Origin of the sequence: Achromobacter sp. GbtcB20, from assembly GCF_019091095.1 — a bacterium.
Classification (GTDB): domain Bacteria; phylum Pseudomonadota; class Gammaproteobacteria; order Burkholderiales; family Burkholderiaceae_B; genus Achromobacter; species Achromobacter mucicolens.
The window spans coordinates 57,477-112,296 of record NZ_JAGXJZ010000012.1 but is presented as its reverse complement, the minus strand read 5'-3'; the positions used below and the strand labels follow the sequence as shown (position 1 = coordinate 112,296).

The 54,820-nt window shown below is 65.7% G+C and carries 55 protein-coding genes, 4 tRNA genes and 1 pseudogene (2 of these 60 only partly in view); 34 read left to right on the top strand and 26 right to left on the bottom strand.

Translation table 11 applies throughout. From position 1 onward, the window contains the following. The 5 genes from KVT32_RS16960 to KVT32_RS16940 form a co-directional block, all read right to left on the bottom strand. On the bottom strand, positions 1-902 hold the 5' portion of the coding sequence (locus KVT32_RS16960; RefSeq protein WP_056322618.1) for an NAD(P)(+) transhydrogenase (Re/Si-specific) subunit beta. The gene continues 538 nt to the left of window position 1, outside the view; 902 of the gene's 1,440 nt are visible here — the first part of the coding sequence; its start codon is at positions 900-902; the stop codon falls past the left edge of the window. Next, positions 899-1,216, bottom strand: coding sequence for an NAD(P) transhydrogenase subunit alpha (locus KVT32_RS16955; RefSeq protein ID WP_006224972.1), 318 nt, complete (start codon positions 1,214-1,216; stop codon positions 899-901). The genes KVT32_RS16960 and KVT32_RS16955 overlap by 4 nt, the downstream gene beginning before the upstream one ends. Positions 1,217-1,218: 2 nt before the next feature. Further along, on the bottom strand, positions 1,219-2,337 hold the full coding sequence (locus tag KVT32_RS16950) for a Re/Si-specific NAD(P)(+) transhydrogenase subunit alpha (protein ID WP_056322621.1): 1,119 nt from the start codon (positions 2,335-2,337) through the stop codon (positions 1,219-1,221). 191 nt (positions 2,338-2,528) lie between these two features. Continuing rightward, positions 2,529-3,404 carry an N-formylglutamate amidohydrolase gene (locus KVT32_RS16945; RefSeq protein ID WP_152383842.1) on the bottom strand — a complete coding sequence of 292 codons (876 nt, stop codon included), beginning with the start codon at positions 3,402-3,404 and terminating at the stop codon, positions 2,529-2,531. A gap of 68 nt (positions 3,405-3,472) precedes the next feature. Then, positions 3,473-4,462, bottom strand: coding sequence for a tripartite tricarboxylate transporter substrate binding protein (locus tag KVT32_RS16940; RefSeq protein ID WP_056322627.1), 990 nt, complete (start codon positions 4,460-4,462; stop codon positions 3,473-3,475). Between the two features lie 238 nt (positions 4,463-4,700). Here KVT32_RS16940 and KVT32_RS16935 point away from each other — a divergent pair, with 238 nt between their 5' ends. From KVT32_RS16935 to KVT32_RS16925, 3 genes are all read left to right on the top strand, one after another. Continuing rightward, entirely contained in the window at positions 4,701-5,627 is a 927-nt protein-coding gene (locus KVT32_RS16935; protein WP_056322630.1) for a LysR substrate-binding domain-containing protein, read from the top strand. Positions 5,628-5,634: 7 nt separating this feature from the next. Further along, positions 5,635-6,753, top strand: coding sequence for a tRNA 2-thiouridine(34) synthase MnmA (gene mnmA, locus KVT32_RS16930; protein WP_217618551.1), 1,119 nt, complete (start codon positions 5,635-5,637; stop codon positions 6,751-6,753). A gap of 84 nt (positions 6,754-6,837) precedes the next feature. After that, entirely contained in the window at positions 6,838-7,656 is an 819-nt protein-coding gene (locus KVT32_RS16925; protein WP_056322636.1) for a sulfite exporter TauE/SafE family protein, read from the top strand. A gap of 79 nt (positions 7,657-7,735) precedes the next feature. On the opposite strand, the gene KVT32_RS16920 is transcribed toward KVT32_RS16925, so the two are convergent. Then, positions 7,736-8,347 carry a glutathione S-transferase gene (locus tag KVT32_RS16920; protein ID WP_056322638.1) on the bottom strand — a complete coding sequence of 204 codons (612 nt, stop codon included), beginning with the start codon at positions 8,345-8,347 and terminating at the stop codon, positions 7,736-7,738. Between the two features lie 162 nt (positions 8,348-8,509). Between KVT32_RS16920 and purB the strand changes: the two genes are divergently transcribed. Beyond that, entirely contained in the window at positions 8,510-9,886 is a 1,377-nt protein-coding gene (gene purB, locus KVT32_RS16915) for an adenylosuccinate lyase (RefSeq protein WP_062838459.1), read from the top strand. A 58-nt stretch (positions 9,887-9,944) separates the two neighbouring features. Further along, complete coding sequence (locus KVT32_RS16910; RefSeq protein WP_056322645.1) at positions 9,945-10,403, top strand: cytochrome c; 459 nt, start codon at positions 9,945-9,947, stop codon at positions 10,401-10,403. A 78-nt stretch (positions 10,404-10,481) separates the two neighbouring features. Here the strand turns inward: KVT32_RS16910 and KVT32_RS16905 are convergent, their stop codons facing one another. The 3 genes from KVT32_RS16905 to KVT32_RS16895 all read right to left on the bottom strand — a co-directional run bounded on the left by KVT32_RS16905 (position 10,482) and on the right by KVT32_RS16895 (position 12,483). Further along, a complete protein-coding gene (locus KVT32_RS16905) occupies positions 10,482-11,174 on the bottom strand; it encodes a cytochrome b/b6 domain-containing protein (RefSeq protein WP_056320020.1) in 693 nt (230 codons plus the stop codon). A gap of 86 nt (positions 11,175-11,260) precedes the next feature. Continuing rightward, on the bottom strand, positions 11,261-11,542 hold the full coding sequence (locus tag KVT32_RS16900; protein WP_217618550.1) for a hypothetical protein: 282 nt from the start codon (positions 11,540-11,542) through the stop codon (positions 11,261-11,263). Between the two features lie 581 nt (positions 11,543-12,123). Then, on the bottom strand, positions 12,124-12,483 hold the full coding sequence (locus KVT32_RS16895) for a hypothetical protein (RefSeq protein WP_152383845.1): 360 nt from the start codon (positions 12,481-12,483) through the stop codon (positions 12,124-12,126). A gap of 235 nt (positions 12,484-12,718) precedes the next feature. Between KVT32_RS16895 and KVT32_RS16890 the strand changes: the two genes are divergently transcribed. The 4 genes from KVT32_RS16890 (at position 12,719) to KVT32_RS16875 (ending at position 16,641) form a co-directional block, all read left to right on the top strand. Further along, positions 12,719-13,429 (top strand): DUF3053 family protein, encoded by a 711-nt coding sequence (locus KVT32_RS16890; protein WP_142049890.1) that lies wholly within the window; start codon positions 12,719-12,721, stop codon positions 13,427-13,429. A 91-nt stretch (positions 13,430-13,520) separates the two neighbouring features. After that, positions 13,521-14,702, top strand: a complete 1,182-nt coding sequence (locus tag KVT32_RS16885) for an AI-2E family transporter (protein WP_254636908.1) — start codon at positions 13,521-13,523, stop codon at positions 14,700-14,702. 107 nt (positions 14,703-14,809) lie between these two features. Further along, positions 14,810-15,031 carry a hypothetical protein gene (locus KVT32_RS16880; RefSeq protein ID WP_152383847.1) on the top strand — a complete coding sequence of 74 codons (222 nt, stop codon included), beginning with the start codon at positions 14,810-14,812 and terminating at the stop codon, positions 15,029-15,031. A 35-nt stretch (positions 15,032-15,066) separates the two neighbouring features. Next, entirely contained in the window at positions 15,067-16,641 is a 1,575-nt protein-coding gene (locus KVT32_RS16875) for a sensor domain-containing diguanylate cyclase (RefSeq protein WP_217618549.1), read from the top strand. Positions 16,642-16,665: 24 nt separating this feature from the next. Here the strand turns inward: KVT32_RS16875 and KVT32_RS16870 are convergent, their stop codons facing one another. Then, on the bottom strand, positions 16,666-17,007 hold the full coding sequence (locus KVT32_RS16870; protein ID WP_254636907.1) for a hypothetical protein: 342 nt from the start codon (positions 17,005-17,007) through the stop codon (positions 16,666-16,668). On the opposite strand from KVT32_RS16870, the gene yddG reads away from it, so the two are divergent. Further along, complete coding sequence (yddG, locus tag KVT32_RS16865; protein ID WP_142049887.1) at positions 17,002-17,910, top strand: aromatic amino acid DMT transporter YddG; 909 nt, start codon at positions 17,002-17,004, stop codon at positions 17,908-17,910. The genes KVT32_RS16870 and yddG overlap by 6 nt on opposite strands. 28 nt (positions 17,911-17,938) lie before the next feature. Here the strand turns inward: yddG and KVT32_RS16860 are convergent, their stop codons facing one another. Next, positions 17,939-18,130, bottom strand: coding sequence for a hypothetical protein (locus KVT32_RS16860; RefSeq protein WP_062838453.1), 192 nt, complete (start codon positions 18,128-18,130; stop codon positions 17,939-17,941). A gap of 259 nt (positions 18,131-18,389) precedes the next feature. On the opposite strand from KVT32_RS16860, the gene KVT32_RS16855 reads away from it, so the two are divergent. From KVT32_RS16855 to KVT32_RS16845, 3 genes are all read left to right on the top strand, one after another. After that, positions 18,390-18,641, top strand: a complete 252-nt coding sequence (locus KVT32_RS16855; RefSeq protein WP_056320044.1) for a hypothetical protein — start codon at positions 18,390-18,392, stop codon at positions 18,639-18,641. A gap of 107 nt (positions 18,642-18,748) precedes the next feature. Further along, positions 18,749-18,940 (top strand): hypothetical protein, encoded by a 192-nt coding sequence (locus tag KVT32_RS16850; RefSeq protein ID WP_056320045.1) that lies wholly within the window; start codon positions 18,749-18,751, stop codon positions 18,938-18,940. A 201-nt stretch (positions 18,941-19,141) separates the two neighbouring features. Beyond that, positions 19,142-20,065, top strand: a complete 924-nt coding sequence (locus tag KVT32_RS16845) for a hypothetical protein (RefSeq protein ID WP_217618548.1) — start codon at positions 19,142-19,144, stop codon at positions 20,063-20,065. 75 nt (positions 20,066-20,140) lie between these two features. Here the strand turns inward: KVT32_RS16845 and KVT32_RS16840 are convergent. From KVT32_RS16840 to egtD, 3 genes are all read right to left on the bottom strand, one after another. Further along, positions 20,141-20,217 (bottom strand) — tRNA-Met (locus KVT32_RS16840). Between the two features lie 160 nt (positions 20,218-20,377). After that, on the bottom strand, positions 20,378-21,694 hold the full coding sequence (gene egtB / locus KVT32_RS16835) for an ergothioneine biosynthesis protein EgtB (RefSeq protein WP_152383852.1): 1,317 nt from the start codon (positions 21,692-21,694) through the stop codon (positions 20,378-20,380). Between the two features lie 32 nt (positions 21,695-21,726). Next, the gene (egtD, locus tag KVT32_RS16830) at positions 21,727-22,704 is read right to left on the bottom strand and encodes an L-histidine N(alpha)-methyltransferase (RefSeq protein ID WP_217618547.1); all 978 of its coding nucleotides are present in this window, start codon (positions 22,702-22,704) and stop codon (positions 21,727-21,729) included. A 296-nt stretch (positions 22,705-23,000) separates the two neighbouring features. Here egtD and KVT32_RS16825 point away from each other — a divergent pair, with 296 nt between their 5' ends. Together KVT32_RS16825 and KVT32_RS16820 are read left to right on the top strand one after the other, a co-directional pair. Then, a complete protein-coding gene (locus KVT32_RS16825; protein ID WP_056320053.1) occupies positions 23,001-23,336 on the top strand; it encodes a YqjD family protein in 336 nt (111 codons plus the stop codon). A gap of 9 nt (positions 23,337-23,345) precedes the next feature. Continuing rightward, positions 23,346-24,832 (top strand): annotated as a pseudogene (locus KVT32_RS16820) (phosphatidylserine/phosphatidylglycerophosphate/cardiolipin synthase family protein). A 49-nt stretch (positions 24,833-24,881) separates the two neighbouring features. On the opposite strand, the gene KVT32_RS16815 reads toward KVT32_RS16820, so the two are convergent. The 4 genes from KVT32_RS16815 to KVT32_RS16800 all read right to left on the bottom strand — a co-directional run bounded on the left by KVT32_RS16815 (position 24,882) and on the right by KVT32_RS16800 (position 29,995). Further along, a complete protein-coding gene (locus KVT32_RS16815) occupies positions 24,882-26,549 on the bottom strand; it encodes an FMN-binding glutamate synthase family protein (RefSeq protein WP_217618546.1) in 1,668 nt (555 codons plus the stop codon). Positions 26,550-26,749: 200 nt separating this feature from the next. After that, positions 26,750-27,973: a YeeE/YedE family protein gene (locus KVT32_RS16810; RefSeq protein ID WP_217618545.1), complete on the bottom strand. Its 1,224-nt coding sequence runs from the start codon at positions 27,971-27,973 to the stop codon at positions 26,750-26,752. Between the two features lie 150 nt (positions 27,974-28,123). Continuing rightward, positions 28,124-29,068 (bottom strand): AEC family transporter, encoded by a 945-nt coding sequence (locus KVT32_RS16805; RefSeq protein WP_142049863.1) that lies wholly within the window; start codon positions 29,066-29,068, stop codon positions 28,124-28,126. Positions 29,069-29,101: 33 nt separating this feature from the next. Then, positions 29,102-29,995: a DMT family transporter gene (locus KVT32_RS16800; RefSeq protein WP_152383856.1), complete on the bottom strand. Its 894-nt coding sequence runs from the start codon at positions 29,993-29,995 to the stop codon at positions 29,102-29,104. A gap of 118 nt (positions 29,996-30,113) precedes the next feature. Here KVT32_RS16800 and KVT32_RS16795 point away from each other — a divergent pair, with 118 nt between their 5' ends. Continuing rightward, complete coding sequence (locus KVT32_RS16795) at positions 30,114-30,557, top strand: GNAT family N-acetyltransferase (protein ID WP_056320068.1); 444 nt, start codon at positions 30,114-30,116, stop codon at positions 30,555-30,557. Positions 30,558-30,707: 150 nt separating this feature from the next. Here KVT32_RS16795 and KVT32_RS16790 read toward each other — a convergent pair. Next, positions 30,708-30,792 (bottom strand) — tRNA-Leu (locus KVT32_RS16790). 150 nt (positions 30,793-30,942) lie between these two features. Between KVT32_RS16790 and KVT32_RS16785 the strand changes: the two genes are divergently transcribed. Continuing rightward, positions 30,943-31,554 carry a tRNA-uridine aminocarboxypropyltransferase gene (locus KVT32_RS16785; protein ID WP_175156854.1) on the top strand — a complete coding sequence of 204 codons (612 nt, stop codon included), beginning with the start codon at positions 30,943-30,945 and terminating at the stop codon, positions 31,552-31,554. Positions 31,555-31,701: 147 nt separating this feature from the next. Here KVT32_RS16785 and KVT32_RS16780 read toward each other — a convergent pair. After that, positions 31,702-31,786: transfer RNA gene (locus tag KVT32_RS16780), tRNA-Leu, on the bottom strand. 237 nt (positions 31,787-32,023) lie between these two features. Between KVT32_RS16780 and rnr the strand changes: the two genes are divergently transcribed. The 12 genes from rnr (at position 32,024) to KVT32_RS16720 (ending at position 44,735) form a co-directional block, all read left to right on the top strand. Beyond that, positions 32,024-34,489, top strand: coding sequence for a ribonuclease R (gene rnr, locus KVT32_RS16775; protein ID WP_217618544.1), 2,466 nt, complete (start codon positions 32,024-32,026; stop codon positions 34,487-34,489). A gap of 137 nt (positions 34,490-34,626) precedes the next feature. Continuing rightward, a complete protein-coding gene (rlmB, locus tag KVT32_RS16770; RefSeq protein WP_056320073.1) occupies positions 34,627-35,364 on the top strand; it encodes a 23S rRNA (guanosine(2251)-2'-O)-methyltransferase RlmB in 738 nt (245 codons plus the stop codon). 46 nt (positions 35,365-35,410) lie between these two features. Continuing rightward, positions 35,411-36,655 carry a cystathionine gamma-synthase family protein gene (locus KVT32_RS16765; protein ID WP_217618543.1) on the top strand — a complete coding sequence of 415 codons (1,245 nt, stop codon included), beginning with the start codon at positions 35,411-35,413 and terminating at the stop codon, positions 36,653-36,655. A gap of 57 nt (positions 36,656-36,712) precedes the next feature. After that, positions 36,713-37,393 (top strand): Fe2+-dependent dioxygenase, encoded by a 681-nt coding sequence (locus KVT32_RS16760; protein ID WP_062838441.1) that lies wholly within the window; start codon positions 36,713-36,715, stop codon positions 37,391-37,393. A 355-nt stretch (positions 37,394-37,748) separates the two neighbouring features. Next, complete coding sequence (locus tag KVT32_RS16755) at positions 37,749-38,021, top strand: HU family DNA-binding protein (protein ID WP_003812968.1); 273 nt, start codon at positions 37,749-37,751, stop codon at positions 38,019-38,021. A 145-nt stretch (positions 38,022-38,166) separates the two neighbouring features. Further along, positions 38,167-38,242: transfer RNA gene (locus KVT32_RS16750), tRNA-Val, on the top strand. Positions 38,243-38,612: 370 nt separating this feature from the next. Next, the gene (locus KVT32_RS16745) at positions 38,613-39,431 is read left to right on the top strand and encodes an energy transducer TonB (protein ID WP_062838440.1); all 819 of its coding nucleotides are present in this window, start codon (positions 38,613-38,615) and stop codon (positions 39,429-39,431) included. A gap of 1 nt (position 39,432) precedes the next feature. Then, positions 39,433-40,404 (top strand): MotA/TolQ/ExbB proton channel family protein, encoded by a 972-nt coding sequence (locus KVT32_RS16740; RefSeq protein ID WP_056320084.1) that lies wholly within the window; start codon positions 39,433-39,435, stop codon positions 40,402-40,404. Further along, entirely contained in the window at positions 40,404-40,889 is a 486-nt protein-coding gene (locus KVT32_RS16735; RefSeq protein WP_152385441.1) for a biopolymer transporter ExbD, read from the top strand. Before KVT32_RS16740 ends, KVT32_RS16735 begins: the two co-directional genes overlap by 1 nt. A 64-nt stretch (positions 40,890-40,953) precedes the next feature. Continuing rightward, positions 40,954-41,625, top strand: coding sequence for a response regulator transcription factor (locus KVT32_RS16730; RefSeq protein ID WP_008164454.1), 672 nt, complete (start codon positions 40,954-40,956; stop codon positions 41,623-41,625). Between the two features lie 114 nt (positions 41,626-41,739). After that, positions 41,740-42,810, top strand: coding sequence for a HAMP domain-containing sensor histidine kinase (locus KVT32_RS16725; RefSeq protein ID WP_063952906.1), 1,071 nt, complete (start codon positions 41,740-41,742; stop codon positions 42,808-42,810). Beyond that, positions 42,807-44,735: a potassium transporter Kup gene (locus KVT32_RS16720; RefSeq protein WP_217618542.1), complete on the top strand. Its 1,929-nt coding sequence runs from the start codon at positions 42,807-42,809 to the stop codon at positions 44,733-44,735. The genes KVT32_RS16725 and KVT32_RS16720 overlap by 4 nt, the downstream gene beginning before the upstream one ends. Positions 44,736-44,810: 75 nt before the next feature. Here the strand turns inward: KVT32_RS16720 and argG are convergent, their stop codons facing one another. Together argG and KVT32_RS16710 are read right to left on the bottom strand one after the other, a co-directional pair. Next, on the bottom strand, positions 44,811-46,151 hold the full coding sequence (argG, locus tag KVT32_RS16715) for an argininosuccinate synthase (protein WP_217618541.1): 1,341 nt from the start codon (positions 46,149-46,151) through the stop codon (positions 44,811-44,813). 70 nt (positions 46,152-46,221) lie between these two features. Next, positions 46,222-47,148, bottom strand: coding sequence for a LysR substrate-binding domain-containing protein (locus KVT32_RS16710; RefSeq protein ID WP_217618540.1), 927 nt, complete (start codon positions 47,146-47,148; stop codon positions 46,222-46,224). Positions 47,149-47,245: 97 nt separating this feature from the next. Between KVT32_RS16710 and KVT32_RS16705 the strand changes: the two genes are divergently transcribed. From KVT32_RS16705 to KVT32_RS16690, 4 genes are all read left to right on the top strand, one after another. Then, positions 47,246-48,112, top strand: coding sequence for an amidohydrolase family protein (locus tag KVT32_RS16705; RefSeq protein ID WP_217618561.1), 867 nt, complete (start codon positions 47,246-47,248; stop codon positions 48,110-48,112). Between the two features lie 70 nt (positions 48,113-48,182). Next, on the top strand, positions 48,183-49,136 hold the full coding sequence (locus KVT32_RS16700) for a tripartite tricarboxylate transporter substrate binding protein (protein WP_056320100.1): 954 nt from the start codon (positions 48,183-48,185) through the stop codon (positions 49,134-49,136). 2 nt (positions 49,137-49,138) lie between these two features. After that, complete coding sequence (locus KVT32_RS16695; RefSeq protein WP_217618539.1) at positions 49,139-49,669, top strand: carboxymuconolactone decarboxylase family protein; 531 nt, start codon at positions 49,139-49,141, stop codon at positions 49,667-49,669. Positions 49,670-49,681: 12 nt separating this feature from the next. Further along, positions 49,682-50,242, top strand: coding sequence for a DUF4286 family protein (locus tag KVT32_RS16690; RefSeq protein WP_175156860.1), 561 nt, complete (start codon positions 49,682-49,684; stop codon positions 50,240-50,242). 75 nt (positions 50,243-50,317) lie between these two features. On the opposite strand, the gene argF is transcribed toward KVT32_RS16690, so the two are convergent. Together argF and KVT32_RS16680 are read right to left on the bottom strand one after the other, a co-directional pair. Beyond that, complete coding sequence (gene argF / locus KVT32_RS16685; RefSeq protein WP_056320238.1) at positions 50,318-51,259, bottom strand: ornithine carbamoyltransferase; 942 nt, start codon at positions 51,257-51,259, stop codon at positions 50,318-50,320. Positions 51,260-51,315: 56 nt separating this feature from the next. Beyond that, complete coding sequence (locus KVT32_RS16680; RefSeq protein WP_175156861.1) at positions 51,316-52,497, bottom strand: aspartate aminotransferase family protein; 1,182 nt, start codon at positions 52,495-52,497, stop codon at positions 51,316-51,318. A 180-nt stretch (positions 52,498-52,677) separates the two neighbouring features. On the opposite strand from KVT32_RS16680, the gene KVT32_RS16675 reads away from it, so the two are divergent. Next, positions 52,678-52,968: a DUF3579 domain-containing protein gene (locus KVT32_RS16675; RefSeq protein WP_013392635.1), complete on the top strand. Its 291-nt coding sequence runs from the start codon at positions 52,678-52,680 to the stop codon at positions 52,966-52,968. 121 nt (positions 52,969-53,089) lie between these two features. Here the strand turns inward: KVT32_RS16675 and KVT32_RS16670 are convergent, their stop codons facing one another. Continuing rightward, positions 53,090-54,367: a TRAP transporter large permease gene (locus KVT32_RS16670; RefSeq protein WP_056320107.1), complete on the bottom strand. Its 1,278-nt coding sequence runs from the start codon at positions 54,365-54,367 to the stop codon at positions 53,090-53,092. Positions 54,368-54,403: 36 nt separating this feature from the next. Beyond that, positions 54,404-54,820, bottom strand: the 3' portion of a protein-coding gene (locus KVT32_RS16665; RefSeq protein ID WP_217618538.1) for a TRAP transporter small permease. 84 nt of this gene lie beyond the right edge of the window; 417 of the gene's 501 nt are visible here — the last part of the coding sequence; its start codon lies beyond the right edge, outside the window; it ends in the stop codon at positions 54,404-54,406.

Genomic DNA, 54,820 nt, shown 5'->3' with positions numbered 1-54,820 from the left:
TCGCCAGCGGCCGCGGCGCCGCCCGCCTGGCCGCCGAAGCCGCCCAGGATCACGTTGAAGAACGAGCGGTTCATCGCCTTGCACATGATGTAGGACAGGATCGCGCCCGACGAGCCCACCAGCGATCCGGCGATGATCAGCATGGGGTTGTTCAGCGAGAAGCCGATGCCCGCCGCCGCCCAGCCGGAATAGCTGTTCAGCATCGACACCACCACGGGCATGTCCGCGCCGCCGATCGGGATGATGATCAGCACGCCCAGCACGAAGGCGATGAGCGTCATGATGATGAAGGGCGTCCATTCCTGCGTGAGCATGAACCAGACGCCGCAGCCCAGCATCGCCAGCGCCAGCGCCAGGTTCAGCATGTGCTGGCCGGCGAACACCACCGGCGCGCCCTGGAACAGCCGGAACTTGTACTTGCCGGACAGCTTGCCGAAGGCGATGACGGAGCCTGAGAACGTGATGGCGCCCACGAACGTGCCGATGAACAGTTCAAAGCGGTTGCCGGTGGGGATGGCCATGCCGGGCGGCGCGATGCCGAAGGCGTGCGGCTCGGCCACGACGGCCACCGCGATCGCCACCGCCGCCAGGCCGATCATGCTGTGCATGAAGGCGACCAGTTCGGGCATCTTGGTCATCTCGACGCGCTTGGCCATCAGCGTGCCGATCGAGCCGCCGACCAGCAGCCCCAGCACGACCCAGCCCAGCCCGATCGTGGCCGTGCCGCTGCGCGCCAGGCCCACGATGAGCGCCGCGGTGGTCACCACGGCGATCGCCATGCCGGCCATGCCGAAGGCGTTGCCCAGGCGGGAGGTGGTGGGATGGGACAGGCCCTTGAGCGCCTGGATGAAGCAGACCGAGGCAATCAGGTAAAGCAGCGTGACGAGGTTCAGCGAGATCATTTCGCTTCCTCCTTGCCCGGCTTGCGGTCCTTTTTCTTGAACATCTCGAGCATGCGCCGCGTCACGAGAAATCCGCCAAAGACGTTCACGGCGGCCAGCGCCACGGCAAAGACGCCCATGCCGCGCGCCAGTCCGCCTTCGGTCAGCGCGGCGGCCAGCATCGCGCCGACGATGATGATGGCGGAAATGGCGTTGGTGACTGCCATGAGCGGCGTGTGCAGGGCGGGGGTGACGTTCCAGACGACGTGGTAGCCGACGTAGATGGCCAGCACGAAGATGATGAGGTTCATCAGGGTGGGATTGATCGCTTCCATGGTTACGTCCTCCGCGTCACATTGCCGCCTTCGCACACCAGGCAGGCCGCCACGATTTCATCGTCGCGCTGGATCGCCAGCGCGCCGTCCGCATTGATGATGAGCTTCAGGAAATCCAGGATGTTGCGTGCATAGAGCGCCGAGGCGTCGGTGGCGACCAGGCCGGGCAGGTTGGTCAGCCCGATGATCGTGACATCGTGCTTTTCGACGATGCGGCCTTTCTCCGAAAGCGGGCAGTTGCCGCCGCGTTCGACGGCAAGGTCCACCAGCACCGAGCCGGGCTTCATGGCCGCGACCGTTTCCGCCGAAACCAGCATGGGGGCGGGCCGGCCGGGAATCAGCGCCGTGGTGATCACGATGTCGGCCTGCTTGCAGCGTTCGGACACCAGCGCCGCCTGGCGGGCCATCCAGGCCGGGGGCATGGGGCGCGCGTAGCCGCCCTTGCCCTGTGCGATCTCGCGTTCTTCGTCGGTTTCGAAGGGCACGTCGATGAACTTGGCGCCCAGCGATTCGACCTGTTCGCGGGCCGCGGGGCGCACGTCCGACGCCTCGACCACGGCGCCCAGCCGCTTGGCCGTGGCAATGGCCTGAAGGCCTGCGACGCCAGTGCCCAGGATGACCGCGCGCGCGGCCTTCAGCGTGCCGGCGGCCGTCATCATCATGGGAATCAGCCGTCCGTAGTGATGGGCGGCGAGCAGCACGGCCTTGTAGCCGGCCAGGTTGGCCTGCGAGGACAGCACGTCCAGGCTTTGGGCGCGGGTGATGCGCGGCGCGGCTTCCAGCGCAAAGCCGGTCAGGCCGGCAGCGGCCAGCTGCGCCAGGCCTTCGGCGTCGAAGGGATCGAGCATGCCGATGACCACCGTACCCGGTTTCATGTGCGGCAATTCTTCGGGGGAGGGCGCGCGAACCTTCATGACCAGATCGGCGCCCAGGGCATCCTGAGCGGAACCTAGCGTGGCGCCCGCGGCAACGTAGGCATCGTCGGGATAGCGGGCCGCGGCGCCCGCACCACGCTCCACGACGACGGTGTGCTTGCCGCCCACGTACTTCTTGACGGTCTCCGGTGTTGCTGCGACACGGGTTTCCCCGTCTCGGGTTTCTTTTGGTATCCCGATGTGCATCGACGCCTCTCCTCAGAAGGTTCGCCGTAGTTATACACGGAATGTGCGCTCTGACGCTTCCCCCGTTTGTCCGCATCTCGCGCGGGCAAAAAAAACCCCATGGCGAACCATGGGGCAGGGGTCTTGCAACCCGAATGCGCCGGCCGGTATGAACACGTCGCTGGCCGGCGCCGGCGAACAGACGTCCGGCGTCAAGCCGTCTGCGCGCGCGTCCAGTTGATCAGCGCGCGGGTGAGGTCGCGCAGATCGGCCTTGAGGCGGCCATAGTTTTCGGTGGGGCGAAGCGACACTTCGTCCATGTAGAGCTTGCGGTTGATTTCGATCTGCAGGCTGTGGCGGCCTTCTTGCGGGCGGCCGAACGCGCGCACCAGTTCCACGCCCTTGTAGGGATCGTTCACGGTGACGTCGTAGCCGCGCTCGCGCAGCCAGGCTGCGATGAATTCGCGGAAGGCGGGGTCGCTGGTGCTGCCGTCGCGATCGCCCAGCACGAAATCGGGGTGGACGAGGCCGGGGCGGTCGGTGGCGAATTCACCGGCGACGCTGGGCATGGAATGGCAGTTGATGTGCCAGACCTTGCCGAACTTGCGATGCGCGTTGTCCAGCACCTGGCCAAGTGCGGCGTGATAGGGCGCCCAGCAGGCGTCGATGCGGTGGCGCACTTCCTCGACCGTCAGCTTGCGGTCGTACAGCGGCGTGCCGTCATCGAGCATGCGCCAGATCAGGCCCTTGCCAAGCTTGACCTTGGGCGAAGGATTCAGCGCGTCAGGCCAAGCCTGGTCCAGCAGCAGTTCGTCGATTTCGTCGCGGGCGCGGTTGGCGTCGATGTAGGCGCGCGGGAAGGCCGCGGCAATCATCGGCACGCCCATCTCGATGGCGTCGCCCCACAGATCGTCAACCCAGGTGTCCTCGGCGGTGCGCAATGCGCCAAAGTCCACCGCGGCAGCGAAATCGGGGGGGTAGGCGGTGCCGCTGTGCGGGGAATCCAGCACGAGGGGGGCCGAAATATCCGAATCGGGGTATTGCTGCGGAAGGTCGAGGCGGTAGGACAGGGGTTGGGTAATTCGCATAGGGGGGGTACTGCGTTCGTGAATCGGAGGTCCTCGCGTGCCGGCGGCGCGCGAGGACCGAAGACCGGTTAGTCGATCTTCACGTTGGCTTCTTTGGCGATGCGCTTGTTCTTGGCGATTTCAGCCGAGATCTGCGCGCCGAATTCGGCCGAGGTGTTGGCCGCGGGCGAAGCGCCCAGGGCAGCGAGGCGGCTCTTGACGTCCTCTTCGGCGCTGACCTTCTGGACAGCGGCGTTCAGCTTGGCCAGCACGGGGGCGGGCAGCTTGGCCGGGGCGACCAGGCCGAACCACGACGCGTCGTTCACGGCGGGCAGGCCGGCTTCGGCGAACGTGGGCACGTCAGGCAGCGCGGCAACGCGCTGCGGGGCGGCGACAGCCATGGCGATCAGGCGGCCGGACTGCACGTGCGGCAGGGTGGAGGGCAGGTTGTCGTACATGACGTCGACCTGGCCGGCCAGCGCGTCGTTCAGCGCGGGGCCAACGCCACGGTACGGCACGTGCATCAGGTCGGTGCCCGACGCCATCTTGAACAGTTCGCCCATCATGTGCGAGACCGAACCGTTGCCGGCCGACGCGTACGTCAGCTTGCCCGGCTGGCTCTTGGCCAGCGTGATGAACTCGGCGATGTTCTTGGCCTGGACCTTCGGGTTGATGGTCATGATGTTCGGCACGGCGGCCAGGTTCGAGACGGGCGTGAAGTCCTTCTCGCCATCGAACGGCAGGTTCGGGTAGATGGCCGGGTTGATGCCGTGCGTGCTGACGGTGGCAATGCCCAGGACATAGCCGTCCGGCGCGCTGCTGGCGACGAACGCGCTGCCGATCGAGCCGCCGGCGCCGCCGCGGTTTTCCACGACGACGGTCTGGCCCAGTTCCTTGCCGAGCTTGTCGGCGAACAGGCGGCCGACGATGTCGGTGGTGCCGCCGGGCGGGAAGGGAACGATCAGGCGGATGGGCTTGCTGGGGTACGCGTCTTCAGCGTGCGCGATACCCGAGGTCAGCGGCGTGGCCAGGGTCGCGGCAGCGACACACAGGCCCAGAACTACATTACGGCGTTGCATGAATTCCCCTACTAATGAATGGAAAGCAGCTGCATGAAAGCAGTCGCAAACCCGACGATTCTTTCCTGGCGGGCGGGTTTGCGCAAACGAAAGATTCTCCGTAAGCTATGACTTTTTTTCATACCTCTTACTCGGCAGGGCTTCGCCGCGGTTACTTTTACGTAACATTCGCCGTGCATCCTGTGTCGCCGTCACGCCCGCGAGGGCAAGGGAGCCCCACGACGGGTGGGGGCTGCAAATGAGGCGTTTCTGTCCCTCTTTAACCGATCTTCAGGCCTTTGAAGTCGCCGCCAGGCACAGCAGTTTCACGCGCGCTGCGCAGGAATTGTGCGTGACGCAGGGCGCGGTGAGTAAACAGGTGAAACATCTGGAGGAGTTCGTTGGCGTCGAACTATTCCTGCGAATCAGGCAAGGCCTGGTGTTGACCGAAGCGGGCCGCAGTTACCTGGCCAAGATCCAGGCCGGTCTCGGCCAGATCGAAGCGGCCACCGTCGAACTGATTGCGCATCAGGGGCGGGGCGGCACGCTGAACCTGACCTGCATGCCCACGTTCGGCGCGCGCTGGCTGATTCCGCGCCTGACCGCCTTCATGCGCTTGCGTCCCGATATCCACGTCGAATTCCTGCCGCACCGCCAGGGCTACGACTTCTCCACGCCGGAGCTGGACGCCGCCGTGCGCTTCGGCGAGGGCCTGTGGCCCGGCAGCGGGGCCGATTACATCGTCGGCCGCGAGATTCTTCCCGTCTGCAGTCCCCGCCTGATCCCGGGCGGGTGCACGTCGCCCGAAGCGCTCCTGGCCTATCCGCTGCTGCACCATACGTCGGCCCTGGAGGGCTGGCGCGACTGGTTCGAGCAGGCCGGTTGCGACACGCGCCGCAGCCTGGAAGGCGCGCGTTTCGACCAATACGCGTTGCTGTCGCAGGCAGCCGCCGCGGGCTTTGGCGTGGCGCTGATCCCGCGCTGCCTGATCGAGGACGAACTGCGCGACGGCAAGCTGGCTATCGCCATCCAGCTGCCGATCCGGGCGCGCATGGGCTACTACCTGTGCTATCCCGAGCAAAAGGCCAATCTGCCCACCTTGCAGGCCTTCCGGGCCTGGCTGATGGAAGTGTCCCGCGCCGCCGAGCCCCAGCCGCGGGAAGACGCCGTGTCCGATCTAAAATAGCCGCATCATGAGTCAAACATCCACCAAGAAAGGCCGCGTTGTCGTCGGCATGTCCGGCGGGGTCGATTCTTCGGTCACCGCGTGGCTACTCAAGCAGCAAGGCTACGAGGTCGTCGGCCTGTTCATGAAGAACTGGGAAGACGACGACGATTCCGAATACTGCTCCACCCGCCAGGATCTGCTGGACGCCGCCAGCGTGGCCGATCTGGTCGGCGTGGAATTCGAATTCGTCAACTTCGCCGCCGAATACAAGGACCGCGTGTTCGCGGAGTTCCTGCGCGAGTACTCCGCGGGCCGCACGCCCAATCCCGACGTGCTGTGCAATGCCGAAATCAAGTTCAAGGCATTCCTGGACCACGCCATGGCGCTGGGCGCCGAGCACATCGCGACCGGCCACTATGCGCGCGTGCGCGAAGTGCCAGCCGAGGGCGGCGGCACGCAGTTCCAGCTGCTCAAGGCGCTGGACGCTTCCAAGGACCAAAGCTACTTCCTGCATCGGCTGAACCAGGCGCAGTTGTCGCGCACGCTGTTTCCGCTGGGCGAGATTCACAAGACCGAAGTGCGCCGCATCGCGCACGAGATCGGCCTGCACAATGCCGCCAAAAAGGATTCCACCGGCATCTGCTTCATCGGCGAGCGCCCGTTCCGGGAATTTTTGAACCGCTACCTGCCGACTGAGCCGGGCCCCATCCTGACGCCCGAAGGGCAGAAAGTGGGCCGCCACGAAGGCTTGTCGTTTTACACGCTGGGCCAGCGCAAGGGGCTGGGCGTGGGCGGCGTGAAGGGCCGGCAACGGGAGGACGGCACGGCCGAGGCCTGGTACGTGGCCCGCAAGGACCTGGAGCGCAACGTGCTGTACGTCGTGCAGGGGCACGACCATCCGTGGCTGCTGTCCGGCAACTTGAAGGCGCAGGACGCGAGCTGGGTGGCGGGCCGCCCGCCGGCCGCCGGCGTCTACGGCGCCAAGACGCGTTACCGGCAGGCCGATGCGGCGTGCCGCCTGGCCGACGCGGCGCAAGAGATTTTTTCACTGGAATTTACCGACCCCCAGTGGGCGGTGACGCCCGGCCAGTCGGCCGTGCTATACGATGGCGAGGTTTGCCTGGGCGGCGGGATCATTCTTTAGGAATGCCCTGCCGCACGTAACCAAGGCCCCCGGGTGCAATATCCGTGGGGCCTTGTTCATGACAATAAAAGCGAGGAGAGGGTTGTGGATGTGACGATGGTGATCTGCCTGTTGGTCCTGGGCGGCGTGGTGGGCTTTGCGGCGGGCCTGCTTGGCATTGGCGGCGGGATGCTGCTGGTGCCGTTCCTGACGATGCTGTTCACCTGGCAGAAAATGCCGGCTGATCTGGTCGTGCATGCGGCGATCGCCACGTCCATGACGTCGATCCTCTTTACGTCCATCTCCAGCGTCCGGGCCCACCAGCAGCGAGGCACCATCAAGTGGCGCATCGTCGCCGCGATGGCGCCGGGCATCATCGTCGGCGGGCTGCTTTCCGGCGGCGCGGTGTTTGCGGCGCTGAGCACGTTGTGGCTGTCGCTGTTCTTCGCCCTGTTCGTGGGGTATTCCGGCTGGAGCATGTTGCGCAACAAGAAGCCCAAGCCCACGCGGCAGATGCCGGGCGTTGTCGGCACCAGCGCGGCCGGCGCGGGCATCGGCTTTCTGTCGGGCCTGGTCGGCGCCGGGGGCGGGTTCCTGTCGGTCCCGTTCATGGTCTGGTGCAACGTGGCCCTGCACAACGCGGTGTCGACGTCGGCGGCGCTGGGCTTTCCGATTGCGCTGGCCAACAGCGTGGGCTATGTCGTCTCGGGCCTGAACGAGGCCCAGACCTATCCGGGGATGCTCGGCTTCATCTATTGGCCGGCGCTGCTGGCGCTGGTCTGCACCAGTGTCCTGACCGCGCCGTTGGGGGCGCGCATGGCGCATCGCCTGCCGGTTCAGACGCTCAAGCGCGTGTTCGCCGCACTGCTGTTTGCGCTGGCGGCCTACATGCTGTTCAAGGCCTGGCAGACCTGGACGGTTTGATCGCGTAAATGAAAACCGGCCGCGGAAAGCGGCCGGTAAAAGCGAGCGCCCGGCCATGCCGGGCGTTTTTGTTGAGGCGTCAGGCCGTCTTGGGCACCGTGTCGATGAACGACTGGCGTTGAGACAGCTTGTCGTACAGGCGGGCCAGGTTGGGCTGGCCAGTGCGCCAGTCCAGCGAGGGGAAGCGTAGGTCCAGATACCCCAGGGCACAGCCCACGGCGATGTCCGCAAGGCTGTAGTTGATGCCCATGCAATGCGCGTTGTCGCCCAGGCTTTTGTTCATGGCGTCCAGGCTGGCGTGGATCTTGCCGTACTGGCGCTCGATCCATTCGGGGCTGCGCTGGGCTTCGGGGCGCTGGTTTTCCTTGACGATGGTCACGCACGCGTCCAGGAGGCCATCGGCGATGGCTTCCCAGCACTTGACGGCTGCGCGGTCGCGTCCGGGCTGCGGAATCAGCCGGGCGACAGGAGACAGGGTGTCCAGGTATTCGACGATGACGCGCGAGTCGAACAGGGCGCCGCCATCTTCCATGACCAGGCAAGGAACTTTGCCCAGCGGGTTGTACGTTTGGATCTGCGTGTCGGCGGACCAGACGTTTTCGAGTTCAAGCCGGTAGTCCAGCTTTTTCTCGGCCATGACGATACGCACTTTGCGCACGTAGGGACTGGTAAGCGAGCCGATCAGTTTCATGGAGTCACAAGCGGAGTCGGAAAGCGGCCGAAGTATAGCAGGCTGTATGACGGCCGGAATTGTCCGCAGGGCGGAATCTTCGTCAGTTTGCCACAATGTCGGGCCGCCCCGGATGATAAAATCGCCGGGTTTTCCCATCCGTCGTTTTTTCTCTACCAGACCATGCAAATCGCCGATCAGCTGAGCCAACTTAATGCCCTTTCGCCACTGGATGGCCGCTACGCTTCCCGGGGCGACGCGCTGCGCGGTCTGCTGTCCGAAGCCGGTTTCATGGCGCACCGCGTCGAAGTCGAGGTCGCCTGGCTGATCGCGCTGTCGGACGCCGGCCTGCCCGAGCTGCCGGCCTTCTCCGAGGGCGCCCGCGCGCGTCTGGCTCAGCTGGTCGCCAATTTCTCAGAGGCCGACGCCGGCCGCATCAAGGAGATCGAGCGCGTCACCAACCACGACGTGAAGGCCGTTGAATACTGGCTGAAGGAAAAGGTCGCCGATGACGCCGAACTGGCCCGCGCGGCCGAGTTCATCCACTTCGCGTGCACGTCCGAAGACATCAACAACACCTCGCACGCGCTGATGCTGTCGCGCGCCCGCGACCAGGTCGTGGTGCCGCGCCTGCGCGAAGTGGCCGCCAAGCTGAATGAAATGGCCATCGCCAACGCCGACCAGCCGCTGCTGTCGCGCACGCATGGCCAGCCGGCCAGCCCGACCACGCTGGGCAAGGAATTCGCCAACGTGGCCGCGCGCCTGAACCGCGCCATCGCCGCCGTCGAGGCCGTCGAGCCCCTGGCCAAGCTGAACGGCGCCACCGGCAACTACAACGCCCACCTGTCCGCCTATCCGGAAATCAACTGGCCCGAATTCAGCAAGCGCGTGCTGTCCGGGCTGGGCCTGACCCAGAACCGCCACACCATCCAGATCGAGCCGCATGACTGGATGTCCGCGCTGTTCGATGCGATCACCCGCGCCAACATCATCATCCTGGACCTGGATCGCGACATCTGGGGTTATGTGGCGCTGGGCTACTTCAAGCAGCGCCTGAAGGAAGGCGAGGTCGGTTCGTCGACCATGCCGCACAAGGTCAACCCGATCGACTTCGAAAACTCCGAAGGCAACCTGGGTCTGGCCAACGCCGTACTGCGCCATCTGGCCGACAAGCTGCCCATTTCCCGTTGGCAGCGCGACCTGACCGATTCCACCGTCCTGCGCAACCTGGGCGTGGGCCTGGGCTACTGCCTGGTGGCATGGGATGCCTGCATGCGCGGCCTGGGCAAGCTGGAAGTCAACACGGCCGCCATCGACGCCGATATCGACGCGTGCTGGGAAGTGCTGGCCGAACCGGTGCAGACCGTCATGCGCCGCTACGGTCTGCCGCAGCCCTACGAACAGCTCAAGGCCTTGACGCGCGGCAAGGGCATTACCGAAGAGGCCCTGCGAGAATTCATCCAGGGCCTGGCGCTGCCTGAAGAGCCCAAGGCCCGCCTGCTGGCGATGACCCCGCGCTCCTACATCGGCCTGGCGGCCGAGCTGGCCCGGGCGGTATAGTCGCCGTGCCGCGCGCGTCATGCGCGCGGCTTTCACGTTGTACCTACGGGAGATCGCAATGAAGAAGTTGTCCACGCTCGCAGCGCTGGCCTGTATGACGGTGGGTCCGCTGCTGGCGACGTCCGCCTCCGCGCAATTCGCCAAGCCCGAAGATGCGGTCAAGTACCGCCAGTCGGCGCTCTCGCTGATCGGCTCGCACTTTGGCCGCATGGCGCCGGTGGTCAAGGGCCAGGCGCCCTACGACGCCGCGCAGATCAAGGCCAACGTCGATGTGCTGAAGACGCTGTCGGCATTGCCTTGGGCGGGTTTCGGTCCGGGTACGGAAGGCGGCGACGCCCGTCCGGAAATCTGGAGCGATGCCGCGGGCTTCAAGCAGAAGCAGCAGGCGTTTCAGGACAACATCGTGAAGCTGTCGGCGGCTGCCGACGCAGGCGATCTGGACAAGCTGCGCGCGGCTTTCGGCGACGTGGGCGCCAGCTGCAAGGCCTGCCACGACGCGTACCGCAAGAAGAAGTAAGGTGCCGGGCCGGCCGTGCCGGTCCGCCGCCCACCAAGCAAAAAGCCCCGTCAAGGGGCTTTTTTCATGGGTGCGCGATCAGGAGAAGGACATGTCGGACACGATCTCGAGCGATCGTATCCACAGCACCAGTCCCGTCACGCAGGCGCCCAGCACCAGGGCGCGCAGCCAGACCGCCAGCCCATCCTGCGCGGGCGGCGTGCCGGCCGGGACATCCTTGGCGTCGACGTTGCCGGTGATGATGGCGCGCACCAGACGCTTGCGGCGCACGACCGCATACCAGATGACGGCCAGCAGGTGCAACGCGACCAGGCCGATGATGACCCACTCGTTGAGCTTGTGCCAGGACGTCATCGCGCTGGCGGTGGCTTCCGAGACATACCCGAACAAGGGGCCCTGCGTCATGATGTCGTCGGTGGTGAACAGGCCGCTGACTGCCTGAAAGCCCACGACCAGCAGCAAGGCCATGACCGACAGCGCGCCCAGCGGATTGTGGCCGGCGGGCGCGGCGGCGCCCTTCAGGTAGCGGACCACGGCGCCCGGGCCGCGCACGAAATGCGCGAAGCGGGCATAGCGCGGTCCGGCAAAGCCCCAGATCAGGCGAAACAGGATCAGACCCAGCGCCGTACAGCCGAAACGCACGTGCCAGTCCATGTACAGGCCGCCCATCTTGACGCTGACGAACGCGCCGACGATGCAGACGACGAGGGCCCAGTGAAAGAGTCGGGTGGGGAGGTCCCAGATACGGACCGCGAGACGATTGTTCTGCATGTTGAGATCGGCGGACGGGAGTTGCCCGGACTTTATCACGCACAAAGCAAACCGCCGCACTGGTCAGGCGGCGGTTTTGAGGCAGATCAGCGAGCGTTGCGGCGCACCGGTTCGATGCGATGCACGTGCTCGTGGCGGAACCGGATGCGTTGGCCCGGCGCCTTCTGTACGGCCGATCCGCAGGGCACGACTTCAGTGGTGTAGGTCGTCGTGCCGTTGATCGGCGCATTGAAGATGACCGTGGCGCGAATCTCGGGGCTGTCGGCCGGTTGCAGATAGACGATGTCGCCGATGTGGATAGGCATGTCGTCAAGCTGCGTGTGGGCCGGGCGTCGGATCAGGTCGGTGGTGGTGAAACGAGTGTTCATGTTGTGTTCTCTTTAGGTTCTAGTTATAGGAAAGCTGCGTCTTGCCATGGTGAACGCACCGGGCGGGAAAATTGCCGCCATGAGTGTGCGTGATGCGCTGCGTCCGCCGGATGTGATTGGACACGCGCTACATGACACTAACGCATTGCTGCTGCCGTCCTTTTGCGCATTCTCATGTTTTTTGCGCGCCGGGTCCGGCGAAGTGATGCCTTCGTCCAGTCTTGGAGGGCATCGATTCGGGCTGCGCGGCGAAAGACGAGATTGCCGGCGCATTGGCGTACGCCCGCGGGGTAGCGGGTGAAGCCATCATTTGGGTTGGGTTTGCTTCATGCCGGTCCGGACTGGCGGACGGGTGAAGGCGTTCCCGATGCGGCGCTGGGGTTGCGTTTTTTGCGTTGTACTTCGCTAGGACGCCAGCGCTGTCGGGCGGATCTTGGCAGGGGGTGGCCACAGGCGTTTAGCTTGGCCGGGCTGACCCTCAAAGGTCTGCTCTTTCAGATCCAACCGACGATATTATCGACATTTGAGCGATTATGCAAGCATTTTCTAAAAAGAGGGCGCGGGACGTGCGCCCTTGCCGATTAGTGCGTTGCGGGACGGGCCTGTCGCTGGGCCTCGATGATCAGGCCTTCCAGGCGTGGCGACATGCGCAGCGCCACCTGGGCGCCGGTCGTGCCATCGGGCTGCTGCTGGGTTTCCAGGGCGAGTTCGATACGTTCGTCGTCAAAGGCCTCCGGGGCCGCCTGGATTTCCACATAGCGCTCGAGCAAGGCATTGACCGCCTTTTGCGCATCCGCCAGCGCTTCCTCCGACAACTTGCCGTGGCCCAGGTATTGATTGACCACGCGCGCCAGGTCATTCATGAAATGAAGCAGGGCGTTTGCGCCGCGGCAGTCCGGCAGGGTGAAGCCCCAGGGCAGGGGGGAAGCGTTCTGAGTCATGTCGTCAGCCAAGGCAATGAGAGGAGGCGGCAACGGGCCGCCGAATGTTCGATTCTAGAGGATGCGTAAAGGCTGCGACGCGGGCGCGCGGCGCGGCGCGCACTGTGTCAACTCGCTTCGATGGCAACAAATTCCGCCCCTTCTGGCCCCATTGGCGGCGCTACCGGATAATCTGCCGGAATGGCCCGCCCCGTGCGGCCGTAATCTGCGGAATCGGAGTGCTAACAGGATGCGCATGGTTTGGGTTCGCGCGTGGGTGACAGGTATGGCGGTCGTCTCGATGTTGCTGGCGGCGTGCGTCAACAAGGAACCGCAGGAGCGCGCCGCATTCATACAGTTGCTGCAGGGGCGGATGAACAACGTGACGCTCGTGCCGATCGGCATGCTGGGCAAGTCGGAAAAGGAAGCCATTGGCGGCTACGACGACGCGTACGAGGTCATGACGGATTTCCAGGAGGCCTTGGCCAAGGCCGCAGCGCCCCTGCGCGAGGTGCTGTCGGTGGAGACGATCCAGTCCGTTGAAGAGATCGTGGCGCGCCGTGGCAGCCTGGAGGCCGCACGCAAGACGCTGGCCGGCAGTGCCGCCCAGGTCCAGGCGGCACGCGGCAAGGCAGACAAGGCGCGCGCGGATCTTGCCTTGCCCGCCGACCTGGCGCCCGTTTATGACGGCGTCTATGACGAGGCGGTGACGGCGCCGGCTGGAGAATTGATCGACGCGGCATCCCGGATGGATGCGATTGCCCGCGATGCGCTGGCCATTGCGGACTTCGTGGCGGCCAATGCCGCGGACATCCAGTTCGAAGATGGGCAAACAAAGGTGGCCAAGCCGACCTTGCAACAGGAGCTGAACCAGCGGTTGCAAGCATTGAACGCGCAGTCGGGTGGGCTGGAAGCCGCGCGCGCAACGCTGCTGCAGGCTGCCAGCGCGGGCTCGGCCGCGCCCTAGCCATGCGCCAGCCCCGTCGCGATCCCAGCGGCGCCCGGCCGCGCTTTGTACAATGCGGCTCTTGCGGCGCATGCCGTGCCTTGGACTGACTATGAGCGATTCTTCAGGCGTGCATTACAGGACCTTCGTGCTCCTGCTCGTGGTGGTCACCATCGCGTTCGGCTGGCTGTTGTGGCCGTTCTATGGCGCCGTCTTCTGGGGCACCATTCTTGCCATCCTTTTTGCGCCGTTGCAGCGCCGTCTGGTGGCGCGCATTGGCGGGCGGCGCAATCTGGCCGCGCTCATCTCGCTGCTGCTCGTGCTGCTGCTGGTGATTCTTCCGCTGGTCGTGATCAGCGGGTCGCTCGTGAACGAAGGGGCGAATTTCTACCAAAGCATCAAGTCCGGGCAAATCAACTTTGGCGCGTACTTCCAGCAGGCGATGGACGCACTGCCGCCGTCCGTGCACGCATTGCTGGCGCGCTTTGACCTGGCCGATATCGCAAGCCTGCAGGACAAGCTGACGGCCGGTGCAATGCAGGCCAGCCAGTTCCTGGCCACCCAGGCCTTGAACATCGGGCAGGACACGTTCCAGTTCGTGGTCAGCTTCGGCATCATGCTGTATCTGCTGTTCTTCCTGCTGCGCGACGGTCCGCTGCTGTCGGCGCGACTGCGCCGTGCCGTGCCGCTGAGCGACACGCACAAGCAGCACCTGTTCCGCAAGTTCACGACCGTGGTGCGCGCCACCGTCAAGGGTAACGTCGCGGTCGCGGCGGCGCAAGGCGCGCTGGGCGGCATCATCTTTTCCATCCTCTCGATCCAGGGTGCGCTGCTGTGGGGCGTCATCATGGCCTTCCTGTCGCTGCTGCCCGCGATCGGGGCCGGGCTGATCTGGGCGCCGGTGGCCGTGTACTTCCTGCTGACGGGGGCCGTGGTCAAGGGCGCGGTGCTCATTGCGTTCGGCGTGCTGGTCATCGGCATGGTCGACAACGTGCTGCGGCCCATTCTGGTGGGCAAGGACACGAAGATGCCGGACTACGTGATCCTGATCTCCACGTTGGGCGGCATGGCGCTGTTCGGGCTGAACGGATTCGTGATCGGTCCGCTCATCGCGGCGTTGTTCATGGCAAGCTGGGATCTGTTTTCGCCCGCGGCAGGCGACCCGGGGGGTGTGCACGCCGTGAGCGCGCCGCTGCCGGGCAACCCCGTGGCCGGTTCGCCGCCGGCGTCCGGGGGCGCCGGCGCGCGTGCGCAGGCAGCGCTTGCCAGGGATCGCCAGTCCCGCGACGAATGATCTCGCCGGGCGCCCGCGTGCGCCCGGCCGGGTGTAAGGTGTAGCAGCGCCGGCCGAACCGCGGCCGGCCTTTCGTGTCAACTTCGCCAAACAGGAGCGCGCCGGATATGGAATGGAAACTGCATCGGTCGGGCTGGATCGAGGAACGCAACTTCGACATTGAGTTCGCCGAAACGCCCGAGGGATACCACACGCGCGTGCGCGTCTTCGGCTTTCCGGTTCTTGAAGACACCAAGCACGTGTTCCCCAACGAAGCGCTGGCTGAAAAAGGCGCGCTGACGCTGCTCAAGAGCCAGTTTTCAGGCACGCCCGACCTGGAAGAGAGATAGCAGGGCGATGGGCAGACCGAGGGGCAGGCCGCGCCATGGCTGACGGCGAAACGGTTGCTGGCGTGCGCCGCCGCCGGGCGCGCCGCTATTCCATGCGGACGGGTCTGCTTGCCCTCGTCTTTGCCTGTATTACCCCGGCGCTCATCGTGGCGACGGTCGCCGTCTACGAAAGCTACGTCATCCAGAAAGAGCGGATCTTCCGCGACACCATCTTCCTGGCGCGCAATCTCACGGCGATCCTGGATCGCGAGCTCACCGGCGTCGAAGCCGGTCTGCAGATGCTGGCGTCCTCGCCGGATCTGGTCCAGGGCGATCTCGCCGGTTTCCATCGGCGCGCGCGCGAGTCCGTGCGCTTTCAGATCGCCGACACTTACGTGCTGACGAACAAGGAAGGCCGGCAGATCATCAACACGCAGGTGCCCTACGGCTCGGCCTTGCCAACCGGCAGGGCGCCCGATGAACTGGGTCGCGTCTTCCTGACGCGCATGCCGGTGCTGACAAGCCTGTTCACCGGCGGTCTGACCAAGGACCTCACCATCGCGCTCGGTGTGCCGGTCGTGCGGGACGGAGAGGTGGTGTACAGCCTGAACGTGGGACTGTCGCCCGAGCGCATCGGCAACGTCCTGGGCCGCCGCGCCCTGCCCGAGGGCTGGGTGGCCGCCGTGCTGGACGGCTCGGGAACCATCATCGCCCGCACCCGCGACACCTCCAAATTTGTGGGGCAGAAGGCGGTGCCGGCGCTGGCCCGCGCCGTGCAGCAGGAAGGCGAAGGCTCGTTGGAGACGATCACCAAGGAAGGCACGCCCGTCTACACCGCGTTCAGCCGGTCGACGCTGTCGGGCTGGACAGTCGCCGCCGGCGCGCCCATGCAATTGCTGACCACGGACCTGTACCGATCCATTGCGTGGATTGGTCTGGGCACGTTGTTCGCGTTCGGTTTGGGGTTGTGGCTGGCGCTCAGGCTTGCAAGCCGGCTCACGTCGGCCGTTCAGGGGCTGGTCGCGCCGGCGCTCGCGCTGGGCGAAGGCCGGACCGTGGAACTGCCCGCCACGCGCATCAAGGAAGCCCAGGAGGTGGGCGCCGCCATGCTGCAGGCGTCGCGCAAGCTGGCGCGCGCCCAGCACCTGGCGCACTACGATCCGCTCACCGGCCTGTGCAACCGGGTGCTGTTCGGCGAACTCGTGCTGCGTGAACTGGCGGTCGCCCAGCGCAGCGGCGATTCGTTCTCGATCCTGGCGATCGACCTGGACGGCTTCAAGGCGGTCAACGACATGCACGGGCACGCGGCCGGCGACACGGTCCTGAAAGAGGCGGCCGATCGCATGGCCAGCGCCATCCGGGTCTCGGACGTGGCGGCAAGGCTGGGCGGCGACGAATTCGCGGTGCTGCTGCTGGGCGCCAACCAGGAGAACGCGCGGCTGGTGGCCGAAGCCCTGGTCGAGAGCCTGTCCTTACCGTACCCCAATGTGCGCGTCGCGGTGTCGGCAAGCATCGGCATCGCGGTGTATCCCCAATCGGGCGCCACCATGTTGCAGTTGCTCGAGCGGGCCGATGTGGCGTTGTACCGCGCCAAGGGCCTGGGCAAGCGCCGGGTGGCGCAGGACCAGTAGGTCCGCCGCCGGTCGCCATGCGCGTCACATATCCTGGCGCGGCGACAGTGCGGTCAGGACCTCGCCCGATTTCAAGCGATAGCGCCTGTTGTCCAGCGCGACGACAGGGTCGCCTTCGGAGGTTCTGAGTATGTAGCGCGATGCGGCAAGCGGCATGGGGCTGGCGCCCGCGTCGTCCGCCCGCAAGAACACTTCAATGCGGTAAAGGCGCCCCGAATCCGTGCTTGCCAGCACGTCGCTCATCCTGCGTGTAGAAATGGCCATGCCGCTATTTCTCCGTTGGGTTTTCGCTAAACTTGCCGCCTTGGCGCCGGTCCGGTCTGATTGCCGGGCATGCGCGGCGCGCAATCGGAAACGGTAATGCAATTGAATCCTGGCCGGAACGCGGCCACTACCCTGGGTCTGCTGGCTATCCTGCTGTGGGGCACGGTCGTCGGCCTGATCCGGGGCGTCAGTGAAAACTTCGGCCCCATTGGCGGCGCCGCGCTGATCTATACGGGAGGGTCCATCTTCCTGGTGCTGTTGCTGGGATTGCCCAAGCTGCGCACGTTTCCCCGGTCGTATCTCATCGTGGGCAGCCTGCTGTTCGTCGCCTATGAGATATGCCTGTCGCTGTCGCTGGGATTCGCGGCCGATCGTGCGCAAGCCATCGAGCTGGGCATCGTCAATTACCTGTGGCCATGCCTGACGGTGGTGTTCGCCATGCTCATCAATGGGCAGCGGGCGAGCTGGTGGGTGGCGCCGGGCATCTTGTTGTCGGTTTGCGGCATCGTCTGGGTCGTGGGCGGAACGGGCGGGCTGTCAATTGAACGCACCGCCGCGAATGTGTCGAGCAATCCTCTGAGTTATGGACTGGCCTTCAGCGGCGCCATCATCTGGGCCGTTTACTGCAACGTGACCAAGCGCTTTGCGGACGGCAAGAATGGCGTCGCGCTGTTTTTCATGCTCACGGCAGCGGTCTTGTGGATCAAGTACCTGTTCAGCGCGGAACCCGCATTGGTGTTTGCCGCGCCCGCCACGGTCGAGTTGTGCGTGGCCGCTGGCGCCATGGCAAGCGGCTATGCACTGTGGAACGTCGGAATACTGCGGGGCAACCTGACCCTGCTGGCTACCGCGTCGTACTTCACGCCGGTCTTCTCCACCTTCTTTGCCGCGCTGTGGCTATCCACGCCGCTCACCCTGTCGTTCTGGCAGGGCGTGGCAATGGTCACTGCCGGTTCATTGTTGTGCTGGGCAGCGACGCGCGGCAGACCGGCCCGCAACGGATAGTCCGGGCCGTGTCGTGAGAGGGGGAGATTTACTCGACGAGCATCGTCAGGGCGACTGCGAACCCCAAGGGAACCAGCAGCAACGAGGCAAAAGTGGAACTGACAATCGCCGCCGATATCTTCAGCAAGGGCTCGGGCCCTGCGCTTCGTATCGTTTGAACCACCAACGCGACGATACCCATAACCATCAAACAGCTCATGAAAACTGCTACGTAAGTCATGTTGTCTCCGTCCTCGCCTGATTTAGGGGATGCGGCGCCGCTGTGCGGTCTTGATGTTTGTGTCGATTGTGCGCCTGTATTGCGAGACTGCACCCTAGGGTTTTCCTTGCCGGCGGGCGGCTTTGTGGCGTATTTGCCGCGCAGTGTGCAGCATGAAAATCGTGTGCGGACGCAGCAATTTCCGACGGCGGAACAGGCTTCGGCAACCCGGCGCGATTGCGCTACGATGGCGTGATCAAAACACCGGAGAGGCCGCCAGATGCCGCAAAAACTACGCCCTGGCACGCGCGCCACCTTGCAGGTCCGCCAGCTTTCGCCCGGCGAGTTTGCGTGGATCATTACCTTGCTCGATCCCGAATCCGGCAATGTGCGCAGCACCAATTATTCGGACAGGCGATATCCCAGCCAGGATGAAGCGTCGACGGCCGGCAAGGCCGCCGTCCTTGCATTTCTCGCGGACGACACGTCCGAACGCGCGCCGGCCGCAAGCGGCGGCAAGCGCAAGGACTGACGCCGCGCGCCGTCCTTCCATGGCGCCCGGCCGCTGAGCGGTCTTGGGCACGCCATTTGCTGATGCTCATGCAAGGCGCATCTTGCGCTGCTTGAGGAGAGGCAATCATGTCCCAGATCCCGCATCGAGAGCCCGGTCAGCCGGACGATCTCACGCCTGACGATCCGGCGCTCCCGGGAAACCCGCCTGCGGACGATCCGCGTCCGGACCCGGGCCGTCCCACGGACAACCCCGACGTCATCGACCCCACGCCGCCCGCGCCGGATCCCCGCGCGCCCGGCACCATCGACCTGGCCTGATTGCGGCCAGCATTACTTCAATTCCGATCCCTTCATCGAAGCAAGGAGGTTTCCATGCGCTCAATCCTGTTGTGGCTGCTCGGCGTGCCCATTCCCATCATCATCCTGCTGGCTCTGTTCTGGCACTGAAGGCCGGTGCGTCATTTCCGCTTTGGCACCCGCGTGTGCGCGGCTGCGTAAGTCTCTGGACAAGGATCGATCATGCAAAATACGTCTTCATTGAGCCAACCTTATGCCGATGGCGTGCCTCCACGTGAGTCCGCCATTTCGGCCGTGTCGTGGGCGGCGGTATTCGCCGGCGCGGTGATCGCCGCGGCGCTGTCGCTTGCATTGTTTGCCGGCGGCACCGGCCTCGGTTTTCTGTCCGTTTCGCCTTGGGGTGAGGAGGGCGTGTCGGCGCCCGCCATCGGCATTGGCATCATTGTCTGGATGCTGCTCACGCAGATCATTTCGTACGGCATCGGCGGCTATGTCGCCGGGCGCCTGCGGACGAAATGGGTCGACGTGCATTCCGATGAGGTCTACTTTCGCGACACCGCGCACGGCTTTCTGGTCTGGGCGCTGAGCGCCGTGGTCAGCGCCGCGCTGCTGGGCTCCGCGCTCGCGTCGATGGCTTCTGGCGTTGCCAAGGCCGGCGCTTCGGTGGCGGCCACGGCCGGCACGGCGGCAACCGCGGCGGCGACGGCCGGCGCGACCGGTGCGAGCAGTGGCGGTGGCATGGAGCGCGCAACCGACTATCTCACCGACACCCTGATGCGCTCGGAACGTCCCGAGGCCAACACCGATCCTGAAGCGGCGCGTGCCGAAGTTGGCCGCATCGTCGCCATGAGCATCACCCGCGGCGACATGACGCCGGCCGATCGCGACTACGTGGTGAAGGTCGTGGCCGCCCAGGCCGGTGTGGAACCCGCCGTCGCGCAGCGCCGCGTCGACGAGGCGATCCAGAACGCCAAGAAGACCGCGGAAGAAGCCAAGGTGAAGGCCAAGGAAGCTGCAGACGCAGCCCGCAAGGCTGCCGCGGCGTTCGCGTTGTGGGGCTTTGCATCGATGCTGATCGGCGCGTTCGTGGCGAGCCTGGCTGCCACCTGGGGCGGCCGCCGCCGCGATGCGGTCTATCGGGTTTAATGTGGTGCTTCGGGTGTAGATAATCCGCCCGAATGCAAAAGGGCCCGCACAGTGTGCGGGCCCTTTTAAATTCCTTGGTGGCGCATCCCTGATTCGAACAGGGGACCTGCGGATTATGATTCCGTCGCTCTAACCGGCTGAGCTAATGCGCCATCCTTTTTTCGCCGTTCGGTTTGCGTTGCAAGTGCCGATCAACGAAGAACGAAATTCTAGCACGAAGTTTTTTTGGAGTGCAAGTGGGCGCCAGCCAAATTTTTTCGGCCGGTCTGGACAACTTGTTCAGCCAGCGTTGGTGCGGTCGCGCGCCGCCCTTCAGGCATCCCGCGCGAGGCGGATGCCCGAGAACTGCCAGCGCGCCTCGGGCGGAAAGAAGTTGCGGTAGCTGGGCCGGATGTGGTCGCGCGGCGTTGCGCACGAGCCGCCCCGCAGCACGTACTGGTTGCACATGAACTTGCCGTTGTATTCGCCGACGGCGCCCGCGCTGGGCTGAAACCCGGGATAGGCGTCATAGCCGCTTGAGGTCCATTCCCACGCGTCGCCGAACAATTGCACGGGACCGCCCTGGCTGTGGCGCGCCGGGGCGGGGCGCGTGTCCAGGTGACCGTTTTCAAGCATGTTCGCGCGGGCCGAATAGGTGTCTTCCGACAACTGGCGCGCGGCGTATTCCCATTCCGCTTCGCGCGGCAGGCGCGCGCCGGCCCAGCGGGCGTAGGCGTCGGCCTCGAAGTAGCTGACGTGCGTGACCGGGGCGTGCAGCTCCAGGTCCTGCATGCCGCGCAGCGTGAAGACACGCCACGCATCGTCCGAGCTTTCCCAATACAGCGGGGCGCGCCAGCCTTGTGCGCTCACCATGTCCCACCCCATCGAGAGCCACAGTTCGGGCCGCTGGTACCCGCCATCCTGCATGAAGGCCAGGTATTCGCCCTGTGTCACGAGGCGATCGGACAGGGAGAAGGGCGTCAGCAGGACGTCGTGGGCCGGCCCTTCGTTGTCGAAGGCGAACCCGCGTCCGTCGTGGCCGATGCGCGTGATGCCGCCGTCGTACCGGGTCCAGCCCGGTGTGGTAGCGGGCGGCTGCGCGGGCTGGCCCGGCGCGACGTAAGCAGGCCTGAGCGGGTTGGCCGACAGCATGTGCTTCAGATCGGTCAGGATGAGTTCCTGATGCTGTTGCTCATGATTGAGTCCAAGCTCGAGCAGCGCGTCGAATTCGGGATCGTTGCCGCCCAGGCGCGAGATCAGCGCGTGCATCGCTTGGTCGACATGCTGCCGGTATTGCAGCACTTCCGACAGCGGCGGGCGCGACAACAGGCCGCGTTGGGGGCGCGGATGTTTTGCGCCGACGGCGTTGTAGTAGGAGTTGAAAAGCATCCGGTATTGCGGATGGAAGGGCGGACTGGACGCGTCATAGCGCGCCAGCAGGAAGGTCTCGAAGAACCAGGTGGTGTGCGCCAGATGCCATTTGACCGGACTGCAATCGGGCATGGATTGCACCTGGCAATCCTCCGGGCTCAAGGGCGCGGCCAAGGCGGCGGTGGTGGAGCGTACGGCGTCGTACCGGTCGTGCTGTCCGGCTTGTCCGCTGGCATAAGGCCCGATGGCGGGATGAGTCAGCAGGCATGCGGGGTCCATGGGGATATCTCCAGAATCGTGGGCGCCCTGCGTCAGGCGCGGGCGCTGAAAACAGAAAACCAGTCGCGGGCGTCCGACCAGTGCGCGATGTCGCGAAAGCCCGCGCGGTGGAGCAGATCGCTGAAGGCTTGCGGCGTGAATTTGTAGGAGTTCTCGGTGTGGATCCGTTCGCCGACCTTGAACTCGCGGTGGCCGCCGGGCCAGGCAACCTGCACGGCGCGCTGCGCCTCCAGGTGCATTTCGACACGCGAACGTTCGCTGTTGAAGAGCGCCACGTGGCGCCAGTCATCGACATTGAAATCGCTGCCGAGCACGGTGTTCACGTGGCGCAGCAGATTCAGGTTGAACGCGGCCGTCAGGTGCAGGGCGTCGTCATACGCCGGTTCCAGCACGCTCTTCGGTTTGACCCGATCGACGCCGACCACGAGTCCGCCGCCGGGACAGGCTTCCCGGATGCGCCGCAGCATGGCGTACGCGGCTTCGGGACCCAGATTGCCGATGCTGGAGCCGGGATAGAAGAACAGGCGTTGCTGTCCCGGAACGCCTTCGGGCATCGCCAGTTCATGTGAGAAATCCTGGCCGACAGCCGTGATCCGCATGTCCGGATACGAAAGCTTCAGGCGCCGCACGGCTGCCTGCAGATAGTCGGCCGAGATATCGACGGGCACATAGTGGCTGGGCCGCAGGCTGGCGAACAGCCGCTCGGCCTTGACGCAATCGCCGGCGCCCAGGTCGATCATGGCCTGCACGGGGCCGACGTGGCGCGCGATATCGATGCCGTGGCGCTGAAAGATCTCGTCTTCGCAACGCGTTGGATAGTATTCGGGCAGCTGCGTGATGGCCGTGAACAGCGACGAGCCGAGCGCGTCGTACAGGAACTTGGGATCGATGTGGGCGGCACTGTCGAGCAGCCCTTCGTGCAATTCGATCTGCTCGGCGCTGGGGTGCTGCGGCTCCTGCGCGATGAATTCGGGGGCGACGGCGGCGAGGAGTGCGGAAGGAGAAACCATGCGTTCAGTTCCTTTTTGGGGCGGTTGAAGCGCATTGCAAAGACTCATTGTGGCGGCTGGGGGGGTTTGCGTGTCAAGCGCCAGGCCTCTGAATGCAATGGACTTTTACGAAATCGAAATCGCGTTTGGCGGAATACGGGAAGGGGCCGCGAGGTCACGCGCAGGCGTTCCGACTCCGCCATCAGCAAGTTTCGGGCCGCTGAAATATCGGTTTACCGCTGGTTGCGAAAGCTCGGGCAGTTTTGGGCCGTTGGTGTGGACAATGGGACTTCCAAGAAAAAATCGAAGGAGCTAGCATGAATCGAAAGCACCAGCGCGCTGAAATGGCTTTGCATCGTGAACGCGTGAATGACAGCTTCCATGAGCTGCTCGCCGGCACGGAAGACCTTTTGCGTTCGACCGCCTCGTATACGGGCTCCGAAATCGAAGCGGCGCGCGCGCGCTTGAAGCGCCAGCTCGCCGATGCGCGTGAATCCGCTGGCGGCTGGGAAGGCGTCGCCCGCGAACGAGCCCGCCGGGCCACCGCTTACGCGGACGAATACGTGCATGAGAATGCATGGAAGTCGGTCGGCGTGGCGGCGATAGTGGGCGCCGTGCTCGGCTGCATTTTCGTGGCGGGTAATCGACGCTAGAGACGCATCATGAGCCCATTACCGGCATTGAGCCGGGGTGGGCCGCGCAATGCCCTGCAAGCACTGACGACCGACGCGCGCCGCTGGGCGCGCGCCGTCCTGTTTGCGTGCGTCGCATCCGTGCTCGCCGCCTGCGCCAGCGTCCCCGACGCGCAGGAGCGGCACGCGCGCGCCGCGCAAGCAGGCCTGTCCGCGGATGCGGCACAGGACAGCTATCGTCGCGGGCAAGGCATTGCTGCGGACCCTCAAACCCCCAAGGATGATTTTCTTGCACGGCACCTGGCGGTGGAGCAGGCGGTCAGCGGCGCGCCGCTGGTCAAGGGCAATCGGGTGCGCCTGCTTGCCGACGGGCCCAGCACGTACAAGGCGATGCTCCAATCCATCCCCAGGCGCGCCGCTACGTGCACATGGAAACGTACATTTTCGACGACGATGCGGAGGGCAATCGCTTTGCAGACGCGCTGATCGCGGCGCGCAACCGCGGCGCCGAGGTGTCGCTGATGGTGGACGCGGTCGGCACGATCAAGACGCCCGATGACCTTTTCCAGCGCATGCGCGACGCGGGCGTGCAGGTGGCGGTCTTCAATCCCGTCAATCCGGTCAACGCGCGCGCCGGCTGGTCACCCAATCAGCGCAACCACCGCAAGGTGCTGGTCGTCGACGGCAAGGTGGGCTACCTGGGCGGCATCAACGTCAGCAGCGTGTACGAGTCGTCTTCGTTCTCGGGCGGAAGCGGCTCCGGGTCGTCGGGATCCGGCGGCGGCTCGGGCGCCAAGGCGGGCGAGCCCGCCAAGGATGCCGACTCCGCGCCCTGGCGCGACACGCACCTGCGCATCGAAGGGCCGGCGGTGGCGCAGCTGGAACAGGTGTTGCAGGCCGGCTGGGCATCGCAGGCCAAGGAGCCCATCAAGGGCGGCGATTCGCACGTTGCGCCTGCGGTCGGCGACACCGCCGTCCGCATCCTTGCGAACCAGCCCGATCGCAGCGACGGCTACACGGTCTATCTGACGTTGATGTCGGCGTTCGAAAGCGCGCAGAAATCCATCCACATCACGATGGCGTACTTCGTGCCGGATCCGGCGTTCATCGAGGTGCTGCAATCCGCGGCGCGGCGCGGGGTGGACGTGGTGCTGGTGCTGCCGGGCTTCAGCGACTCGTCGCTGGTGTTTCATGCCGGGCGTTCGCACTACACCGATCTGCTGCGCTCGGGCGTGAAGATCTACGAACGCCGTGACGCCTTGCTGCATGCGAAGACGGCGGTGGTCGATGGCGTCTGGTCGACCGTGGGGTCCAGCAACATGGATTGGCGCAGCTTTGCGCTGAACTACGAGATCAACGCCGTGGTGCTGGGACCGGAGTTCGCGGCCGAGATGGAGGCGCTGTTCCAGCGCGACGTGGCCGATGCCGAGCAAGTGACGCCCGAGGCCTGGAAGGAGCGCGGCCTGGACGACCGCTTCATGGAGTCGTTCTCGCGCATGTTCGAGCGCTGGTTGTAGCGGGTGCGCGGGCGGCTCGGATCCTGTCCGCGCCGCCCGTCAGCGCCGTTCAGGAGTTGCCGGCCGCGGCGGCCTGTGCGGCGTGCTCGCGCGCCAGGGCCGTGGTGATGTCGTGGGTGGGCCGAAACGACTGCGCCTGCGCCATCGCCCAGCCTGCGCGGAAGACCTGGTGCCGGAACTCGCCGCGCAGCAACTCGCCAGGCGCCAGCTCCGGAAACAGCGCGGACAAGAGGCGGATTTCGCTGGGCGAGATGCGTCGCGCGATATGGTGCGGGCGCAACTGGCCCGGGTGGGTCAGGCCGGCTGCGGCCAGCAGTTCTGCAAGTGCATGCAGCGTGTTCTTGTGAAAATTGGCCACGCGCTGCGCCTTGTCGGGCACCACCAGCGCGCGTTGCCGTAGCGGATCCTGCGTGGTGACGCCGGTGGGGCATTTGCCGGTGTGGCAGGCCTGGGCCTGGATGCAGCCGATGGCAAACATGAAGCCGCGCGCGGCGTTGCACCAGTCGGCGCCCATCGCCATCACGCGGGCCATGTCGAACGCAGTGATGATCTTGCCGGACGCGCCCAGCTTGATGCGGTCGCGCAGGTTCACGCCGATCAGCGTGTTGTGCACGAGCCGCAGCGCCTCGCGCAGCGGCGTGCCCACGTGATCCACGAATTCCACGGGCGCTGCGCCCGTGCCGCCTTCCGCGCCGTCCACCACGATGAAGTCCGGGGTGATGCCGGTTTCAAGCATCGCCTTGACGATGGCGAACCACTCCCAGGGATGCCCCACACAGAACTTGAAGCCGACGGGCTTGCCGCCGGAGAGCTCGCGCAGGCGCGCCACGAATTTCATCAGGCCGATCGGACTGTCGAACGCGGAATGGCTGGCGGGCGAATTGCAGTCCTGCCAAGGCGCCACGCCCCGTGCCTCGGCGATTTCGATCGTCACCTTGCCCGCCGGCAGGATGCCGCCGTGGCCCGGCTTGGCGCCTTGCGACAGCTTGATCTCGATCATCTTGACCTGCGGCGTACAGGCGTTGCGCACAAACGCTTCTTCCGAAAACGCGCCGTGCTCGTCGCGGCAACCGAAATAGCCCGAGCCGATGTTCCAGACGAGGCTGCCGCCCGGCTGGCGATGGTAGCGGCTGATGCCGCCTTCGCCGGTGTCGTGCGCAAAGTCGCCTTGCCGCGCGCCTTCGTTCAGGGCCAGCACCGCGTTGGCCGACAGCGCGCCAAAGCTCATGGCCGACACGTTGAACACCGACATGGAATAGGGCTGCGTGCAGTCGGGCCCGCCCACGGTGACGCGAAAGTCCGTGTCGTTGATATGCGAGGGCGACATCGAATGGTTGATCCATTCGTAGCGGTCGCCGTAGACGTCTTCCTGCGTGCCGAAGGGGCGCTTGTCGATCTCGCGCTTGGCGCGCTGGTAGACGATGGAACGCTGCGCGCGGGAAAACGGCGAGGCCTGCGTGTCGTCCTCCAGGAAGTACTGCCGGATCTCGGGGCGGATGAATTCGAACAGGAATCGCAGGTTGCCGATGACCGGATAATTGCGGCGGATGGCGTGCCGAGGCTGGATCAGGTCGTACACGCCCAGCGCGCCCAGCAGCGCCAGCGGCACGGCTGCCGCAAGCCACCACAACGACGCGGTGGCGGCCAGGGCCGCGGTGATGGCCGCGCCTGCAAGGGTCAACAGAAAGGCCGTGAATCGGCCGGCAATCCAGTTCATGTCCGTCTCCGCTTTTCGGAATGCAGCAACCATACACCAGGGCCGCTGGCTGCCGGATGAATGGCGGGCCGCGTGCGCGTGCGCCGGCGCGTGCCTTGCGCAGCCGGAGGATAGGCTGAAAGGCGCATGTTCACTGGCTTGGCGGCCGGGCAAAAAAAATGGCCTCCTGCATCAGGAGGCCATTGTTGGAACACTGATTCTCAGCAGCTGGATGCCGGCGGTGTCTTTTCGACGGCCAGGCCGAACAGCGGACGCAGGTGCACGCCCAGTGCGCTGCCGGCAAACGCGGCAGGCAGCCACAGCCAGGCATGCAGGCTGCCCGACAGGATGCCGCTGAAGTAGGCGCCGATGTTGCAGCCGAAGGCCAGGCGCGAGCCATAGCCGAGCAGCAGGCCGCCGATCACGGCGCTCGCGAGCGAGCGCGCCGGCACCTTCCAGACGGGCGCGAACTTGCCGGCCGCGCTGGCGGCGGCCAGCGCGCCGAGCATGAGGCCGATGTCCATGACGGTGGTGACATCCTGGCGCAGCGGCGCGGCCAGCGACGGCTGCTTGGCCCAGTAGGCCCAGGTGGCGACGTCGCCGCCCAGGGCATCCAGCGTCTTGGCGCCCCACAAGGCGAAGGCGGACGTAATGCCCCAGGGGCGTCCGGCCAACGCCAGCGTTGCGAAGTTCAGCACGACGAGCGCCACGCCGCCCCACACGAGGGGCCACGGACCCTGCAGCAGCGAAACGGGGCGAGCCGTGCGCGAGGCGAAGGAAATCACGTGGCCATGACGGCGCTTTTCCAGCGTGGTGGCGACCCAGGCGATCAGCGCAAAGACGGCCAGATTGACGAGGATCGCGGGCGCCAGGCCCCAGGTCTTGATGAGCGACGTGGGCGCCAGCGCCGGCAGGCTGGACCACCAGCCGAAGTTGGCCGTGGCGATGACCGAACCCACGATGAAGAACAGCAGCGTCACCACCATGCGGGTGTTGCCGCCGCCCACCGCGAAGAGCGTGCCCGACGCGCATCCGCCGCCCAGCTGCATGCCGACGCCGAACAGGAACGCGCCCAGCAGGACCGAGACGCCCGGGGGCGACACGAAGCCGTTGACCGGCTGACCGAACAGCGTGCCGGCGGCCAGAAAGGGGAAGAACAGCAGCACGCCCACGGCGAGCATCAGCATCTGCGCGCGCAGGCCGGCCCCGCGGCGGTCCGATACGAACACGCGCCAGGCTTGCGTGAAACCGAACGACGCGTGGTACAGCGTGACGCCAAGCAGTGCGCCGACCACCCACAGCGCGCCCTGGCGCCAACTGACGGTCTGGTTGAGGTACAGGGCGCCGGCCAGGACCAGCAGCACCGCAATCCAGAGCGGCTTGCGATTGATGTGGATGGGCGGCAGGGCCGAGGGCAGCGGCAGGGAGGAGGCGTTGGCGCTCATGAAAATCCCGAGGATCAAGTCGTAAATGCAAACGGGTGCGAAAGGCGCACCCGTGGGAATGGACGTCAGTCTAGTCCTGTCAGTAAATATCTCAAACCAAGGATTCGTGCTTTAGCAATAACTTCAAGTTATATAGTGCCGCTGGTGAGTTCACGAGACGGGGTGCGCGCTGATCCACGCGACGAGCAGGCTGACCGTCACCACCGATGCCACGGTGCTGACCAGGATGGCGCGCGAGGTCACGCGGGCGTCGCGTCCATACATCTTGGCCAGCATGAACGGTCCGGTGCCGATGGGCAGCGCGCTCATCAGCACGGCCGTCCAGGCCCACAGCGGCGGCATCGAGAACACGTAGAACGCCAGCACCGCAGTCGCGGCCGGTTGCAGGAGCAGCTTGCCCAGCACCAGGCGCATCACGCCCGGTCCGGAGGCCGCGGTTTCCGTTTGCGCCAGAAAAAGGCCGATGGTCACCAGCGCGCACGGGCTGGCGGACGCGCCCAGCAAGGCCACATAGCGGTCGACGCCTTCGGGCAGACGGGCACCGGTTGCCGCCCAGGCAAGGCCGAGGACCGGGGCCGCCAGCAGCGGATTGCGGATCAGGGCGCGGCCTACCTTCAGCAGCGTCGCGGGCAGGTTGGGCGTCTGCTGCCGATCGAACTCGATGAGGGCGATGGCAAATCCGAAGAGCACGCTTGCGGTGAGCAGCGTGGTGAAAGTGGCGGGCGCCAGGCTGTCGGCGCCAAGCAGCGCCAGGCACAGCGGAATGCCCATGTATCCGGCGTTGGCGTAGGACGCCGCCAGGCCTTCGATGCTGCGGTCGGTGAGCGTCTGCGCGCGGCGCCCGCGCGCCAGGAACGAAACCACGAACGTGATGGCGATGCCGCCCGCAAACGCGCCGACGAAGCCCCAGTGCGCCATCTGCGCCAGGTCCACCTGCGTCATGGCGCGGAACAGCAGCGCGGGCAAGGACAGGTACACCACGTAGCGATTCAGCGCGTCGGTCGCGTGGGTGCCCAGGATGCGCCAGCGGGCGGCCAGCCAGCCGGTCAGTATCAGCGCAAAGACCGGCAGGGCGGCGGTGACGACGGCGTTCATGGGCGAGGGCGCAAGGGCGGAAAGGCGGTCATTCTACTTGGCGTCGCTGGCGGGCTTGCGGGTCACCAGCAGGATGCCCAGCGCGGCCAGCACCATGCCCGGCCAGGCCAGCGGGGGAATGGGTTCGCGCAGGATCAGCAGCGCAATGATCGCCGTGCAGGGCGGCACCAGGAAGAACAGCGCGGACACGCGGGAGGCCTCGCCGTGGCGGATCATGGCCAGCAGCAGGGTGATGGCGACCAGGGAGTTGCCGACGACCAGATAGGCGAGCGAGCCGAGCAAGGGGCCGGTCCATTCGATGCGCATGGGTTCCAGCCAGAATGCCAACGGCGCGGACACGGCAAGGCCCACGCCATACTGGACGAAGTTGGAGGCGACGGGATGGATCTGCGTGCCGAAGCGCTTTTCGTAGAGCGTGCCGCCCGTGAGGCAGAGCAGCGCGCCGACCGCGAACGCCAGCCCCAGCGGCGCCAGCACGTCGATCGAGGCCTTGGCCACGATCACGAGCGCGGCGCCCGCCACGCCCAGCGCCAGGCCGGCCCATCGCCGGGCGTCGACGCGTTCATGCGCGAGCGCGGGCGCCAGCAGGCCGATGAGGATGGGTTGAAGCGAGGTGATGAGGGCCACGCCGCCCGCCGACATTCCCTGCTTGAGCGAGAGGTAGGTGAAGCAGAAGTAGCCGGCCTGCAGCAGCAGGCCCACCATCGCCAGGTGCCCCCATGCGCTGGCCCGCGTGGGCAGCGGCGGCCGAAGCGCCAGCAGCAGCGGCGCAAGGATCAAGACAACGCACGCGTAGCGCAACGCCAGGAACGTCAGCGGATCGGCATAGGCCAGGCCCACCTTGAGCACGACAAAGCCGCTGGACCACAGCATAAGAAAGAGCGCGGGTGCGGCTTTCAACCAGGCAGGGGGCGCGGCAGGCGTCATGGCGGACCAAGGGCGGCAAGGGCAAGCCGCGATCGTACCCCTTTTCGCGCCTTCTTCATCCTTGCGAAAATGCGGCGTAGGATTCAGTTATTCATTTGCTGCAATGTAGGGGTAGGACATGTCGGCCAACAAAGAAGCAACGGTGCGTATTGCGCTGGGAACCTGGGATCGCTTGCGCGACGACGCTTATTCGGTGCGCCACGCGGTTTTCGTGGTCGAGCAGAACGTGCCGCCGGAAATCGAGATGGATGACGACGACGCGGTGTCGGTGCATGCCGTGGCGTATGGACCCGATGGCACGCCGATGGGCACGGGGCGCCTGTTGCCCGACGGTCACATCGGCCGCATGGCGGTTCACAAGCGCGCGCGCGGAATGGGCGTGGGCGGGCAGTTGCTCGATGCGCTGATCGGGCAGGGGCACGGCGACGGCCACCGCATGCTGGTGTTGCATGCCCAGACGCACGCCGCGGGCTTTTACGAGGCGCATGGCTTCAAGGCCGAAGGCGAAGAGTTCGTCGAGGCCGGCATCCCGCACGTGGTGATGACGCGCACGTTGAAGTAGGGAGCCGCGCTGTGGGCGTGCGCCGCAGCCGATGCGCGGCGGCGCCTCGCCCTGCGCAGTGTGGCGCGCACAAAGCAAAAACCCCGAACGCTTTCGCATTCGGGGTTTTTCTTTTGGCGCATCACGACAGGTACCTCGTGATGTAGTAATTGGTGCCCAGGAGAGGACTCGAACCTCCACACCTTGCGGCACACGGACCTGAACCGTGCGCGTCTACCAATTCCGCCACCTGGGCGCTGTTGCTTTACATGTTGCGTCGCTTTCGCTTCCGTTTCGTGTTCAGCAGCAGAGGAACGAGATTATGCACACTTTTTTTGAAGTGTGCAACTTGGTCTGCATTTTTTTCACTTTTTTTGTGCGGTCCGCTTTCGATATAGTGTCGGCCATGTCTCGATCCCTCTGTACGCGCTGCCTGCGCCCGCTGTCGCATTGCCTTTGCGCCCTGATCTCGTCGTTGTCCTGCCGCACCAGCGTGGTGGTCCTGCAGCATCCCAGCGAAGCGCGCCACGCGCTGAACACGGCGCGTCTGGCAGTGCTGGGAATCGCGGGCGCGCGCCGTGTCGTCGGTGAATATTTTTCCGAGGCGGAGTGGGCAGCGCCCGGGTACGCGCCGCGCCTGCTGTTTCCGGGAGAGGGCGCCGACGTGCTGACGCCGGGCTATGGCCAGGACATGGACTCGCCCATCCGGCTGATCGTGCCGGACGGCACGTGGGGGCATGCGCGCAAGCTGCTGCACATCAACCCGGCGCTTGCCGCGCTGCCGCGCGTCATGCTGCCGCCGGGCCTGTCGACGCGCTACCGTGTGCGCCATGCCGATGTGCCGGGCGCGTTGTCCACCATCGAGGCCGTGACGCACGCGCTCAATGCCATCGAGGCGCCGCGCAACTTCGACGCGCTGCTGGCGCCATTTGAGGCGTTGATCGATGGGCAGATCGACGGCATGGGCGCGGACCTTTACGCGCGTCATCATCTGAATCGCAAGGTGCCTTGGCGCTGACCGGGGAAAGCAAAACGCGTGGGGCAACGGAAATCCCCCGGCAAAGCAAAAGCCCCGCGGAAAGCAAAAGCCCCGGAAACCTTTCGATTTCCGGGGCTCTTAGCCTTTTGATCAAGCCAGTTTGAAACTGCCTTGATTAGAATTCCGTGGTGCCCAGGAGAGGACTCGAACCTCCACACCTTGCGGCACATGGACCTGAACCATGCGCGTCTACCAATTCCGCCACCTGGGCACTGAAAGATACTGTCAGAACTATGTGCTACGCTGCGTTCCAGTCGCGTGACTTGATTCAAGTTCTGAGCCTTGAACTAATCCATGCGTCCGAATGCAGTTGGTTTTACAATGGGTTTTTTTCAACCCGAGTTATCAGCTTTTTAATTCGGCTTCTAACTCTTCTGACCATTTCTGCTTCAGTGTTCAGCCTTGGGCGAACCACAGAAGCTGCGCATTATATACGGAAAATTTAGCTTTGGCAAAACGATCGAATAACGAATCGAATAACAACAGATCAACACCCTTGCCCGAAGCGCCGCCGGACTTCGACCCTGATGTTCCGTCCCGTGAAGCCATCCTGACAGCGCTGCGCGCCGCGGGTTCGCCGTTGTCGCCGGCTGAGCTGGCCGAACGCATGGGCGTCGAGCGCGAGGCGACGATGGTGGGCTTTGAGCGCCGCCTCGGTGCGATGGAGCGCGACGGGCAGTTGCTGCCCAATCGCAAGGGGGTGCTGCTGCTGGCGACCAAGCTCGATTTCGTGGCGGGCAAGGTGCTGGGGCATCGCGACGGCTTCGGATTCCTGCTGCGCGATGACGGCGGGCCGGATCTGTTCCTGTCGCCTCGCGAAATGCTCAAGGTGCTGCACGGCGACCGCGTGCTGGTCAAGCCGTCGGGCGAATACCGGGGCAAGCCGGAAGGCACCATCGTCGAAGTCATCGAGCGCCGCACCAACAAGCTGGTGGGCCGCTTCCTGCACGAGCACGGCCTGTCCATCGTCGTGCCCGAAGACCAGCGCATCAAGCACGACATCCTGATTCCGCCCAGCGACACCAACGGCGCCCAGCACGGGCAGGTGGTCGCGGTGGAAATCATGGCGCAGCCCACGCGCCACACGCAGCCGCTCGGCCGCGTGGCCGAGGTGCTGGGCGAGATCGACGATCCCGGCATGGAAATCGAAATTGCCGTGCGCAAGTTCGACGTGCCGGTCGACTTCACCGAAGGCGCCTTGAAGCAGGCCGCGCGCCTGCCCGACACGGTCCGCAAGTCCGACCTGAAAGACCGCGTCGATCTGCGCGACGTGCCGCTCATCACGATCGACGGCGAGGACGCGCGCGACTTCGACGACGCGGTGTACTGCGAGCCGGTCGAACTGGGCACGGGTCAACGCAAGCGTCCGGGCTGGCGCCTGCTGGTTGCCATTGCCGACGTCAGCCATTACGTGCGTCCGGGCGATGCGCTGGACGACGATGCGATGGAGCGCGGCACCAGCGTCTACTTCCCGCGCCGGGTCATCCCCATGTTGCCCGAGTCGCTGTCCAACGGCCTGTGCTCGCTCAACCCTGACGTCGACCGTCTGGTGCTGGTGTGCGACATGGTCATCCCGGCCAGCGGCGCCAAGGCCGGCACGGTCACGGCGTACCAGTTCTATAACGCGGTCATGCACTCGCACGCCCGCACCACCTACACCAACATCTGGGCGGCGCTGCAGCAGCCGGGCGGTCCGGCTGCGCATGCGATGCGCAGCGTGATGCCGCAGGTCCAGCACCTGTACGAGCTCTTCCAATTGCTGTCGCAAGGCCGCAAGAAGCGCGGCGCCATCGATTTCGACACGGTTGAAACCAAGATCGTCTGCAACGAGCTCGGCCGCATCGAACAGATCGTGCCGTCCGTGCGCAACGACGCGCACAAGCTGATCGAAGAGTGCATGCTGGCCGCGAACACCTGCGCGGCCGACTTCATGACGCGCAGCAAGCATCCCGGCCTGTACCGCATCCATGAGGGTCCCACGCCCGAGCGCCTGCAGTCGCTGCGCGAATTCCTGCGCACCATGGGGCTGTCGCTGGGCGGGGGCGACATGCCCACGGCCAAGGACTACGGCGATTTCCTGGATTCCGTGCGCGGGCGTCCCGACTACCAGCTGCTGCAGACCATGTGCCTGCGCTCGATGCAGCAGGCGGTCTACAGCCCCGACAACATGGGCCACTTCGGCCTGTCCTATCCGGGCTACAGCCACTTCACCTCGCCGATTCGCCGGTATCCCGACCTGCTCACGCACCGGGTCATCAAAGCGTTGCTCGCGGGGCAGCGGTATGTGCCCAGCCTGGACGATCACGCGGTTGTCATCGGCCGCAGCCAGCGCGAACACGAGCAGGCCATCTGGGAAAAGATGGGCTTGGTGCTGTCGGCCAGCGAGCGCCGCGCCGACGAGGCGTCGCGCGATGTCGAGGCCTGGCTCAAGTGCTGGTTCGTCAAGGAGCGCGTGGGCGAAGACTTTAGCGGCACGGTCACCGGCGTGGCAAGCTTCGGCATCTTCGTCACGCTGGACACGTTGCACGTCGAGGGCCTGGTGCACGTGTCGGAGCTGGGCGGCGAATACTTCCAGTTCAACGACGCCCTGCACGAACTGCGCGGCGAGCGTACCGGCATGCGTTACCGCCTGACCGACAAGGTGCAGGTGCAGGTCGCGCGCGTGGACCTGGAGGCGCGCCGCATCGAGTTCCGCCTGGTGCAGGGCACGAGCTTCGACGCGCTGCGCAAGGCGTCGGCGCGCGGGCCCGACGAACCCGTGCGCCGGGTCAAGAAGGCGGCTTCGCCCAAGCCCGCCGGCCTGAAGGGCCAGACCGCCAAGGAACGGCGCGCCGCGGCCAAGAAGGCCGGCAAGCCGCCCAAGGCCACGCAGCGGGCCGCGCCCGCCAAGAAGGCCGTCCGCAAGCGCCACTGACCGGCGGCGCGGATCCTTATGGCCATGCCGTCGTTCGGCGGCGTGGCCTAAGGGGGTAACATTGCGGTTAGTGCCGGCGCTGTCCGGTGGCCCGCCCCCTCTGGGGCGGGTATTCGTTTATCTAAAGGTATTGTTTTATGGCGTCGACCCAAGTCCTGGCCGGGTTTCACGCGGTTGTCGCGCGGCTGCGGCACGCGCCCGAGTCGATCAAGGAAATCTACGTCGAGGCCTCGCGCCGCGACAAGCGCATGCAGACATTCATCGAGCAGGCCGAGCGCGCCGGCTGCCGGCTTCACCCGGTTCCGATGGAACGCCTGGACGGCCTGGCGCGCGGCACGCGTCACCAGGGCGTCGTGGCGCTGGCCGACGAGCGCCAATTGGCGGTGGATGTCGACGAAGTGCTCGACGTGATCGAAGGGCCGCCGCTGCTGCTGATCCTTGATGGCGTGACCGACCCGCACAATCTGGGCGCTTGCCTGCGCACCGCCGACGCGGCGGGTGTGCATGCGGTGATCGCGCCGCGCGACCGGGCGGTGGGGCTGAACGCTACCGTGCAGCGCGTCGCCTGCGGCGCGGCGGACACGGTGCCGTACTTGATGGTGACGAACCTGGCGCGCACCATGCGCAGCCTGAAGGACCGGGGCGTGTGGCTCGTCGGGACGGACGATCAGGCCACCGACAGCATGCACAAGGTCGATGCCCGCCAGCCGATGGCGTGGGTCATGGGCGCGGAAGGCGAGGGCATGCGCCGCCTCACGCGCGAGACCTGCGACCAGCTCGTGAACATCCCGATGCTGGGTTCGGTGGAAAGCCTGAACGTCAGCGTCGCCAGCGCCGTCTGCCTGTACGAGACCGTGCGCCAGCGCCAATCGTGACCCGTCCCACCCTGTAGATTCCCTTCTTCAATTGCGTCAGCCCATCATGCACCAGAACGGCTTTACCACCACGATTCTCCATTCCGACCGCAATCAATCCGTCGAGCACGGAGCGGTGCACAAGCCGATGCACCCGTCGTCCGAATTCGCTTACGACGACGCGCGCGAGCTGGCTGCCGTATTTCAGGGCAAGGCGGGCTTCACGTATGCGCGCCAGGGTACGCCGACCACGACGGCGCTTGAGGCCAAGATCAGCCAGATGGAAGGCGGCAAGGGCACGGTCAGCTTTTCAACGGGCATGGCCGCGCTGGCCGCCATTTTCACCACGCTGCTGCGCCGGGGCGATCACCTGGTGTCCAGCCAATATGTGTTCGGCAACACCAACAGCCTGTTCGGCACGCTGCAGGAACTGGGCGTGGAGATCACCTTCGTGGACGCGACGGATTCGGCGCAGGTGCGCGCCGCCATCCAGCCCAATACGCGCATGGTCTTTACCGAGACCATCGCCAACCCGGGCACGCAGGTGGCCGACCTGGCCGTGATCGGCGAGATCTGCCGCGAGAAGGGGCTGGTCTATGTCGTGGACAACACGCTGACCTCGCCGTGGATGTTCCGGCCGGCCTCGGTCGGCGCGTCGCTGGTGATGAATTCGCTGTCCAAGTACATCGGCGGACACGGCAATGCGCTAGGCGGCGCCGTGACCGACACCGGCCTGTACGACTGGGCCGGCAACGACAACATCTACGAAGCCTATCGCAAGGGCGCGTCCACCGGCTGGGGGCTTACGCAGATCAAGAAGAAGGGCCTGCGCGACATGGGCGGCACGCTGGCCGCCGAGCCCGCGCACCGCATCGCGGTGGGCGCCGAGACGCTGGCGCTGCGCATGGCCAAACATTGTTCCAACGCGCTGGCGCTGGCGCGTTTGCTGCAAGCGCATCCTGGCGTGGCGAAGGTGCATTATCCGGGCCTGGCCAGCCACCCCCAGCATGAGCGGGCGGCGGCATTGTTCGGGTCGCGATTCGGCGGTCTGCTGGGCGTCGAACTGGCGGACGGCGTCGATTGCTTCGACTTCCTGAACCGCCTGCGCGTGGTGCTGATGGCGACGCACCTGGGCGATACGCGCAGCCTGGCGCTGCCGGCGGCGCACACGATCTATTACGAGATGGGCGGGGAGCGCCGCAAGCAGATGGGCATTGCGGACAGCCTGATCCGCGTGTCGGTCGGCATCGAGGACGAGGCCGATTTGCTGTTTGATTTCGATCAGGCGCTCAATGGTTGCCTGAAGGGATAATTCGGCAGCCGCGGCGCTCCGGGCAGGGGCGCCAGCAACGCAATCGGGCAGGAACCCATGCTTATTCAGATCGCAGAAGTCTTTACGCCGCAAGAGGCTGCCGACATCCGCCAGCGGCTGGATGCCGCGGACTGGGTGGACGGCAAGGTGACCGCAGGCCATCAGTCGGCCCAGGTCAAGCGCAACCGGCAACTGTCCGAGCAGCATCCGCTGGCGCAAGAGCTCGGCACGCTGATCCTGCAGCGCCTGTCGGCAAACAACCTCTTCATGTCGGCGGCGCTGCCGCGCAAGATCTTCCCGCCGCTCTTTAACCGCTACGAAGGCGGCGAGGCGTTCGGCTATCACGTGGACAACGCCGTGCGCGGCATCGCCGGCTCGGCCGAGCGTGTGCGCACCGACCTGTCCGCGACGCTGTTCTTCTCGGACCCCGACAGCTACGACGGCGGCGAGCTCGTCATCGACGACACCTATGGCCCGCGTGCCGTGAAGCTGCCGGCCGGACACATGGTGCTGTATCCGGGGACGAGCCTGCATAAAGTCAATCCCGTAACGCGCGGCGCGCGCGTCAGTTCATTTTTCTGGATGCAGAGCCTGGTGCGCGAAGACAGCCAGCGTGCGCTGCTGCTGGACATGGACGTCGCCATCCAACGCTTGAATCAAGATGTGGCAGGACATGCCTCAATTGTTCAGCTCACCGGCATTTATCACAATCTGCTGCGCCGCTGGGCCGACGTTTGATGAAGCTTAAAGTGTTTTTTTGCGGGTGTCGCGCAAACCCCAAATGAGCGTTTTTGTTTATTGCGGAATCGGCTAAAAGCTAGTATTGACGCGGGTTGCCGTGAGGTTTTCGCTTGACAGCCGCTCTACGCCAAGGCCTAATACACGTCTGCGTCGCTGACGGTTTGCAGGCATTAAGCCAGCAAATCCTAGGCGGCGCAGCAGTTTAAAAGTTGTGCTTTGCAGCGCAAGAAAAAAGTTTATCCACTGTCTGTTCGTCGTTTGCCTGGTCTCGCGTCCATTTCTGGCATTCCTTCCTGACGGCCATGAACTGCCGCCCCGGGCAGACTCCACACCTTGTGAGGGGTACACCTGCATGAACAAAACCGAACTCATCGATCACATCGCCAGCAAGGCCGATATCTCCAAGGCTGCAGCCGGCCGTTCGCTCGACGCCCTGATCGGTGCCGTGAAGACCACGCTGAAGAAGGGCGGTACGGTCACGCTGGTCGGTTTCGGCACGTTTGCCGTGTCGGCTCGCGCCGCGCGCACCGGCCGCAACCCGCGCACTGGCGAAACCATCAAGATCAAGAAGGCCAAGGTGCCGAAGTTCCGTCCGGGCAAGGCCCTGAAGGACGCTGTCAACTGATAGGACGGCAGCCGATCGCATGGCGCACGGCGCTGCGATTTGCCCACAAGTACGCGGTCCGGTATACTCCGGCCCGCGTATTGCTTTTGAGTACCCCAAATTGGCAATGTCCCCGCGCAAATGCGCCGGGCGATTGCACCGAAATGGGTGCTTAGCTCAGTTGGTAGAGCGGCGCCTTTACACGGCGTAGGTCACAGGTTCGACCCCTGTAGCACCCACCAGAAGCCCTCGCAGTTCACATCGAACCCGCACACATCCCGCCTCCGGCGACGTGGCGGGTTTTTTGTTTTCCGGGCCAGATTGCGTCGGTGCGTCTCTTCGAATTGAACCTCTGATCCGCATGGGTCTGGCCCCCCCCATGGCTAACGCGCCGTCACGGGCATGCCTCATGCTGCCTGCCTTTTCATAAGCGTTTTATTGATGCTGCCTTGATTCCGATCAGCAGTGTTACGCTGTTCCATTCGAAATACAACGTGCGAATCATTCGCATTTAAGATACTATGACGGGCTTGTACCGGTCAGCCGGCGCCGCGGTCTTGTGCGCGTCAACTTCCTGGCAGGCCGGAAAAGTCAATGCACCCTGGCTGATTCATGCCTAGTCTTCAACCCGGTTGGAATTCTTCTTCGCGGTCTTCTTTTGGTATTCGCGCAGGCGCTGGCCTGGCGGTCGTTGCGCTTCATGCAGCGGTGATCGGCGCCATTTTCATGGCGCCGGAGAGTCGTCCTGAATTGGAGGAACCCGAGGCGATCATGGTGAGCGTGGTGGATGCGCCCGTTCCCCAGATCGCCAAAGCCGAACCTACGCCCGAAGTGCCGCAGCCGGTCACCGAGACGCCGCCCGAGCCGGAACCCGAGATCGAGCCCGAACCCGAGCCCGAACCGGAATTGAAACCGGAACCCGAGCCGGAGCCGGAACCCGAGCCGGTGGTCGAAAAGCCGCCCATGCCGGCGCCCAAGCCGCCTCCGCCCAAACCCAAGCCGAAGCCCAAGCCCAAGCCTCAGCCCAAGCAGGAGGTCAAGCCCGAGCCCAAGCCCGAGACGCCGCCGCAGCAGACGCCGCCCAGCGGCGCGCCGGAAGGCACGCAGGCGCCGCAAGGCCCGACGCAGGGCCCGCCGCCCGATCAGCCCGTGCTGGTCTCGAGCATTGAATTCCAGGGCGCGCGTCCGATGCCCAACTATCCGATGGCATCGCGCCGCATGCGGGAAGAGGGGCGTGTCGTGGTGCTGGTGGAAATCAACACCCAGGGCCTGGTCGAGCGCGCGACCATCGACGCTTCGTCGGGGTTTCCGCGCCTGGACGAATCGGCGCTGGCAGCCGCCCGCAAAGGCCGTTTCAAGCCGTATACCCGCAATGGCGTGGCCTATCCCGCCAAAGCAAAAATTCCGTTCGATTTCGTAATGAGGAACTGAGATGTCCAACGCACTGCATAGCGCCACCCTGGTGGCGCAGGCGACCACCAGCCCGGCAGCAGCGCCGGCTGCCGCCGCCGCGCCCGCAGCCCAGCAGGCCGCCACGACGGGCGGCGAGGTCGCCCAGCAAGCTGCCGGCGCCGTTCAGCAGGCCGCTGGCGCCGTCCAGCAGTCGGCCGACGCGCTGCACAGCGCCGCCGCAGCGATTCCGCCCGCGCCGGCGCCGGTCCCCGACATGGGCTTTCTGCACTTCGTCGCGCAGAGCGACTTCGTGGGCAAGAGCCTGTTCGTCATCCTGATCCTCATGTCGCTGGTGACCTGGTATCTCATCCTGGTCAAGGCCGCCAGCAATGTCAGCATGCGCAAGCGTTCCGCCGACTTCCTGAACAAGTTCTGGAACGCCAGCTCGCTGGAACAGGTCGAGCACGAAATCAACACACACGGCGCGCGCGATCCGTTCTCGCATCTGGCCAGCCACGCCATGCACGCGCAGGCGCACCACAACAAGTTCGGCGCGACCAAGCTGGAAGAGTCGGGCAGCAATTCGGATTTCGTCACGCGCACCATGCGCAAGGTCATCGACGAAGAAACCGCCAAGCTGGAAAACGGCCTGACCGTGCTGGCCTCGGTGGGTTCGACGGCGCCGTTCGTCGGCCTGTTCGGTACGGTGTGGGGCGTGTATCACGCACTGGTCGGTATCGGCCTGTCCGACGGCGTGACCATCAACCGCATCGCCGGTCCGGTGGGCGAGGCCCTCATCATGACGGGCCTGGGCCTGGCGGTGGCAATTCCGGCCGTCCTGGCGTACAACACGTTCGTGCGCAACAACCGCGTGTTCCTGTCGCGCCTGGATGCCTTTGCGCATGATCTGTTTGCGTTCCTGACCACCGGCCAGCAAGTTGCACTGTCCGACGGCAAGGTGCGCGCGCTGCGTCGCCAGAACGGCCACGCGGTCCAACGCGGGAGCGAATGATGGCCTTTGGCAGCTTTGAGGGTAAAGGGTCCGGAAGCCATGCGGTGTCCGAGATCAACATGGTGCCCCTGATCGACGTCATGCTGGTGCTGCTGGTGATCTTCATCATCACGGCGCCGCTCTTGGCGCACTCGATCAAGATCAACATGCCCCAGGTGGCCGCCGAGCAGATCGAGGAAGAGCCCAAGACCGTGGACCTGGCCATCGATGCCAGCGGCGCGCTGTTCTGGGACGAGAAGCCGGTCAATATCGACGACCTGCCCAATCGCTTCAAGTCGATCGCCGGCACCAAGCCGCAGCCCGAGATCCGCATCCGCGCCGATCAGAACACCCGTTACGAAACGCTGGCCAAGGTCATGGCCTCGGCGCGCCGTTCGGGCATGACCCGGATCGGTTTCGTCACGACGCCGCCCTCTGGCGGCGCCCCGGCGGCCGGTGCGCCGGCAGGGGCGACGGCGCCCGCCGCGGCACCGTCCGGCCGGTGAACGAATCCGGAAAGGGGGGCGCATTTCGCGCCCCTTTTTTTTTGGATCGCGCTAGAATCGCGGCATGCGAGTTCTGGTAATCGAAGACGACACCACCCTGGGCCATGCGCTCCAGGAATTCCTGGCCGACCAGGGTTATGCGGTCGACTGGCTGACCGACGGCGACCGGGTTCTGGGCGCGTTGGCAGGCCAGCCGTATGACCTGATGCTGCTCGACCTCAACCTTCCCGGCATGAGCGGCTTGGACGTGCTGCGCCAGCTGCGCCAGGACGGCAATCAGGTTCCCGTGCTCATCCTTACCGCCCGCGATGGCATCGAAGACCGCGTTGCCGGTCTGGACGCCGGGGCGGACGACTACGTCACCAAGCCTTTTGAACTGCCCGAGCTTGCCGCGCGCGTGCGCGCCTTCGGCCGCCGCCGCGCGGGCCAGGCCCAGCCGCTCATCGAAGTCGGCCCGCTGGTGTTCGACACCGTTGGCCGCGAAGTGCGCGCCAACGGCCAGCGCTTGTCGCTGTCGGTGCGCGAGCTTTCCGTCCTCGAAATGCTGATGGCCCGCGTGGGCCGCGTCGTGACCAAGCGCCAGATCGTCAATTCCCTGTCCGCCTGGGATGCGGATTTCAGCGAGAATGCGGTCGAAGTCTATGTGTACCGCTTGCGCAAGCGCCTGGAAGGCACGGGCGCCAGCATCCAGACGGTACGCGGCTTTGGCTACATGCTGGATGTGGAAGCGGCCTGACGGGCCGGCCGCGGCCGGCGACCGCCAGCCGCGCGCATTCATCCGCCTCATTAAGGGCTTCGCGCCATGACGCAGGAACGCACCCCCCAACCGTCTCCGGCTGCGCGGCCTCCCATGCTTCCCTCCCGTTCATTGGCCCGGCATCTGGTCATCCGCCTGATGCCGCCCATCCTGCTGCTCGTCCTGCTGGACCTGGCGGCCACCTGGGTCATCACCCACAAGATCGACATGTCGTTGTGGATGCTGGAAGACTTCTTCTGGCTGATGGTCGTGGGCCAGGTGGCGCTGATTGCGCTGTTCGCGTGGGTGGTGATGCAGGGCGTGCGCTCCGGGCTGCGGTCGGTGAATCACCTGTCCGAAGAAATCCGGCAACGCTCCATCGACGACATGCAGCCGCTCGAGGTCGCCGGCGTGCCGGTGGAGATCGAGCCGCTGGTCACCCACACCAATGACCTGTTGCTGCGGCTGGATGCATCGCTGGCCGCGCAGCGCCGCTTCATCGGCCATGCCGCGCACCAGCTGCGCACGCCGTTGTCGGGCCTGCGGCTGGAATCCGAACTCATGCTGGCGCGTCCCTTGCCCGACGATGTCCGCGCCCGCGCCGAGCGCATCAAGGCCGTCAGCGACCGCATGATCCGGCTGGGCCAGCAGCTTCTGGTGCTGGCGCGCGCCGACCCGAATGCCCGGCCCCAGGACAGTTTCGTGCGCATCGATCTGTGCGAATGGGTGCGCGTGCATGGCGCGGAATGGTTTCCGCGCGTGCGCGAGGCGCACTACGAACTGGACCTGGCCGCGCCCGAAACGCCCATCTGGATCGACGCGGATCCCTTGCTGCTGGCCGAGCTCCTGGGCAACCTGATCGACAACGCGCTGCGCTATGGCAACCCCACGGGCCGCATCACGCTGATCGTCGGTGCCAATCCCCCCTCGCTGACCGTTGAAGACGACGGTCCCGGCATCCCGCCCGAAGAGCGCGACCGCGTGTTCGAGGCGTTCTACCGGTCGCCCACGGCCACGGCCGGCGGCTCGGGGTTGGGACTAGCCATCGTGCGTGAGATCGCGCATGCGCACGGCGCGTGGTGGAAGCTCACGAGCCGGCCCGATTTTTCCGGAACGCGGCTGTCCGTCGTGTTCCCCGGCCCCCGCAAGGGGGCTCAACTCACTCGCCAAGAACCTGCATCATGAGCCAAGGCACGGTCAGCGCTGCTTCTTTGCCCCCCGGCCACCCCGGCGGCGCGCACGCGCCGTCGTCGCGCGCCGCCCTGATCCTGGGCGCCCTGGGCGTGGTGTACGGCGATATCGGCACCAGCCCGCTGTACACCCTGCGCGCCTGCCTGACCGGCCTGAGCGTGCATACCGATCTGGAACCGGCCCACCTGCTGGGCGTGCTGTCCATCCTGTTCTGGATGCTGATGGTGGTGGTGTCCCTGAAATACGTCATGCTGGTGCTGCGCGCGGACAACCGCGGCGAGGGCGGCACGCTGGCGCTGCTGGAGCTGGCGGTGCGTGCCCGCGAGGGCAAGCTGCGCTGGATCCTGATCGTGCTGGGCATCTTCGGCGCGGCGCTGTTCTACGGCGACAGCATGATCACCCCGGCAATTTCCGTCTTGTCGGCCCTGGAAGGCATCGGCATCGTGTCGCACACGCTGGACCGCTGGGTGGTGCCGATCGCACTGGTGGTCCTCATCGCGCTGTTTGCGATCCAGTCGCGCGGCACGGCGACGATGGGCAAGCTGTTTGGCCCCGTGATGTTCCTGTGGTTCGCCACGCTGGCCGCGCTGGGCGGCTGGCAGATCTGGCAGACGCCCGAGATTCTGGCCGCGCTGAATCCGATATGGGGGCTGCGCTTCATCGTGGAAGCGCCGTGGGTGAGCTTTGTGCTGCTGGGCGCGGTGGTGCTGGCGCTGACTGGCGCCGAGGCGCTGTATGCCGACATGGGTCATTTTGGGCGCCCGGCGATCCGCCGCGCCTGGTTCAGCATGGTGCTGCCGGCGCTGACGCTGTGCTACTTCGGCCAGGGAGCGCTGCTGCTGCGCGATCCCACCGCGATCCGCAATCCCTTTTTCCTGATGGCCCCGGAATGGGGGCTTGCCCCGCTGGTCGCGCTGGCCACCGTCGCCACCATCGTCGCCTCGCAGGCGGTCATCTCGGGCGCCTATTCGGTGACGCGCCAGGCGGTGCAGCTGGGCTTCTGGCCGCGCATGCAGATCCTGCACACGTCCGCCATCGAAAAAGGCCAGATCTACCTGCCGCAGGTCAACGCGTTGCTGCTGTGCGCGGTGCTTGTCCTGGTGCTGTGGTTCCGCAACTCCGACAACCTGGCAGCCGCCTATGGCTTCGCCGTGACGGGCACGATGCTCACGACGTCGGTGCTGGCGTTCGCGGTGCTGCCGCGCGGCACCACGGGCGTCAAGCGCATGATGTGGTTCCTGGTGCTGGGCTTGTTGCTGCTGCTGGACGTGCTGCTGTTTTCGGCCAACGTCTTCAAGATCCACGAGGGCGGCTGGCTGCCGCTGGTAGTGGCGATCGTGGTGTTCACGCTGATGATGACGTGGCGCCGCGGCCGGCACCTGCTGTCCGACATGCAGCAGCGCGACCGCCAGCCGCTCAAGGAATTCATGGAGCAGCTTGAGCAATACCCGCCGTCGCGGGTGCCGGGCACCGCGATCTTCATGACGATGAATTCGGGCAATGTCCCGTCGGCACTGCTGCATAACCTGAAGCACAACAAGGTGCTGCACGACCAGGTGCTGTTCCTGACGATCCTGTCGGCCGACGTGCCGTACATCGCGCCGGAAGAGCGCTTCGAGGTGAACCGGCTCAGCGCATCGAGTTGGGCCGCGACGATCAACTACGGGTTCAAGGAAGATCCGGACGTGCCGGAGGCGCTGCGCCTGATCGCAGAGGGCTACCCCGAACTGGATCTGGAACCGATGCGCACGTCGTACTTCCTGTCGCGCCAGACCGTGGTGGCGGCCAAAAAGCCCGCCTTGTCGCGCTGGCGGCGCGCGGTCTTCTCGTTCATGGCGCGCAACTCCACCCGCAGCACCAAGTTCTTCAAGATCCCGGCGAACCGGGTGGTGGAAATGGGCATGCAGGTCGAACTCTAGGCGCGCCGCGCCGCGGTCAGGCGAAAAAAAACCCTCGGTGTGAAAACCGAGGGTTTTTTATTGGACCTTGAAGCGTTACTTCTTCGAGGTCGCGTCCTTCAGTTGGGGCAGCGACGTGCCACTGGAGGCGAGCAGGCCGGTCTTGACGTACGTGAACAGCTTTTCGCGCGTGTCGACGATGTCGAGGTTGCGCATGGTGAGCTGGCCGATGCGATCCGCCGGCGTGAAGGGGGCGTTTTCCACCTTCTCCATGGACAGGCGCTCGGGCGCGTACGTGAGGTTGGGCGACACGGTGTTGAGCAGCGAGTAGTCGTTGCCGCGGCGCAGTTCGATGGTGACTTCGCCGGTGACGGCGCGGGCAACCCAGCGCTGGGCGGTTTCACGCAGCATGATGGCTTGCGGATCGAACCAGCGGCCCTGGTACAGCAGGCGGCCCAGCTTGCGGCCGTTTTCGCGGTACTGCTCGATGGTGTCTTCGTTGTGGATGCCGGTGACCAGGCGCTCGTAGGCGATGAAGAGCAGGGCGAGGCCCGGGGCTTCATAGATGCCGCGGCTCTTGGCCTCGATGATGCGGTTTTCGATCTGGTCGCTCATGCCCAGGCCGTGACGGCCGCCGATGCGGTTGGCTTCGAGCATCAGTTCGACGGGGTCGGCGTAATCAACGCCGTTCAAGGCGACGGGCTGGCCTTCTTCGAAGCGCACCGTGACTTCCTCGGCCTTGACGGCGACGTCGTCGCGCCAGAACGCCACGCCCATGATGGGCTTGACGATGCGGATGCCGGAGTTCAGGTGCTCCAGGTCCTTGGCTTCGTGCGTGGCGCCGAGCAGGTTGGAGTCGGTGGAGTAGGCCTTTTCAGCCGACATCTTGTAGTCGAAACCGGCCTGGCGCATGTATTCGGACATTTCCGAACGGCCGCCGAGTTCGTCGATGAAGCGCTGGTCCAGCCAGGGCTTGTAGATCTTCAGTTCCGGGTTGGTGAGCAGACCGTAGCGGTAGAAGCGCTCGATGTCGTTGCCCTTGAACGTGCTGCCGTCGCCCCAGATATTGACGTTGTCTTCCTTCATGGCGGCGACCAGCATCGTGCCCGTGACGGCGCGGCCGATGGGCGTCGTGTTGAAGTACGTGATGCCGGCGGTCGAGATGTGGAAGGCGCCCGATTGCAGGGCGGCGATGCCTTCGGCCACGAGCTGCGCGCGGCAGTCGATCAGGCGGGCGTTTTCGGCGCCGTAGGCCATGGCCTTGCGGGGAATCTCGTCGTAGTCGGATTCGTCGGGCTGGCCCAGGTTGGCGGTGTAGGCGTAGGGAATGGCGCCGTTGTTGCGCATCCAGAGGAGCGCCGCGCTGGTGTCCAGGCCGCCGGAAAAGGCGATGCCGACTTTCTGGCCGGTGGGCAGGTTCGGGAGGATAGTGGTCATTGTTTGAGGTGAGACGCCAACAGGACTTTGACAGCAACGAGCCGCCAAACAAGAAAAGTAGCCCGCCATTTTAACTCTTTTGAGGGGGGCTGGCCTTGGGAGCGAACAGATCGGCAAGCCGCAGTTCGCGGATGAGTTGGCCCGTGGCGGCGGCCAGCCGGGTGGCCGGGCGATGGCGCGGGCTGGCCAGCACCAGGTTGTTGGTGATCGTGGGCGAACCGATGGCGCACAGGGACAGTTCATGCTCGGCGGCCGGGCCGCGCGCGGCCGAGCGGGGCAGGATGGCGTAGGCGTCGCCCTGCGCCGCCAGTTCGACGATGGTCTGCACGGCGTCGACCTCGGCCGCCACTTTGAGCCGCACGCCCTGCGCGCGGCAGACGCTTTCCACGAGGGTGCGGATGGCGTTGGGCAGGCTGGGCAGCACCAGGGGATAGTCGCCCAGCCGCGCGACCGGCACGTGATCGGGCAGGGGCGGCTGATGGCCCGCGGCGGCCGCCAGGACGAGATCTTCGCGAAACAGCGATTCGTAGGCCAGCTGCGGAGACGGGGCCGGGTCATAGAGCAAGGCCAGGTCCACGCGGCCGGCGAGCAGCCATTCGCGGACCTGCGCGCTCAAGCCTTCGGCCACCGCGATGGAGGCATCGGGAAAGTTCTGGCGGAACGCCTGCACGAGCGGGGGCGTGAGCACGCGCGCGATGCGCGGCGGCAGGCCGATCATGACCTTGCCCGTGGGCGTTTCGCGCAGCGTCTGGAGATCTTCCTTGGCGCGTTCCGCCAGCGTCAGCAAGGCACGGGCGTGCTCCAAAAAGCGCAGGCCGGCCTCCGTGGGTTCGGCGCCGCGGCCGTTGCGGTAGAGCAGGTGCTGGCCCAGCTCTACCTCCAGCAGCCGCACCTGGCGGCTGAGCGTGGGCTGCGCGACGTCCAGCATCTCTGCGGCGCGCGAGAAGCTGCGGCGCTCGGCCACCCGCACGAAGTATTCGATCTGCTTGAGATCCATCGGATATTAGCTTTTTCGATATCAGAAATATCAGGTATAGCATTGTTTGCCAGGCCACATTCCGCGAGGATGGCGTTTTGCAATGAGGAAGTCCCCCGTGCCCGATTGCCGTCCGCCGCTCGCCTCGCCGTCCCGTCCCCGCCATGCGCTGCCGCCGGGCGCGTGCGACGCGCATTGCCATATCTTCGGGCCGGACGTCGTGTTTCCGTACGCGCAGGGCCGTTCCTACACGCCGCCGGACGCGCCGTACGCCAGCATGGCGGCGCTGCACGCCCATCTGGGCATCGAGCGGGCCGTCGTCGTGCAGGCCAATTGCCATGGGTCGGATCACCGCGCCTTGCTGGACGCGCTGGCGCGCAGCGCAGGACGGTATCGCGGCGTGGCGTTGCTGGGCGCCGACGCCACGGCGGCCAGCGTCAAGGCGCTGCATGAAGGCGGCGTGCGGGCCGCGCGCTTCAATTTCGTGCCGCATCTGGGCGGCGCGCCCGATCCGGCCGTGTTCGACCATGTGGTGGCGCTGATTGCGCCGCTGGGCTGGCACCTTTGCCTGCACGTGGACGGCGCGATGCTGCCGGAATTGCTGCCGCGCCTGCTCGCGTTGCCGGTGCCGTTCGTCGTGGATCACATGGGTCGGCTGAAGGCATCGGACGGGCTCGATTCGCCGGCGATGCGGGCGCTGCTCAGCCTGGCCGACGTCGACGCGGCCTGGGTCAAGGTGTCCGGCATCGACCGCATTGCCGCCGGCAGGCGGCCGTTCGCCGAAGGCATCCCGTTCGTGCGCACGCTCGTTCAGGCCATGCCGGACCGCACGCTGTGGGGCACGGACTGGCCGCATCCGAATGTGGCGGGCGACATGCCGGACGACGGCGAGCTGGTCGACACGTTTTTCGAGGCCTGCCCGGACGCCGGGCTGCGTCAGCGCGTGCTGGTGGACAACCCCGCGCGGCTTTACGGATTTCAGTAGTACCGAGACCGCGGAACGAGGGCCAGGATGCCCGAGCCGCAAGCACACCCCCAATCAACGAGGAGACACCATGTTCAAGAAAATCATCTCGGCCGCCGTGCTGAGCCTGGCCGCCGCGGGTGCGGCTCATGCCGACGGTCCCGTGCGCCTCATCATTGCGTTCCCGCCGGGCGGCCCGGTGGACCTGGTGGGCCGCGTGCTGGCCGAGCAGCTGGGCAAGGAGCTCAAGCAGAACGTCATCGTCGAGAACAAGGCGGGGGCCAATGGCAACATCGCGGCCGCCTACGTGGCCAAGGCGCCTGCCGACGGCTCGGTGCTGTTCCTGACCAGCGTTGGCGCGGTGGCGATCAGCCCGGCGCTGTACAAGGACCTGCCTTATGATCCGGCGCGCGATTTCGCGCCGGTGTCGCGCGTGGTGAACAATGCCACGGTGTTCGTGGTGAACCCATCCAATCCGGCCACCGATGCAGCCGACTTCGTGAAGAAGTCGCAAGCCGCGTCGCAGTCGGTCGCCATCGGCTCGTCGGGCATCGGCAGCATTCCGCACCTGACGCTGGAAATGTTTGCCGATTCCAGCAAGGCCAAGGTGCTGCACGTGCCTTACAAGGGCGCGGCGCCCGTCATCAACGACGTGATGGGCAATCAGGTATCCGGGTTCTTTGGCGACGTGCCGGGCCTCATCGGCCACATCCAGGGCGGCAAGCTCAAGCCCCTGGGCGTGGCGGCGCCGACCCGCCATCCGCTGCTGCCCGATGTGAAGACGCTGGCCGAGCAAGGCATCCCCGGCGTCGAGTCCAATAACTGGTACGGCCTTGTCGCGCCGGCGGGCACCCCTGCCGCTACCGTGGACAAGCTGAACCAGGCCGTGCGCGCCGCGTTGGGCAACGAAACCGTGCGTGCCCGCCTGGAGAAGTTCGGCGCCGAGGCCGCGCCCAGCACGCCGCAGGAATTGGGCGCGCTGATCGCCGCCGACCGCGAGAAGTGGACCGCGCTGATCCAGCGCAAGAACATCCGTCCGGAGTAAGCATGAGCGCCCGCCGCATTGAACCCGTCGTGCCGGGCACCCGCCCGGAGTTGGCCGTGCTGGAGGCGCGCATTGCAGCCGCGCGCGGCCGCATCTCGCCGCTGTACCAGGTGTTGCTGAACAGTCCGGCCGTGGTCGAGGGCTGGGAAGCCATGCTGACCGCGATCCGGCAGAACACGTCGCTGGCGCCGCGGTTGCGCGAGCTGATCATCCTGCGCGTGGCAACGTTGAACAACGCGCCGTACGAGTTCGAGGCGCACGTGCCGCACGCGCTGGCGGGCGGCATGCCGCAGGCTGTCATCGACGTGCTGCGCGGCAATCCCGCTCCGGATCAGGTACAGGGCCTGGAACCTGGCGAGGCCGAGGTGCTGGCGCTGACCGACGCCATGACGCGCGATATCGAGGTGCCGGACGCGGTGTTCGCGCCGCTGCGCGCGCGCTATGACGACGCGCAACTGGTGGAACTGACCGCGACGGTGGGCGCGTACAACATGGTGTCGCGCTTCCTGGTCGCCTTGCGCGTCGGACATTGAAAGGAGAGCGCTGTGCAGGAAACGATATTGCTGGTGTCGCTGGGCGAGCGGTTTGACGAGACGCGCATTCAGGATCTGGCCGGGCGTCTCGCGGACGGCCTGGAGGATGTGAAGATCAGCGCCTTTGCCGCGCTGGGAGCCGAAGACACCTACGTATACGTGCGCGGGGCCCGTGCATTGCCGCAGATCCAGGCCCGCCTGAATGAACTGGCGCCCGGCGCGCACGCGCGGGTGCTGCATCTGACGCTGGATTTGCCGGGCGCGTCGGCGGGACAGGAGGCGCCGTGGCATTACATCGTCGAAACCGACGTGCTGCCCGAGGCCGAGGCCGACCTGAACGCCTGGTACGACCAGGAGCACCTGCCCGGCCTGGCGTCGGTGCCCGGCACGGTGCGCGCGCAGCGCTGGGAATGCCGCGATGCGTCGCCGAGGTACCTGGCCTGCTACGACCTGCACACGCAGGAAACCTTCGGCAGCCCGCCGTGGCTGGCCGTGCGCGCGACCGACTGGAGCAGCCGCGTGCGGCCGTCCTTTCGCAACACGCGGCGCACGATGTTCAGGAAGATCCTGTAGCGCCGTTGCGCCACAAAAGAGAAGGGGCCCGGACATCGCGCGATGTCCGGGCCCCTTTTTACCTGCGGGAGGGCGTCAGTCGACCTGACCCAGCAGCAGGAATTCCATCAGCGCCTTCTGCACGTGCAGGCGGTTCTCGGCCTCGTCCCAGACCACGCTCTGCGGGCCGTCGATCACTTCGCCGGTCACTTCCTCGCCCCGATGGGCGGGCAGGCAGTGCATGAAGACGGCCTGCGGGTCGGCGGCGGCCATCATTTCGGCATCCACGCACCAGTCGGCAAACGCGGCGCGGCGCTCTTCGTTTTCAGCCTCGTAGCCCATGCTGGTCCAGACGTCGGTCGTGACCAGGTGCGCGCCCTTGCACGCTTCCATGGGATCCTTGAACTGGCGCAGCACCTTGTCGGGCGGCGTGCCGATGCGGGCGGCTTCAAGTTCGTAGCCGGCCGGCGTGGACACGTGCAGCGTGAAGCCCAGCATTTCGGCCGCCTGCAGCCACGTGTAGGCCATGTTGTTGGCGTCGCCCACCCAGGCGACCGTCTTGCCGGCAATGGGGCCGCGGTGCTCGATGTAGGTGAAGATGTCGGCCAGGATCTGGCAGGGGTGGAATTCGTTGGTCAGGCCGTTGATCACGGGCACGCGCGAATGCGACGCGAAGCGCTCGATGCGGGTCTGCTCGAACGTGCGGATCATGACGATGTCGACCATGCGCGAGATCACGCGCGCGGTGTCCTCGATGGGCTCGGAGCGGCCGAGCTGCGAATCGTTGGACGTCAGGTTGATGACCGAGCCGCCCATCTGGTACATGCCGGCCTCGAACGACACGCGGGTGCGCGTGCTGGCCTTTTCGAACACCATTGCCAGCGTGCGGTCGTGCAGCGGCATGTGGGGCTCATAGCGTTTGAACTTTTCCTTGATCAGGCGCGCGCGGTCCAGCACGTAGGCGATCTCGGCGGACGAGAAGTCCTTGAACTGCAGAAAGTGCCGCAGCGGGCCATTTTGAGTCGTGGGAGGAGTCATGTTGATGTCGCAGGTCATTGGGCCCGGCCAGGCTCGTGGCCCGGCAGGGACGTTGATTATGGTTTTTCGGCCAGGAACTGTTGGATGAGCGGAACCAGGAGGGAGACGATCTGGTCGGCCTCTTCCCGGGTCAGGATCAGCGGCGGCAGCATGCGGATGACGCGGTCGCGCGTGACGTTGATGAGCAGGCCCGCTTCCAGGGCGCGTAGCGCCAGGACGCCGCAGGGGCGGGCCAGTTCGATGCCCAGCATGAGGCCGCGGCCGCGGATGTCGGCCACGCCGGGCGTGCCGGCCAGCGCGCCGGCCAGGCGGTCTTTCAGGTATTCGCCCACGGCATGGGCGTTTTCAAGCAGGTTTTCGGATTCCAGCGCATCGAGCACTGCGAGGCCCGCGGCGCACACCAGCGGCCCGCCGCCGAACGTGGTGCCGTGGCTGCCCGGCGTGAAGACGCCCGCGGCGGGGCCTGCCGCCAGCATCGCGCCGATGGGCACGCCACCCGCCAGCCCCTTGGCCAGCGTCATGACGTCGGGACGGATATCGGCCCATTGATGCGCGAACCACTTGCCGGTGCGTCCGATGCCGGACTGCACTTCGTCGATCATCAGCAGCCAGCCGCGCTCGGTGCACAACTGGCGCAGCGCCTGCAGGTAGGCGATGTCGGACGGGCGGATGCCGCCTTCGCCCTGCAGGACTTCCAGCAGCACCGCGGTGGTGCGGGGCTCGGCGTCGCCCGCGGCGCGCACCGCTTCAAGGTTGTTGTACGGCACCTGGATGAAGCCGCTGGGCAGGGGTTCGAAGCCCTTGCGCGCCTTGTCGCTGCCGGTGGCCGCCAGCGTGGCCAGCGTGCGGCCATGCCAGGACGAATCCATCGTGATGATGTGGGCGTGCTTGTTGCCGCGCTGGTACGCGTAGTAGCGGGCGAGCTTGATGGCCGCTTCGTTGGCTTCGGAGCCGCTGTTGTTGAACGCGACTTCCTGCATGCCGGACAGCGCCGTCAGCCGGGCGGCCAGCGCGGTCTGCTGGGGGATTTCGTAGATGTTGGAGGTATGGATGACGCGGGCGGCCTGCTCGGTGATGGCGGCGACCAGCTTGGGATGGGCATGGCCCAGGCACGAGACGCCGATGCCGGCCAGGGCATCCAGGTACTTTCGGCCGTCAGCGTCCCACAGCCAGACACCCTGGCCGTGCGTGAACGATACCGGCAGCCGGGCATAGATATTGGCCAGAGGCGAGCTCATCGCGGATCCTCCTGGGGGAATGGCATCGACAGCGTGCCCGCTTCCAAGGGGCGAATCGGGGGCGAATCGCGGTTTGAAAGAGGGCAAAGGATCAATCATATACAATTCGCGGCGCGGCACGCATGTTTGATCACGCCGAAGATCCGGCTTTCGTGAAAGGCGTCCCGCAGTGAAGAACACATGGCAACTCGCGTCAGACAATTCGTAATTCATGGCGTTACCGAAAGCGGTAGCCGTTTCCGCCCCAGCGATTGGGCAGAACGGCTCGCCGGCGTAATGGCACAGTTCCGGCCGGCCGGCTGTGCTGGTAACCACCTCACTTATTCGCCTTATGTGCTGCCCGTCGTGATCGATGGCGTGCGCGGGATCGTGGTCGACCTGCGCCTGCGCGACCTGGAGCCGCTGGCCTACAAGTTCGTGGTGGATTTCGCCCGCGACAACAACCTCAAGACGGAAGAACGCGAAATCTAGGCCCCCAGAACGAAAAAGCGCCCCAACCGGGCGCTTTTCTCATTCTGCGGCCCTGCACGCCCATCGGGCGGGCCGGGCGCTACCCGCCGCGCGGGCGCTGGCCCGCACGGCGGCAGGCATATCACTTGGCGTAGACCAGGTCGCGCAGTCCCAGCGACAGTCCTGGCCAATAGGTGATGACCATCAGGCACAGGATCACGACGCCGACGAAGGGCACCAGCGGCTTGACGATACGCTCGAGCGGCAGCTTGGCCACCGCGCAGGCCGCGAACAGGTTCACCCCGAACGGCGGCGTGATCATGCCCAGCGCCAGGTTGACCACCATGATGATGCCGAAGTGCACCGGGTCCACGCCGAACTGCAGCGCCACCGGCAGCAGCAGCGGGGCCAGCACGACGATCGACGCCGAGGTCTCGATGAACATGCCGATGACGAACAGCGCCGCGTTCACGCCCATCAGGAATCCGAACTTTGTGTCGAAAACCTGGGCTAGCCACGTGCCCAGCGCGTCCGGAATGCCGGCGCGGTTGAGCAGGAAGCTGAACAGGCCGGCGTTGGCGATCACGAACATGATGACCGCGGTCGACACAACCGACTTGTGCAGCGTGTCCGACAACTGGCGGAACGTGAGGCGGCGGTAGATGACCTTGCCCACGAAGACGGCGTACATCACGGCCACGACCGAGGCCTCGGTCGGCGTGAAGACGCCGCCGTAGATGCCGCCCAGGATGATGACGGGCATCAGCAGCGCCAGCCACGCGCGCTTGAACGACGGCCACAGCGGCAGGCGGCCTTCGCCGTCGCGCTTGCCCAGGTTGTTGCGCTTGGCGTAGAGCCAGACGTAGAACATCAGCGCCACCCCGATCAGGATGCCGGGCATGACGCCGGCGATGAACAGCTCGCCGGTGGACGTGTCGGTGGACACGGCAAACAGGATCATCGGGATCGACGGCGGAATGATGACGCCAAGTTCCGCCGCGCTGGCCTGCAATGACGCCGCAAAGGGGGCGGGATAGCCGTGCCGGATCATCGCGGGGATCAGGATCGCGCCGACCGCGAAGGTGGTGGCCACGCTGGAGCCGGCGACCGCCGCGAAGATCATGCAGGTCAGCACGCAGGTGCAGGCCAGGCCGCCCTGGATGCCGCCCACCACGCTCTTGGCGAATTCCACCATGCGTTCGGAGATGCCGCCGGCTTCCATCAGGTTGCCGGCCAGGATGAAGAAGGGGATGGCCACGAGCGGGTACTTGTCCAGCGCGGCGAACAACTGCTGCGCGACGACCAGCCAGGGCAGGCCCGCGGCGCCGACGCCCGCCAGGCTGGCCAGCCCGATCGACACGGCGACCGGCACGGACAGCCCGAAGAAAATCAGCATCGAGACAATCATTAATTGGGACATGGCGATTTCTGCTGCTCAGGTTCGATAAGGGGCGGCTCAGCCTTGCGCGTCGTTGCGCACGGGCACGTCTTCTTCGTCGCCGGCGCACCAGCGGGCCAGCACGGCGATGGCCGCCAGCGTGGCGCCCACGGGGATCGCCAGGTAGATCCAGGAAATCGAGATGTCCAGGCTCGGCACGTTCTGGAAACGCACGCGGTAGGTCATGTTGCCGCCGATCCAGGCCAGAAAGCCGAGAAAACCGGCGCAGATGAGGCCGATGATGGCTTCCAGTACCCGGCGCCGCTTGCTGCCCAGCATGTTGCGCAGCAGTTCCACGCTGATCATGGCGCCGTGGCGGAAGGCCAGGGCCACGCCCAGCAGCACGGTCCAGATGAGAAGCGCGCGGGTGAGGACCTCGCTCCAGTCGGCCGGCGAATGCAGCACGAACCGGGCGATGACCTGATAGAACGCGGC

Coding starts and splice junctions, on each gene's coding strand:
- KVT32_RS16955 (WP_006224972.1), bottom strand. CDS start 1,216: ATGGAAGCGATCAATCCCACCCTGATGAACCTCATCATCTTCGTGCTG.
- KVT32_RS16950 (WP_056322621.1), bottom strand. CDS start 2,337: ATGCACATCGGGATACCAAAAGAAACCCGAGACGGGGAAACCCGTGTC.
- KVT32_RS16945 (WP_152383842.1), bottom strand. CDS start 3,404: ATGCGAATTACCCAACCCCTGTCCTACCGCCTCGACCTTCCGCAGCAA.
- KVT32_RS16940 (WP_056322627.1), bottom strand. CDS start 4,462: ATGCAACGCCGTAATGTAGTTCTGGGCCTGTGTGTCGCTGCCGCGACC.
- KVT32_RS16935 (WP_056322630.1), top strand. CDS start 4,701: ATGAGGCGTTTCTGTCCCTCTTTAACCGATCTTCAGGCCTTTGAAGTC.
- mnmA (WP_217618551.1), top strand. CDS start 5,635: ATGAGTCAAACATCCACCAAGAAAGGCCGCGTTGTCGTCGGCATGTCC.
- KVT32_RS16920 (WP_056322638.1), bottom strand. CDS start 8,347: ATGAAACTGATCGGCTCGCTTACCAGTCCCTACGTGCGCAAAGTGCGT.
- purB (WP_062838459.1), top strand. CDS start 8,510: ATGCAAATCGCCGATCAGCTGAGCCAACTTAATGCCCTTTCGCCACTG.
- KVT32_RS16910 (WP_056322645.1), top strand. CDS start 9,945: ATGAAGAAGTTGTCCACGCTCGCAGCGCTGGCCTGTATGACGGTGGGT.
- KVT32_RS16905 (WP_056320020.1), bottom strand. CDS start 11,174: ATGCAGAACAATCGTCTCGCGGTCCGTATCTGGGACCTCCCCACCCGA.
- KVT32_RS16900 (WP_217618550.1), bottom strand. CDS start 11,542: ATGAACACTCGTTTCACCACCACCGACCTGATCCGACGCCCGGCCCAC.
- KVT32_RS16895 (WP_152383845.1), bottom strand. CDS start 12,483: ATGACTCAGAACGCTTCCCCCCTGCCCTGGGGCTTCACCCTGCCGGAC.
- KVT32_RS16890 (WP_142049890.1), top strand. CDS start 12,719: ATGGTTTGGGTTCGCGCGTGGGTGACAGGTATGGCGGTCGTCTCGATG.
- KVT32_RS16885 (WP_254636908.1), top strand. CDS start 13,521: ATGAGCGATTCTTCAGGCGTGCATTACAGGACCTTCGTGCTCCTGCTC.
- KVT32_RS16880 (WP_152383847.1), top strand. CDS start 14,810: ATGGAATGGAAACTGCATCGGTCGGGCTGGATCGAGGAACGCAACTTC.
- KVT32_RS16875 (WP_217618549.1), top strand. CDS start 15,067: ATGGCTGACGGCGAAACGGTTGCTGGCGTGCGCCGCCGCCGGGCGCGC.
- yddG (WP_142049887.1), top strand. CDS start 17,002: ATGCAATTGAATCCTGGCCGGAACGCGGCCACTACCCTGGGTCTGCTG.
- KVT32_RS16860 (WP_062838453.1), bottom strand. CDS start 18,130: ATGACTTACGTAGCAGTTTTCATGAGCTGTTTGATGGTTATGGGTATC.
- KVT32_RS16855 (WP_056320044.1), top strand. CDS start 18,390: ATGCCGCAAAAACTACGCCCTGGCACGCGCGCCACCTTGCAGGTCCGC.
- KVT32_RS16850 (WP_056320045.1), top strand. CDS start 18,749: ATGTCCCAGATCCCGCATCGAGAGCCCGGTCAGCCGGACGATCTCACG.
- KVT32_RS16845 (WP_217618548.1), top strand. CDS start 19,142: ATGCAAAATACGTCTTCATTGAGCCAACCTTATGCCGATGGCGTGCCT.
- egtB (WP_152383852.1), bottom strand. CDS start 21,694: ATGGACCCCGCATGCCTGCTGACTCATCCCGCCATCGGGCCTTATGCC.
- egtD (WP_217618547.1), bottom strand. CDS start 22,704: ATGGTTTCTCCTTCCGCACTCCTCGCCGCCGTCGCCCCCGAATTCATC.
- KVT32_RS16825 (WP_056320053.1), top strand. CDS start 23,001: ATGAATCGAAAGCACCAGCGCGCTGAAATGGCTTTGCATCGTGAACGC.
- KVT32_RS16815 (WP_217618546.1), bottom strand. CDS start 26,549: ATGAACTGGATTGCCGGCCGATTCACGGCCTTTCTGTTGACCCTTGCA.
- KVT32_RS16810 (WP_217618545.1), bottom strand. CDS start 27,973: ATGAGCGCCAACGCCTCCTCCCTGCCGCTGCCCTCGGCCCTGCCGCCC.
- KVT32_RS16805 (WP_142049863.1), bottom strand. CDS start 29,068: ATGAACGCCGTCGTCACCGCCGCCCTGCCGGTCTTTGCGCTGATACTG.
- KVT32_RS16800 (WP_152383856.1), bottom strand. CDS start 29,995: ATGACGCCTGCCGCGCCCCCTGCCTGGTTGAAAGCCGCACCCGCGCTC.
- KVT32_RS16795 (WP_056320068.1), top strand. CDS start 30,114: ATGTCGGCCAACAAAGAAGCAACGGTGCGTATTGCGCTGGGAACCTGG.
- KVT32_RS16785 (WP_175156854.1), top strand. CDS start 30,943: ATGTCTCGATCCCTCTGTACGCGCTGCCTGCGCCCGCTGTCGCATTGC.
- rlmB (WP_056320073.1), top strand. CDS start 34,627: ATGGCGTCGACCCAAGTCCTGGCCGGGTTTCACGCGGTTGTCGCGCGG.
- KVT32_RS16765 (WP_217618543.1), top strand. CDS start 35,411: ATGCACCAGAACGGCTTTACCACCACGATTCTCCATTCCGACCGCAAT.
- KVT32_RS16760 (WP_062838441.1), top strand. CDS start 36,713: ATGCTTATTCAGATCGCAGAAGTCTTTACGCCGCAAGAGGCTGCCGAC.
- KVT32_RS16755 (WP_003812968.1), top strand. CDS start 37,749: ATGAACAAAACCGAACTCATCGATCACATCGCCAGCAAGGCCGATATC.
- KVT32_RS16745 (WP_062838440.1), top strand. CDS start 38,613: ATGCCTAGTCTTCAACCCGGTTGGAATTCTTCTTCGCGGTCTTCTTTT.
- KVT32_RS16740 (WP_056320084.1), top strand. CDS start 39,433: ATGTCCAACGCACTGCATAGCGCCACCCTGGTGGCGCAGGCGACCACC.
- KVT32_RS16735 (WP_152385441.1), top strand. CDS start 40,404: ATGGCCTTTGGCAGCTTTGAGGGTAAAGGGTCCGGAAGCCATGCGGTG.
- KVT32_RS16730 (WP_008164454.1), top strand. CDS start 40,954: ATGCGAGTTCTGGTAATCGAAGACGACACCACCCTGGGCCATGCGCTC.
- KVT32_RS16725 (WP_063952906.1), top strand. CDS start 41,740: ATGCTTCCCTCCCGTTCATTGGCCCGGCATCTGGTCATCCGCCTGATG.
- KVT32_RS16720 (WP_217618542.1), top strand. CDS start 42,807: ATGAGCCAAGGCACGGTCAGCGCTGCTTCTTTGCCCCCCGGCCACCCC.
- argG (WP_217618541.1), bottom strand. CDS start 46,151: ATGACCACTATCCTCCCGAACCTGCCCACCGGCCAGAAAGTCGGCATC.
- KVT32_RS16710 (WP_217618540.1), bottom strand. CDS start 47,148: ATGGATCTCAAGCAGATCGAATACTTCGTGCGGGTGGCCGAGCGCCGC.
- KVT32_RS16700 (WP_056320100.1), top strand. CDS start 48,183: ATGTTCAAGAAAATCATCTCGGCCGCCGTGCTGAGCCTGGCCGCCGCG.
- KVT32_RS16695 (WP_217618539.1), top strand. CDS start 49,139: ATGAGCGCCCGCCGCATTGAACCCGTCGTGCCGGGCACCCGCCCGGAG.
- argF (WP_056320238.1), bottom strand. CDS start 51,259: ATGACTCCTCCCACGACTCAAAATGGCCCGCTGCGGCACTTTCTGCAG.
- KVT32_RS16680 (WP_175156861.1), bottom strand. CDS start 52,497: ATGAGCTCGCCTCTGGCCAATATCTATGCCCGGCTGCCGGTATCGTTC.
- KVT32_RS16675 (WP_013392635.1), top strand. CDS start 52,678: ATGGCAACTCGCGTCAGACAATTCGTAATTCATGGCGTTACCGAAAGC.
- KVT32_RS16670 (WP_056320107.1), bottom strand. CDS start 54,367: ATGTCCCAATTAATGATTGTCTCGATGCTGATTTTCTTCGGGCTGTCC.